Origin of the sequence: Corynebacterium sp. KPL2895, assembly GCF_040225815.1 — a bacterium.
GTDB lineage: Bacteria > Actinomycetota > Actinomycetes > Mycobacteriales > Mycobacteriaceae > Corynebacterium > Corynebacterium rhinophilum.
In genome coordinates, this window is sequence record NZ_JBEHFY010000015.1 from 1 (window position 1) to 57671 (window position 57671).

General features: G+C 59.5%; 46 protein-coding genes, 1 tRNA gene and 2 pseudogenes (1 of these 49 running past the window's edge). 23 read left to right on the plus strand and 26 right to left on the minus strand.

What is annotated here, in order from left to right; genetic code table 11:
• A pseudogene (locus ABRP95_RS07725) lies at window positions 1-656 on the minus strand (IS256 family transposase); the annotation flags it as partial.
• 182 nt (window positions 657-838) lie between these two features.
• Window positions 839-912: transfer RNA gene (locus ABRP95_RS07730), tRNA-Gly, on the minus strand.
• A gap of 63 nt (window positions 913-975) precedes the next feature.
• Between ABRP95_RS07730 and dcd the strand changes: the two genes are divergently transcribed.
• Together dcd and ABRP95_RS07740 are read left to right on the plus strand one after the other, a co-directional pair.
• The gene (dcd, locus tag ABRP95_RS07735; protein ID WP_284630788.1) at window positions 976-1545 is read left to right on the plus strand and encodes a dCTP deaminase; all 570 of its coding nucleotides are present in this window, start codon (window positions 976-978) and stop codon (window positions 1543-1545) included.
• 36 nt (window positions 1546-1581) lie between these two features.
• Window positions 1582-2904 carry a UDP-glucose dehydrogenase family protein gene (locus ABRP95_RS07740; RefSeq protein ID WP_284783110.1) on the plus strand — a complete coding sequence of 441 codons (1323 nt, stop codon included), beginning with the start codon at window positions 1582-1584 and terminating at the stop codon, window positions 2902-2904.
• On the opposite strand, the gene ABRP95_RS07745 is transcribed toward ABRP95_RS07740, so the two are convergent.
• From ABRP95_RS07745 to ABRP95_RS07785, 9 genes are all read right to left on the minus strand, one after another.
• Window positions 2901-4061: a YibE/F family protein gene (locus tag ABRP95_RS07745; RefSeq protein ID WP_410756195.1), complete on the minus strand. Its 1161-nt coding sequence runs from the start codon at window positions 4059-4061 to the stop codon at window positions 2901-2903. The two genes, ABRP95_RS07740 and ABRP95_RS07745, sit on opposite strands and share 4 nt — an antisense overlap.
• 223 nt (window positions 4062-4284) lie before the next feature.
• On the minus strand, window positions 4285-5514 hold the full coding sequence (locus tag ABRP95_RS07750; RefSeq protein WP_284850471.1) for a pyridoxal phosphate-dependent aminotransferase: 1230 nt from the start codon (window positions 5512-5514) through the stop codon (window positions 4285-4287).
• A 55-nt stretch (window positions 5515-5569) separates the two neighbouring features.
• Window positions 5570-6220, minus strand: coding sequence for a DUF1707 SHOCT-like domain-containing protein (locus ABRP95_RS07755; RefSeq protein ID WP_284850472.1), 651 nt, complete (start codon window positions 6218-6220; stop codon window positions 5570-5572).
• A gap of 74 nt (window positions 6221-6294) precedes the next feature.
• Window positions 6295-7602 carry a cation:proton antiporter gene (locus ABRP95_RS07760; RefSeq protein WP_284796896.1) on the minus strand — a complete coding sequence of 436 codons (1308 nt, stop codon included), beginning with the start codon at window positions 7600-7602 and terminating at the stop codon, window positions 6295-6297.
• Between the two features lie 34 nt (window positions 7603-7636).
• The gene (locus ABRP95_RS07765; RefSeq protein WP_349839189.1) at window positions 7637-10504 is read right to left on the minus strand and encodes a (Fe-S)-binding protein; all 2868 of its coding nucleotides are present in this window, start codon (window positions 10502-10504) and stop codon (window positions 7637-7639) included.
• Window positions 10505-10610: 106 nt separating this feature from the next.
• The gene (locus ABRP95_RS07770) at window positions 10611-11510 is read right to left on the minus strand and encodes an oxygenase MpaB family protein (RefSeq protein ID WP_284770401.1); all 900 of its coding nucleotides are present in this window, start codon (window positions 11508-11510) and stop codon (window positions 10611-10613) included.
• Complete coding sequence (locus ABRP95_RS07775; protein WP_284770402.1) at window positions 11510-12316, minus strand: NAD(P)-binding protein; 807 nt, start codon at window positions 12314-12316, stop codon at window positions 11510-11512. Before ABRP95_RS07775 ends, ABRP95_RS07770 begins: the two co-directional genes overlap by 1 nt.
• A 166-nt stretch (window positions 12317-12482) precedes the next feature.
• Window positions 12483-14069 carry a succinic semialdehyde dehydrogenase gene (locus ABRP95_RS07780; protein WP_284770403.1) on the minus strand — a complete coding sequence of 529 codons (1587 nt, stop codon included), beginning with the start codon at window positions 14067-14069 and terminating at the stop codon, window positions 12483-12485.
• 78 nt (window positions 14070-14147) lie between these two features.
• A complete protein-coding gene (locus ABRP95_RS07785) occupies window positions 14148-15224 on the minus strand; it encodes an oxygenase MpaB family protein (protein ID WP_349837164.1) in 1077 nt (358 codons plus the stop codon).
• 410 nt (window positions 15225-15634) lie between these two features.
• On the opposite strand from ABRP95_RS07785, the gene ABRP95_RS07790 reads away from it, so the two are divergent.
• The 3 genes from ABRP95_RS07790 to ABRP95_RS07800 all read left to right on the plus strand — a co-directional run bounded on the left by ABRP95_RS07790 (window position 15635) and on the right by ABRP95_RS07800 (window position 17596).
• Window positions 15635-16213 carry a DUF6230 family protein gene (locus tag ABRP95_RS07790; protein ID WP_284770405.1) on the plus strand — a complete coding sequence of 193 codons (579 nt, stop codon included), beginning with the start codon at window positions 15635-15637 and terminating at the stop codon, window positions 16211-16213.
• The gene (locus ABRP95_RS07795) at window positions 16203-16970 is read left to right on the plus strand and encodes a DUF6114 domain-containing protein (protein WP_284853721.1); all 768 of its coding nucleotides are present in this window, start codon (window positions 16203-16205) and stop codon (window positions 16968-16970) included. The genes ABRP95_RS07790 and ABRP95_RS07795 overlap by 11 nt, the downstream gene beginning before the upstream one ends.
• A 98-nt stretch (window positions 16971-17068) precedes the next feature.
• Window positions 17069-17596: a hypothetical protein gene (locus tag ABRP95_RS07800; RefSeq protein ID WP_284853720.1), complete on the plus strand. Its 528-nt coding sequence runs from the start codon at window positions 17069-17071 to the stop codon at window positions 17594-17596.
• Between the two features lie 18 nt (window positions 17597-17614).
• On the opposite strand, the gene ABRP95_RS07805 is transcribed toward ABRP95_RS07800, so the two are convergent.
• From ABRP95_RS07805 to ABRP95_RS07815, 3 genes are all read right to left on the minus strand, one after another.
• On the minus strand, window positions 17615-19579 hold the full coding sequence (locus ABRP95_RS07805; protein WP_284853719.1) for an ABC transporter ATP-binding protein: 1965 nt from the start codon (window positions 19577-19579) through the stop codon (window positions 17615-17617).
• Complete coding sequence (locus ABRP95_RS07810) at window positions 19579-21321, minus strand: ABC transporter ATP-binding protein (RefSeq protein WP_284783101.1); 1743 nt, start codon at window positions 21319-21321, stop codon at window positions 19579-19581. Before ABRP95_RS07810 ends, ABRP95_RS07805 begins: the two co-directional genes overlap by 1 nt.
• 126 nt (window positions 21322-21447) lie before the next feature.
• Window positions 21448-21864, minus strand: coding sequence for a methylenetetrahydrofolate--tRNA-(uracil-5-)-methyltransferase (locus tag ABRP95_RS07815; protein ID WP_349839190.1), 417 nt, complete (start codon window positions 21862-21864; stop codon window positions 21448-21450).
• 172 nt (window positions 21865-22036) lie between these two features.
• On the opposite strand from ABRP95_RS07815, the gene ABRP95_RS07820 reads away from it, so the two are divergent.
• The 3 genes from ABRP95_RS07820 to ABRP95_RS07830 are packed head-to-tail and all read left to right on the plus strand — an operon-like array spanning window position 22037 to window position 25004.
• Window positions 22037-22822 (plus strand): phosphoadenylyl-sulfate reductase, encoded by a 786-nt coding sequence (locus ABRP95_RS07820; RefSeq protein WP_284770411.1) that lies wholly within the window; start codon window positions 22037-22039, stop codon window positions 22820-22822.
• A complete protein-coding gene (gene cysD / locus ABRP95_RS07825; protein ID WP_349839191.1) occupies window positions 22822-23721 on the plus strand; it encodes a sulfate adenylyltransferase subunit CysD in 900 nt (299 codons plus the stop codon). Before ABRP95_RS07820 ends, cysD begins: the two co-directional genes overlap by 1 nt.
• Entirely contained in the window at window positions 23721-25004 is a 1284-nt protein-coding gene (locus ABRP95_RS07830; protein ID WP_349839192.1) for a sulfate adenylyltransferase subunit 1, read from the plus strand. The genes cysD and ABRP95_RS07830 overlap by 1 nt, the downstream gene beginning before the upstream one ends.
• A 113-nt stretch (window positions 25005-25117) precedes the next feature.
• Here the strand turns inward: ABRP95_RS07830 and ABRP95_RS07835 are convergent, their stop codons facing one another.
• Window positions 25118-25750, minus strand: coding sequence for a hypothetical protein (locus tag ABRP95_RS07835; RefSeq protein ID WP_296089659.1), 633 nt, complete (start codon window positions 25748-25750; stop codon window positions 25118-25120).
• Window positions 25751-25876: 126 nt separating this feature from the next.
• The gene (locus ABRP95_RS07840; RefSeq protein ID WP_349839193.1) at window positions 25877-26482 is read right to left on the minus strand and encodes a hypothetical protein; all 606 of its coding nucleotides are present in this window, start codon (window positions 26480-26482) and stop codon (window positions 25877-25879) included.
• Between the two features lie 206 nt (window positions 26483-26688).
• On the opposite strand from ABRP95_RS07840, the gene ABRP95_RS07845 reads away from it, so the two are divergent.
• Complete coding sequence (locus ABRP95_RS07845; RefSeq protein WP_296089662.1) at window positions 26689-27279, plus strand: nucleosidase; 591 nt, start codon at window positions 26689-26691, stop codon at window positions 27277-27279.
• Window positions 27280-27332: 53 nt separating this feature from the next.
• Here ABRP95_RS07845 and ABRP95_RS07850 read toward each other — a convergent pair whose 3' ends face one another.
• The 6 genes from ABRP95_RS07850 to ABRP95_RS07875 form a co-directional block, all read right to left on the minus strand.
• A complete protein-coding gene (locus ABRP95_RS07850) occupies window positions 27333-28793 on the minus strand; it encodes an AI-2E family transporter (protein ID WP_349839194.1) in 1461 nt (486 codons plus the stop codon).
• A gap of 143 nt (window positions 28794-28936) precedes the next feature.
• On the minus strand, window positions 28937-32377 hold the full coding sequence (locus ABRP95_RS07855; RefSeq protein ID WP_284783089.1) for a bifunctional proline dehydrogenase/L-glutamate gamma-semialdehyde dehydrogenase: 3441 nt from the start codon (window positions 32375-32377) through the stop codon (window positions 28937-28939).
• Window positions 32378-32978: 601 nt separating this feature from the next.
• On the minus strand, window positions 32979-33653 hold the full coding sequence (locus ABRP95_RS07860) for a response regulator (RefSeq protein WP_239270011.1): 675 nt from the start codon (window positions 33651-33653) through the stop codon (window positions 32979-32981).
• Window positions 33638-33793: a hypothetical protein gene (locus ABRP95_RS07865; RefSeq protein ID WP_023024136.1), complete on the minus strand. Its 156-nt coding sequence runs from the start codon at window positions 33791-33793 to the stop codon at window positions 33638-33640. Before ABRP95_RS07865 ends, ABRP95_RS07860 begins: the two co-directional genes overlap by 16 nt.
• A gap of 92 nt (window positions 33794-33885) precedes the next feature.
• Window positions 33886-35064 (minus strand): sensor histidine kinase, encoded by a 1179-nt coding sequence (locus ABRP95_RS07870; protein WP_349839195.1) that lies wholly within the window; start codon window positions 35062-35064, stop codon window positions 33886-33888.
• A gap of 204 nt (window positions 35065-35268) precedes the next feature.
• Window positions 35269-35454, minus strand: a complete 186-nt coding sequence (locus tag ABRP95_RS07875) for a hypothetical protein (protein ID WP_284770421.1) — start codon at window positions 35452-35454, stop codon at window positions 35269-35271.
• A gap of 467 nt (window positions 35455-35921) precedes the next feature.
• Between ABRP95_RS07875 and dnaK the strand changes: the two genes are divergently transcribed.
• From dnaK to exaC, 5 genes are all read left to right on the plus strand, one after another.
• The gene (gene dnaK / locus ABRP95_RS07880) at window positions 35922-37787 is read left to right on the plus strand and encodes a molecular chaperone DnaK (protein ID WP_349839196.1); all 1866 of its coding nucleotides are present in this window, start codon (window positions 35922-35924) and stop codon (window positions 37785-37787) included.
• Entirely contained in the window at window positions 37787-38509 is a 723-nt protein-coding gene (gene grpE, locus ABRP95_RS07885; protein ID WP_005279390.1) for a nucleotide exchange factor GrpE, read from the plus strand. Before dnaK ends, grpE begins: the two co-directional genes overlap by 1 nt.
• Before the next feature lie 98 nt (window positions 38510-38607).
• Window positions 38608-39813, plus strand: coding sequence for a molecular chaperone DnaJ (gene dnaJ, locus ABRP95_RS07890; protein WP_284783087.1), 1206 nt, complete (start codon window positions 38608-38610; stop codon window positions 39811-39813).
• 20 nt (window positions 39814-39833) lie between these two features.
• Window positions 39834-40361: a heat shock protein transcriptional repressor HspR gene (locus tag ABRP95_RS07895; RefSeq protein WP_284770423.1), complete on the plus strand. Its 528-nt coding sequence runs from the start codon at window positions 39834-39836 to the stop codon at window positions 40359-40361.
• Between the two features lie 412 nt (window positions 40362-40773).
• A complete protein-coding gene (gene exaC / locus ABRP95_RS07900) occupies window positions 40774-42294 on the plus strand; it encodes an acetaldehyde dehydrogenase ExaC (RefSeq protein ID WP_284770424.1) in 1521 nt (506 codons plus the stop codon).
• Between the two features lie 44 nt (window positions 42295-42338).
• Here exaC and ABRP95_RS07905 read toward each other — a convergent pair whose 3' ends face one another.
• Window positions 42339-43517 carry an alpha/beta hydrolase gene (locus ABRP95_RS07905; RefSeq protein ID WP_349839197.1) on the minus strand — a complete coding sequence of 393 codons (1179 nt, stop codon included), beginning with the start codon at window positions 43515-43517 and terminating at the stop codon, window positions 42339-42341.
• Complete coding sequence (locus tag ABRP95_RS07910) at window positions 43514-43777, minus strand: hypothetical protein (RefSeq protein WP_349839198.1); 264 nt, start codon at window positions 43775-43777, stop codon at window positions 43514-43516. The genes ABRP95_RS07905 and ABRP95_RS07910 overlap by 4 nt, the downstream gene beginning before the upstream one ends.
• A gap of 91 nt (window positions 43778-43868) precedes the next feature.
• On the opposite strand from ABRP95_RS07910, the gene ABRP95_RS07915 reads away from it, so the two are divergent.
• On the plus strand, window positions 43869-44684 hold the full coding sequence (locus ABRP95_RS07915) for a carbon-nitrogen hydrolase family protein (RefSeq protein ID WP_284852374.1): 816 nt from the start codon (window positions 43869-43871) through the stop codon (window positions 44682-44684).
• On the opposite strand, the gene ABRP95_RS07920 is transcribed toward ABRP95_RS07915, so the two are convergent.
• Together ABRP95_RS07920 and ABRP95_RS07925 are read right to left on the minus strand one after the other, a co-directional pair.
• Entirely contained in the window at window positions 44681-45919 is a 1239-nt protein-coding gene (locus ABRP95_RS07920; protein WP_349839199.1) for an FAD-binding oxidoreductase, read from the minus strand. The genes ABRP95_RS07915 and ABRP95_RS07920 overlap by 4 nt on opposite strands.
• Window positions 45920-45976: 57 nt before the next feature.
• Window positions 45977-47139, minus strand: a pseudogene (locus ABRP95_RS07925) (NAD(P)-binding domain-containing protein).
• A 132-nt stretch (window positions 47140-47271) separates the two neighbouring features.
• Here ABRP95_RS07925 and ABRP95_RS07930 point away from each other — a divergent pair.
• From ABRP95_RS07930 to fbaA, 8 genes are all read left to right on the plus strand, one after another.
• Window positions 47272-48648, plus strand: coding sequence for a sodium/glutamate symporter (locus ABRP95_RS07930; protein WP_284770429.1), 1377 nt, complete (start codon window positions 47272-47274; stop codon window positions 48646-48648).
• Between the two features lie 297 nt (window positions 48649-48945).
• Window positions 48946-51501, plus strand: coding sequence for an ATP-dependent chaperone ClpB (gene clpB / locus ABRP95_RS07935; RefSeq protein ID WP_349839200.1), 2556 nt, complete (start codon window positions 48946-48948; stop codon window positions 51499-51501).
• A 44-nt stretch (window positions 51502-51545) separates the two neighbouring features.
• Window positions 51546-52403 (plus strand): sulfurtransferase, encoded by an 858-nt coding sequence (locus ABRP95_RS07940; RefSeq protein ID WP_284770431.1) that lies wholly within the window; start codon window positions 51546-51548, stop codon window positions 52401-52403.
• Between the two features lie 70 nt (window positions 52404-52473).
• Complete coding sequence (locus ABRP95_RS07945) at window positions 52474-54237, plus strand: TtfA family protein (protein ID WP_349839201.1); 1764 nt, start codon at window positions 52474-52476, stop codon at window positions 54235-54237.
• Window positions 54238-54315: 78 nt separating this feature from the next.
• On the plus strand, window positions 54316-54870 hold the full coding sequence (pyrE, locus tag ABRP95_RS07950) for an orotate phosphoribosyltransferase (RefSeq protein WP_284770433.1): 555 nt from the start codon (window positions 54316-54318) through the stop codon (window positions 54868-54870).
• Window positions 54851-55594 carry a TrmH family RNA methyltransferase gene (locus ABRP95_RS07955; protein WP_485875486.1) on the plus strand — a complete coding sequence of 248 codons (744 nt, stop codon included), beginning with the start codon at window positions 54851-54853 and terminating at the stop codon, window positions 55592-55594. Before pyrE ends, ABRP95_RS07955 begins: the two co-directional genes overlap by 20 nt.
• A 53-nt stretch (window positions 55595-55647) precedes the next feature.
• Window positions 55648-56853, plus strand: coding sequence for a glycoside hydrolase family 76 protein (locus tag ABRP95_RS07960; protein ID WP_349839203.1), 1206 nt, complete (start codon window positions 55648-55650; stop codon window positions 56851-56853).
• 184 nt (window positions 56854-57037) lie between these two features.
• A protein-coding gene (gene fbaA, locus ABRP95_RS07965; protein WP_023024081.1) for a class II fructose-bisphosphate aldolase crosses the window boundary here: on the plus strand, window positions 57038-57671 show its 5' portion. It continues 401 nt past the right edge of the window; only the first 634 of its 1035 coding nucleotides appear in the window; its start codon is at window positions 57038-57040; its stop codon lies off the right edge, out of view.

The following is a 57671-nucleotide window of genomic DNA, read 5'->3' on the forward strand; positions in this document are numbered from 1 at the left end:
TGATTCATCGTTGGTGAACTGCACCCTGTTGCGGGTAGCTTTACGCAGTTCATTGTTGAATGATTCAATCGAATTCGCCGTCATAGATTACCTTTCTGACTGCTGGCGGGAACTGCAGAAACGGTACGAAACGCGCCCAAGCATCTCGCCAGACTTTGACTGAGCGTGGATACTTTTCTGCTAATTCAGAGGCTTCAAATTCGTCTAAAGCAACCTGTGCTGTGGTTTCATCCGCGGCGGTGTAGATCTTTTTCAACGCGGCCGATACGCCCCGGCGATCCCCGTAGGTGACCTGCCGGTTCGCGGCGCGAATCAGGTGCACGATGCAGGTTTGTACCATGGAATTCGGCCAGGTTGCCTCTAGAAGCCTCTGGTAGGCCTTTCAGCCCGTCACAGCAGACAATAAAGACGTCTTTGACCCCGCGGTTAGATAAGTTGGCGCACACGTGTGCCCAAAAGGAAGCACCTTCTTCTTTGGCAATCCACAATCCCAGGATGTGTTTGATGCCGTCGAGGTCCACCCCGATTGCCATGTACGCGGACTTGTTGACTACCCGGCCGCCATCGCGGACTTTAATGCGCAGCGCATCCAGGAAAATGACGGGGTAGAATTCGTCTCACTGGCGGTTGTGCCAGACCATGACCTCATCGCCGACGCAAGCTGCTACTCTGAATAGTCCTAAAAAATGTCCGCATCCCCTTTTGTCGTTTAGCCCAGGCGACCCACCCCTAGACCCAAAACACGAAAAACCGGCACCCCCAGAACAAAAACGACTAAGATGCCGGTTTGTCAACGATGTCGCGACTGACCTGTCAAGCATGTCGCGACTCATGACAATGGAGCCGACGACGGGAATCGAACCCGCGCCAGCAGCTTGGGAAGCTGCAGTTCTACCATTAAACTACGTCGGCACTGCGCTAAATGCGCTTTCCCTACTATACACCTTGGGCAGGCGATTGAGTAGAATCGGGTCCGTGCTTCTTTCAGATCGTGATATTCGTTCCGCCATTGATTCCGGAGAGCTGGGCATCGACCCCTTTGATAGTGAGCTTATCCAGCCTTCTTCCGTTGACGTGCGCTTGGATAAGTATTTCCGGGTATTCAATAACTCCCGCTATACGCACATTGACCCCAAGGCGGAGATGCCGGAGCTTACCACGTTGGTGGAAGTAGAAGAGGATCAATCCTTCATTCTCCACCCCGGCGAGTTTGTCCTTGGCGCCACGCTGGAGAAATTCACCCTCCCAGCTGACCTTGCCGGACGATTGGAAGGCAAGTCCTCGCTGGGACGGCTGGGGCTTTTAACCCACTCCACCGCGGGCTTTATCGATCCTGGCTTTTCCGGACACATCACCCTGGAACTTTCCAATACCGCAAACCTGCCCATTGCGCTGTGGCCGGGGATGAAGGTGGGGCAGCTGGCCATCTTTAAGATGACCTCGCCGGCGGAAAGCCCCTATGGCACGGGTGCATTGGGATCGAAGTACCAAGGTCAGCGCGGCCCAACGCCATCAAAGTCTTACCTGAACTTCCGCAGGGATTAATCTGGTATTTACATAAAATCTCTAGGATGAGGTTTTATGCGGATGACTGTTATTGGCACCGGTTACCTGGGTGCTACCCACGCCGCCTGCATGGCGGAATTGGGGCATGAAGTATTAGGCGTCGATGTAGACGAGGATAAAATCTCCGTCTTGCAATCGGGCAAGGTTCCCTTTTTTGAACCGGGGCTGCCGGAGGTGCTCGAGCGCAATATTGATGCTGGGCGCCTAGGGTTTAGCACGGATTATGACGAGGCCGCGCAATTCGCCAACGTGCACTTTCTCGGCGTGGGAACCCCGCAGCGCCGCGGTTCTTATGCGGCGGATATGACCTACGTTAAGGCCGTTATCACGGACTTGGTGCCTAAGCTGCGCGGGGAGCACGTCATCTTTGGTAAATCCACCGTTCCGGTAGGTACGGCGGCGGAACTACAAGAACTGGCGGATAGTTTGGCACCCGAGGGAACCCGCGTGGAAATCGCGTGGAATCCGGAATTTTTGCGCGAGGGTTATGCAGTGCACGACACCATCACCCCAGACCGCATCGTGTTTGGTACCCGTGAATCAGAATCGCGCGCGGAGGAGCTTGCCCGTGAGATCTACGCGCAGCCGTTAGCGCAGGATACGCCCTTCATCGTGACCGACTTGCAGACTGCAGAGTTAGTAAAAGTCTCAGCCAACGCTTTTTTAGCCACCAAGATTTCTTTCATCAATGCGGTCTCTGAGATTTGTGAGATCGCGGGTGCTGATGTGGTTGCGCTGGCGGATGCCATTGGCATAGACAAGCGCATCGGCCGCAAGTTCCTCGGCGCGGGCCTGGGCTTTGGCGGTGGTTGCCTGCCTAAGGATATTCGCGCCTTTATGGCGCGCGCCGGTGAGCTCGGCGCCGATCAAGCGCTGACCTTCCTGCGCGAGGTGGATGCGATTAATATGCGCCGACGCGACCGCATGGTGGATCTGTCTAAAGAAGCCTTCAATGGCTCGCTCTTGGGCCACCGCGTTACCGTGCTGGGCTGTGCTTTTAAGCCGAATTCGGATGATGTGCGCGATTCGCCGGCGCTCTCGGTTGCTGGGTCCTTGTCCTTGGCGGGTGCGGCTGTAACCGTCTATGACCCCGAGGGCATGGACAACGCCAAAAAGGTTTTCCCCACCTTGGACTATGCCGCCGATACGGAATCCGCCTTGCGGGAGGCGGAATTAGTCATCCTGGCCACCGAATGGCAGCAGTTTAAGGAGCTGGACCCGAACGAGGCCGGCGAGCTCGTGGATATTAAGCACATCATCGATGGCCGCAATGTGCTCGACGTTGCGGCTTGGTCCAACGCCGGTTGGAAGATTCAGGCGCTGGGTCGCACGCTTTAACGGCGGCGCGACGGAACCGTAAACGCGGCAATCAGCGTGGTAATCGGCACCGCGAGGGTCAGCGCCATGGCGCCGACGCCGGAGCGCAGGAGCTCGGTGGCGACGAGATCGCTGCTGAGGATTTGCCCCGCGGGGCGTTCGGCGGCGGTGATGAGCAGGAGTAGGGGCAATGCGGCGCCGGTATAGGTCAAAATGAGGGTATAGACCATCGAGGCAATGTGGTCGCGGCCGACCCGCATGGCGGATAAAAATAGCTCGAGCGGTGAGGCCGCGGGATCGGATTCGTGCAGCTCGGTGATGGTGGAGGCTTGGGCAATGGCGACATCGGCAAGGCTGCCCAACGCGCCTACGACGAAGCCACACAGCAGCACGCCCAGGATGGAAACGTTGGGCATATATAACAGCAGCTTGAGGTTGTCTTCGGAGCTATAGCCTTGCAGCTGCGAACTATCGATGGCCGCCCACGCAAGGAATGCGGCGATGGCGAGCGCAGTCAGGGAACCGCCCACCGCGGAGGCGGATTTCCAATTCACGCCGTGGACGAGGGGAACGGCAAGGAGAATGATGGCGGTACAGGCGGCAAGCGCCACCCATAGGGGATTGGTGCCCGCGATGAGCGCTGGGATGAGGAAGCTAAAGACGATGCCAAGGCTTAGCCCCAAGCCGATGATCGCGCGCACCCCATGCCAGGCCGCGAAAGCGATGATGACAATAGCGATGACCACTCCCCACAGAAGGAGGCTATTGCTGCGCTGATAATCGGCAAAGGCATACGAGACGGACCCGGTGGGATCGGTGGCCTTGGACAGCACGATATTATCGCCCGGCTGCAATTCTGGGTCGCCCGCGTTGCCGTAGGTGACCAATTGGGTCATCTTCCCCTCGTCCTCGCCGGAGGTGATCTTCACCAGCGCCCGGTCACAGTCCACCTCTTCCTTTTCCGGAATCAACGGCGGGGTATCGAAGGCCAGGCCGGTCTGCTCCGATTGGCACGCGGAATGGTCAGTCTTTTCCACTGTTGCCTCAACCTGCGGGTGGTTCAGCGCGTAGGTGGACTCGAACTCCTCCGAGGTGTGCTTCGAGGCGGCACTAGACGGCCAGAGGAAGACGAGGCTTATCAGCATGGCGATGAGCGCCGCGCCGATGGCGGTGGCCAGCCCAACGCGCCACGGGTGGCCGGATACCTTCTGCGCCAGCTGACGTGGATGTAGGCGTTCCAACGCCGACTGGCCTGGCGCGTGCCCGCTGGGCTCCGATCGACGCTGCGCTTGCCGATGCCGCGAAGCCGAGCCCGACGTGGAATTAGAAACCGAGGAATGCCGTCCCATACGGTGTATTGTGAACGATTATTACTGCAATTACCAATCGCCTGCTGGGGTGCTATTGGCGGTAGCTTACTAAGAAATTGCCCAAGCGTTCGATGGCGTTTTCTAATTGGGAGGCCCAGGGCAGCGTGACCACGCGGAAGTGATCCGGGTGCGGCCAGTTGAAGCCGGTGCCTTGGACCATGAGGATCTTTTCCGCCTTGAGGATGTCCAACATGAGCTTGGAATCATCGTGAATCTCATAGACATTGGGATCCAAACGCGGGAAGAGGTACAGCGCGCCCTTGGGCTTTACCGCGGAAACGCCCGGAATCTCATTGAGCTTGTCATAAGCGATATTGCGCTGGCGCAGCAATCGTCCCCCAGCCCCGGTGAGCTCGTAGATAGATTGGCGCCCGCCCAGTGCCACTTGGATGGCGTGTTGCGCGGGAACATTCGGGCACAGGCGGGTACCGGCCAACAATTCGAGTCCCTCAATGAGCCCGTGCGCATGATGCTTCGGACCCGTAATGACCATCCAGCCCGCGCGGTAGCCGCATACTCGGTAGGCCTTGGACAGGCCATTAAAGGTAAAGGTCAAGAGATCGGGGGCCAGCGAGGCGATGGAGATATGCTTCGCATCGTCATAAAGGATGCGGTCATAAATCTCATCGGCCAAGATGAGCAGGTTGTGCTCGCGCGCGATATCCACGATTTGTTGCAGGACCTCGCGCGAGTACACCGCACCGGTTGGGTTATTCGGGTTGATGACCACGATGGCCTTGGTCTTTTCGGTGACCTTGGATCTAATATCCTCGATAGACGGATTCCATTCATCTTCCTCATCGCATAGGTAGTGCACTGGTGTGCCACCGGCCAGCGAGGTTGCCGCCGTCCACAGCGGGTAATCGGGCGCTGGGATGAGGATCTCATCGCCGTTATTGAGCAGCGCCTGGGTGGTCATGGTGATAAGTTCTGATACGCCATTGCCTAAGAAGACATCGTTGATATCAAAATGCGGGAAATCTTCGAGCTCATAGCGCGTGACGATGGACCGCCGGGCCGAGGTAATGCCCTTAGAGGTGGAATAGCCCTGGGAGGTGGGCAGGGCGCTGATCATATCGCGCATGATGACATCGGGTGCATCGAAGCCAAAGACGGCGGGGTTGCCGGTATTGAGCTTGAGGATGGTGTGGCCGTCCAGCTCCATTCTCTCCGCTTCCGCTGAGACCTCACCGCGAATATCGTAAGCGATGCCCTTTAATTTTTCGGACTGGTCAAAGATGCGGGGTTTGGGAGAAGTCATGGCAATATTGTGCCATCTTTCACAGCGTTAAGAAATATTGCAGCGCGCCTCAGCGCTATTTATTATTCCACTTGTTGATTTGCTTCTTCGCCATTTCCATAGCCTGACCAGTAAGTTCACCGGCCTGTTGGCGGCGCTCGGCCCACTTTTTCTTTTCTAATTCTTTTTGGTGCGCCCGCTCGTGTGCCGTCAGCGCACGGATCTCGCGCTGCTGTTGGCGCTCAATCTGCCGCACCGAGGGGGCATGCCACGATTGCGGGCCCACCTTGGCCACGTACAAGAGGATCCACACGATGGGAATGAGCGCTGCGGCTACGGCGCCACCCGCCAGCAACCAGGGGCTATTCATGGTGGCGCTGAGCATGACAAGAGTAGGAGATGCCGCGATCAAAATGATCGAGCTGGTCAGGGCGGTAGCGATACGAGGCTTCTTCGCGGCATTAGCGGCGCGGTCCACATCGCCTTGGGAGTAGATCTTTACCTCTTGCGATCCGGTCGCAGGGATATCGCTGAAAATTGGTGCTAGGTCCTTGTGGGTAACGGCCTGCATGACGCTATCGGAGCGCTCCTCAAACTCGGTCATCGATAAGCGGCCTTCGCCCACTGCGCGGGCTAGATCCGTCAGGGCATCGTTGCGCTCTGAATCAGATAGACGCAGTGTCCGGTCATAGGGGGAGGGTCCGTAGCTATTAGTCACAGTCACCATAATAGACAAGCTGATTCAAAAAGAATATGCCCTGCCGCGGTGGCAGGGCATAGCTTCTAGTGCGGAGTAAAAGATTAGAGTTCTTGGGACTCTTCTTCCTTGTCGTCCTCGTTAGAATCCGATTTCTTCTTTGGGTCGGATTCATCAACCGTCTTGGAGTCTTTCCTTCCCACCAAGTTGGCCAGAAACGGGAAGATGGCAACGGTCAACGCGCCACCTGCAACGAAGATCGAGGCGGTTTCTTGCTTCATCAATTCGGAATTAACCGCCAGCGATGTCACAGCAACGATGATCGGCAGGCCGGTAGCCGTGTACAAACTGACCTGCAGGCGTTCGCGCACCGTTTCAATTTCGGAGCCGGTGTGACCCACATTCTCGCGCAGGAATACCGGCAGGCCGCGGGTAACGAGAATAAGCGCCGGGATGCCCAGTACCTTCCCCGGGTTATTAGCGATGGTATCCCAGTTAATCGTCATGCCAGAGACCACGAAGAAGACCGGGATGAGCATGGAGTGGAAGACCACATCGAGGCGGTGTTCTAGCCGGCGATGGAATTCATCCGGAATGATGCGGTTCAAGATGATGCCGGCGGCGAAGGCACCCAGCACGATGTCTAGCTCAAAGACCGCCGTGATGGCCATGAGGGTGGCAAGGATCAGGATGATAAGGCGCAAAATGGTCTGGTTGGTGGACCCTGCACCGGAGATAAACGCCGCTTTAACCCACGGAATCGTCGTGGCAATGGCAGCCGGCATGATGGCGACGGCCACGGCGATGCCGATGAACGCGAGCATAATTAGCAGCGTGGTCCACGTGGAGCGCGTGCTGAGCAGCAGGGCCATCGCGGTAATGGGGGCGACCTCACCAATAGCACCGTGAATCATGACCGATTTGCCCACTTTGGTCTCGAGCACGCGATCCTGTTTCAACATGGGCTGAAGTGTGCCCAGTGCCGTGGACGTTAGCGCCAGCGCCACCACGATGGCACCCGGGACATTATCGACCAAGAAGTACGCACCGACACCACAGGCCACGAGGCAGATAAGCCAGGTGGACAGCGCAGTTCCCGCTTCTTTGGTCTTGAGCGTAGAAATCTCGATTTCAAAACCGGCGAGCAAGAAGAGCGCACCGACACCCAGCTCTTTCAGCATGCTGATGCCGGCATCCTCATGCGCGACATCCAAAAGCGATGGGCCGATGACCATGCCAAAGATGATCAAAAGGGCAACGGCTGGCAGCCGATTGCCCAACATGAACGACACTATGGGCGCCAGTAGCGCCGCAAGCATGATCCAGGCAAAGGAAACGAGGCTAGTGGTGTTTTCCGTCGCACCTGCTGCCAGAACAAAAGTATCCGCAGCCCATCCCACATCTAATTGCATGAATCACAGCGTACGCACTCACCCCTGCACATGCCTACTCGGTATTCGCGTCCTTCGGCGGCTCCGGTGGCTTGGGGGCCTTGGGAGCCTCTGCGCTTTCCGATGACGCCGGTGGTGCCGGTGGTGCCGGCGGAGCGGGCGGCATGGCCGATGCCGGCGGAGCAGGAGGCGCGGGTGGTGCCGCTGCCTCGGGTTTCTTGTCGGCCTGCGGTGGCTTTGGCGCTGCTGGAGCCTGTGGCGCCTTGGCAGCTTGCGGAGCCTTTGGTGGCTGTGGAGCTGCAGGTGGTTGTGGCGTAGTTGGTGCTTGCGAAGCAGCGGGTGGCTGCGGGGCCTTAGGCGGCTGGGGTGCCGCGGGTGCCTTGGCATTAGGTGCAGCCGGCGGAGTCGGGGCACCTGGAGTTGCCGGAGCACTTGGTGCTGCTGGAGCGCTCGGAGCCGCCGGGGCGCTCGGTGCCGAAGGAGCACTCGGAGCGGCAGGGACCTTGGGAGCCTTTGGCGGCGTGGGAGCACCCGGTGGGGTTGGCGCGCTAGGCGCGGAGGGAGCACTCGGTGCGCTGGGTGCCGAAGGGGCCTTGGGGGCAGCCGGGGTAGAAGGAGCCTTTGGCGCGGATGGAGCCCCAGCATTGGGGGCCGCCGGTGCCGTCGGAGCAGAGGGTGTGGCTGGGGCAGAGGGCGCGCTTGGAGCCGCCGGTGCCGAAGGAGCAGAAGGCGCGGAGGGCGCGGCAGGTGGCGTAGTAGCGGTGGGGGTATTGGTGGAGGATGGGGCATCGGCAAGCGCGGGCGCCGTGGGGGATTCAGCGGCAGTGGTAGCTGAAGCCGCACGGTGGCGCACTGGGGTGCCCAAGAACGCCTTGGGGCGGGGTTCTGGAAGGGTGCCCTTGTCATCCAGGGAAATGGAATTGCGCAGCATGGTGGCCACGTCGTTGACCTGGGTGGTGGGGGTGGACTCGGCGGCCAAAGACTTCACACCGCCGGTCATCATGACATTGCAGAACGGGCACCCGGTGGCGATTTCCTCGGCGCCGGTCTCCAGTGCCTGCTCCGTGCGGAACCCATTGATGCGAGACCCCAGCTTTTCTTCCATGAACATGCGCGCGCCACCAGCGCCGCAGCAAAAGGCCTCATCGCGGGACTTGTCCATCTCGCGCAGCTCCACGCCCGTGGCCTCGAGAAGCTCGCGCGGGGGATCGAAGACCTTATTGTGGCGGCCCAAGAAGCACGGATCGTGGTAGGTGATGGGCTTGCGGTTTTCCGGGGTGCGCGGAACCGGCTGCAGCAGTTTCTCGCGCACCAGGCGGTTGAGCAGCTGCGTGTGGTGGAAGACATCGAAATGCCCGTCAAAGTCCGGGTACTCATTGCGGATGGTATTAAAGCAGTGCGGGCAGGTCGTGATGATTTTCCGCTGGCCTTCCGGCACGCCCTCGAAAGCGTTGTTGAGTGTTTCAACGTTTTGTTGCGCCATCATCTGGAACAAAAACTCGTTGCCGGCGCGGCGGGCGGGATCGCCGGTGCAGGTCTCACCAGTAGAAAGCACACCGAATTTCACGCCGGCGGTGTGGAGAAGATCCACGACGGCGCGGATGGTGCGGCGGCCATTGTCATCATAAGCGCCGGCGCAGCCTACCCAGAGAAGGTATTCCATATCGGAGAAGTCCGCGGCATCCTCGCCAATGATGGGGACCTCGATGCCATCGGCACGCGCCTCATCAATCCAGGCGCGGCGCTCGGAATTATTGCGGCCCCAGGGGTTGCCCTTGGTCTCCATGTTCTTAAATAGGCCGGTAAGCTCCGATGGGAAATCGGATTCTGCCAAAACCTTGAAGCGGCGCAGGTCTGCAATATGGTCAATGTGCTCGATATCGGTGGGGCACTGATCCACGCAGGCACCGCAGTTGGTGCAGGACCACAGGACGTCATCGTCAATGACGCCAGCCATCGAGAGCACATCGAGGCCCTCGTGCGGGTTGTAATTATCTAGCGCGCCTTGGCGCAAGTCCATCATGACCTTTTTGGGGCTCAGTGGCTTATCGGTATTCCAGGCCGGGCACAGCTCTTGGCAGCGGCCGCACTCGGTGCAGGCGGTTGAATCCAGCAGCATCTTCCAGCTGCCTGGGGTGATGTCTTCTTCCAGATCCGGGGTGGGCAGGGATTTGAGCGCCTTTTCCCCAGAGGTATTGCGCTGGAAAAAGATATTGAAAAAGGCCATGAAGCGGTGCCACATGACACCCCACTGGAACTTGCGGGAAATAAAGAAGATGAAAAGGAGCCCGGATAGCAGCTTGACCAAGGCGAAGAAGCTGACCAGTGCCGGGGATTCAGGCAGTGCCTTAGCTAAATGAATAGTCAAGAAGTCCGCGACTGCGGAACCTCCACCAAAAGCTGCGATTTTGGAGGCTTTGACCAAGAGCATGCTGAGGCCCTCGATGAAAACGATGGCCTCCACCCAGCGGGCCGCTGCCGTTTGGGAGTTGAAAAAGCGGCTGCCGCGCTCGGTATCGCCTAGTTTCAGGCGCACGCCGATGAGGAAGCAGATACCCAGCACCGTGCCGATGCCAAGTACTTCTTCCACAAAGTGATACACCGGCCAGGTGCTTAAGCCGGGCCACCCTTTATCCGGGGCGAAGGTTTGAATATAGGCCTCAAACCACACCAGGATGCCGAATAAAAAGCCCACCATGACCGCCCAGTGGGCAGCATTGACCAATGGTTTTCCCTTGAAGTGGGTGTGGCCGAAGACCTCTGCCAGCACGCGCCCGAGGCGTTTTACGGGGCTATTGGTGCGCTCTAGTTGGGTTGGCCCGCCCGCGCGGATGAACTTAATGAGCGCGCCTATGCGGGCGAAAAAGTATAGCCACACCGGAATCGATGTGGCTATAGCAATCCAACCGGACACGGTTGTCATTCGTGCTCCTTCACTACTGATGCTCCACGTTGTTATCTACCTTAAGGCCTCAAGGTGCAATCGTGGGAGTCAGTATTCAGTAACTATGAGTGAAGGGGTAAAGGCCTTAGTAGTGGAAACCGCCTTCAGCTTCCGCCTTCTCAAAGGCGCGGGTAGCAATAGGAACCATGCGTGCTTTACGCGGAAGGACGGAGAAGACGCCACGGACGGCGCGGGAGAAGATCTTGAGCTTGCGCTCATCCTTCTTGGTCCACTCCCAGCCAAGCTTGTTGCGCAGCTTGTCCGGAATCATGCCGATAGCAACCCACAACAGCAGGCGGGATGCGTAAGGTGCAATGGGCTTCCACAGCCAGTTGGGCACCTTGGGATCTGGGGTGTCGAGGGTGAGGCCGTTGATGATGCGGGAGCGCTCGATGGTTTCGCTGATATCGAGGGTATCGATCATGTTGTCCACGTACTCTTCAAACTCAGCGTACGTCTTTGGCGCATCGTCGGGCTCTGCAACCTCGTAGAAGGTGTACCAGGTACGGGTCTCCTGGAAGAGCTGCTCGCGCTCCTCTGGGGTCAAAGGATCCATGAAGTTGCCGGCCAGCTGGTACGGCATTGCAGCGAAGGTGGCGTGTGCCCAGTAGTAAACATCCGGGTTCAGCGGGTGGTAGCGGCTTCCATCTGGGTGGGTGCCCTTGATGTCCTTGTGGAAGTCACGAATCATGACGCCAACTTCTGGGCCTTCATAGATCGTGCGGATGATCGGGAAGGCGGAGCGAACCAAGCGTGCAACCTCGTTATCAAAAACGTTGGAGTGCTGCACCAGGGACCGGCTGACGTCACGCTGGGCAATCTGCAAAAGACCAGCAGACAGTGCGACGAATGCGGAGCGCCAGTCACCAAAGCGCTGCCACAGGATGGAATCTGGGCCCAGCTCAGGCAGGTTATCGGTATTGTTATCTGCGGTCTGGGTGTGCTTGTCGTTTACAGTGCTTTCAGGATTGCTCAGAGTAGTCATTATGCCTCCTTAAGGGCAGTAGCGGACTTTTGTTGATTCTGGCGTTCAGACGAGGAGGACTCAGGGGCATAGTTGGATGCTCGCTTGAAATCATGGGCCGGTGCATCGAACCCTGCGAGCACTTCGCGGATTCCGCGTACGGTACCGGGCTGAACCAACCACTTATCGTGCTTGACGGTTAGTTCTCCTGGTCCACGAATCTCGAGCTGGCGGACGTAACGACGGCAGTGATCGGCGCGGGCTTCGATGACAGCCAGTGGGCGACGTTTGAGGTAAGAGTCGCGCGGGGTGGGGCCGTCAACGAAGAGGGCATTAGGCAGCCCAAATACCTCTACACCGTGGTGGAGGTACATGTCATCGACGCTGGCCTTTGACCGTCCCGGAACGGAAATCCACGGGGATTCCTCACCGGTGGCGCGAATCAACACATCGAAAGCTTGGGTTTCCTGACCAGAATCACCGAGGTAGGAGATTTCCCATTTGCCTTCTGCACGGTCGAATTCGGCACCCGTAACGGCTGTGGAACCGCGGAACTCGGCGCCACTGGCAGCAACAGCCTCCTCAAGGTGGCGTACTACAGAAGCTGGCGAGCCATCAGTTTTGGTGAGGCGGAGGTACGGGGTACGGAAGTGGTACTTCCGGGAAACCTCGGTGGCTTCAGCGGAATTGAAGTGGCCGCCGATGTATGGTTCTTGTTCAAAAAGAACGGTGTCGAATCCAGAGAATGCGCATTCAGAAGCCGCGGCGCATCCGGCTACTCCGGCACCAACCACTGCGACAGTCGGTCGGCGGTATGGCTTGAACATACTGTTCCTTTCGAGTTTCACAGGGCGCTTACTGGCCGCTGTGTGTTGTGCAATTTATATTCCCAGAGGACACAATTCGTGAATATGTTGTGATAGTACACAGATACCCATTGAATGTGAAGTGAGTTACTGAATTTAAAAGGTGGCTGGTTATGCTGCGCAGTGCCTAGGGGAGGAAGCGCAAGGTTTTTCCTAAGCGCAACGCGGAGCTCAGCAGGGTGCCGTAGTACTTATTGGGAAGCCAACTTGGTCCGCGCATCGGCATGATCCTTTGCGAGGAGATATTCTTCGCTTCCGTATATTTGGTCAGCCCCTCGTGGCCATGGCGGCGGCCAACGCCAGACTCCTTGACGCCACCCAACGGGGTGGAAATTGAGGCCCACGTGGAGGCGTAGCCGTCATTGATGGTCACGCTGCCTGCATCGATTTTCTCAGCGATGCCTTGCGCGGTTTCGGGCTGGCCGAATACAGAGGAGTTCAGACCGTAGGGCAATTTATTCGCCTGCTCGATGGCCTCTTCGACATCGCGCACGCGTTGCACGTACACCACGGGGCCAAAGACCTCTTGCTCTGCAAGCTCGGTGCCTTCTGCCAAATCAGTGAGAACCGTGGGCTCAAAGTGGTAGGGGCCAATATCCGGGCGGGGCTTGCCGCCGGTAATAACGGTGGCACCCTTATCTACGGCATCGTCGACAAAGTGCTGCACCACATCTAGTTGGTTTTGGCCGATGAGTGAACCCATCGTGTAGTCCCAGTTCAAACCGGAACCAAGTTTGATGGATTCGGTTGCCCGGCGGAATGCGGTAATGAATTGATCGAAGATGGCATCGGGGACGTAGATGCGTTCAATCGACACGCACAGCTGGCCCGAATTGGAAAAGCAAGCGGTAGCGATGGTGTCAATATGCTTGTCGATGTCCGCATCCGGCGCGATGATCATCGGGTTCTTACCACCCAGTTCTGCGGAGTATCCGACGAGGCGCTCGCCTACGGTGGCGCCCAAAATCTTGCCGGTCTTGGTGGAACCGGTAAACATCAGGTAATCGCAGTGTTCGGAGATGGCTGAGCCAACGACTCGACCGGAGCCGGTAACGATCTGCAGCAAATCCTTCGGCAGTCCTGCTTCCTTCAAGAGGTAGAGGGAAATCAGGTTAGAAAACGGGGTGGATCCATCGGGCTTGGCCACAACGCCATTGCCGGCAAGCAGTGCCGCAACGGCATCGGAAATGCCCAATGCTAATGGATAGTTCCACGGGCTGATTTGCCCCACAACGCCCTTAGGAACTCGCTGCAAGTGCGTTTTGGTGATGAGCGGAAATGCGCCCGGCTGCTTCTGGGTGGCCAATAGCTTTGGCGCATTATTTGAGTAATAACGCGCGTTATTTAGTACGTCGAGTACCTCATCAAAGGCGGCCGTGCGGTCCTTGCCGGTTTCCAATTGGATGAAATCCGCAAGCAGCTCGCGGTGTTTAGCCACGAGGTGGTGGAAGCGCTTCATTACCTTTACGCGCTGTTTAACGTCGGTATCGGCCCAGGCCTTTTGGGCCTGACGCGAACGGCGGAAAGCTTCATCTACGTCTTCTTCGGAACCTACTCCAACCCAGCCTAATTCTTCTTCAAATAAGGGGGAGTGGACCGCTTTGCGTTCGCCTTTATCCAGCGAACCGGTGGAGTAGTTAGTGGTGAGATGTTGTAGCTCAGTTAGTAATTGCTGTGGCAAGGGCCGTTCTTGTAGACGGCGTGGTAAAGACATGTAATGCACGCTCCAGAAAGATCAATGAAAAGGTTCGTGAGCTAAAAAGCTCACGAACAATAAGGAAGCCGGTATGTTTTAGAACGGGCAGCCGGCTGCACGGCGTGCGGCTACTGCATCATCGGAATCCGGCTTGTCGGTAGATTCCGCGGTGGCAGCAGAGTCCTTAGCCTGGGTGGCGTTGTAGCCTTGGATCTTCTTCGGCTCCTTGTACTTGCCCTCGATCATCCCGTTCTTGATCATCAAGGAACGACCCGGCTCCATGTAGCGCTTATCCTCTGGGAGGTGGTCCATGATGAAGCGAACGGACTTGGCGATGCGGTCGAAGCGCTTTTGGTCGCGCTTGGTCCACTTCAGCTCCAAGATGTCGCGGTACTTCTGCGGCAGGGTAGCCACAGTCAACCAGATAGCGCTGCGCATAATGGGCTTCCAGATAACCTTCCATACGGCCTCTGGAACGCCTTCCGGAGCCTTGACCGGCTCTACGCGTGCGGTGCGCAGTGCGAAGTCAACGGTCTGGTTGCGCTCAAGCACGGTGTCTGCCATCTCATCCATGTACTTGATCAAGTCATCGTAGTTATCAATGACCGGGCGCTCAGACATGCCGTACTTATCCCACCAAGTCACGCCCTCGCGAACGATTTGGTCGCGCTCTTCCTTGGTGAACGGGGTACCGAAGAGCTCTTGGGCGTAGATAACGCGGTAGACGAAGGTAGCGTGTGCCCAGTAGTAAGTCTCTGGGTTCAAGGAGTGGTAACGCTCGCCATTTTGCAGCGTGCCCTTAATAGTGACGTGGTAGTCGCGGATGCGCTCGCCGATGTCCCCATCATCGTAGATGGACTCAATAATCTGCGGCGTAGAGCGCTGCAGGCGGGCGAAAGGTTCGTCGAAGAACTTCGAGTGGTCCAAAAGGGACTGACCAATCGCGGGGTGCATATTCTGCAAAATGCCGGTGTAGCCACGCAGCAGCTGCAGGCGGTTATCCGAGCCCCACTTCCACAACAGGGAATCCGGGCCCAAAGGAGCGCGGCGCAGTTCGCGCTTTTCTTCCTTCTTATCCTGAGCGTTTACTTCTTCTGCACCGGACTGAGGGGAATCAATGTGGGTATTTTCTTCGTTTGCCTGTGTATTTTCGGGTTTCAGTGAGTTGGACAATTCGACCCTCCTTAGTCGATAAAATCTGTTGGTTGTGTAGCGTAACACACACCGGTGCACACCTATTACATGGCGCACAAATTTGGGGGTGCAACTTTGTACGCTGCAGGTTTAGTGGGGGATTGGAAGTTGACAACGGCAGGGGGTGCGATAGTCTTCATTAAACATATGATCTGGACTACACCGTTGCGGGCGTATTTAATTGCACCCCTTTTTGTGTGATGTGTCTCAGGTAGTGTTAACGTGTGTTCAAGCTCATTTAATCAGTGGATTGCGTAGGTCTATTACTCATCCTCGGCCTGTAAATCTCTGGCCGCGGTAAAGAGTGGGCTGAAAATTCACCGTAGACGGGGGATGCCGCTAAAACAGGCAGGGACCCCGCCTTTTCAATTCCACAGAAAGGTTCCTTCATGGGCAGGATTAGTATTCCAAAGTTTGCAACCGCACTGACTGCCGGGCTTGCAGCTTTTGGTGTAACAGGTTTTGCGGTAGCCCAAGGCGGCTTGACCGCCAATATCGCACTTTCAGGAACCTTCTTTAAGGTGAACATGAGCCACCTGGAGGGCGAAGGATTGTCGATCTTTGTTGATAGGGACAAGATGGGAGAAGAAACCATCCCCGCCGCGCGCTTGAAGTTTGAGCACGCCGTGGCTTCCAACTTGTGCCTGTCCGCCAACCTTCCTGATGTCCCAGGGATTGGCGAGACCACCTTCGCCCTCCGTGCGAATGGTGATGACAGTGTGGAGGTAGAGAACCTCTTGGTTGGTGCTACCGACATTAAGGGTCAGCTGGATCTGACGAACGCCAACGTGGGTATTGATGCTAGCCAGGTCAATGACAGGGCAGATCCAGGTTCGTGGGGATTGTACGCGCAGAAGGTGACCCTGAGCGCGGATGATATTCGCACGACCTCGGTGGGAGCAGAAAGGCTCGCTGCCTCTGGTGTGAATGTGACGGTGAAGAGGGGAAGCAACAACAATGGCTGCTAAGTCTTCTGATGATGAGACTTTGCGCATGCCTGCGGTGACCGAATCCGGTACCGATAACGGCGAAGCTGCACGCAGCGCCCAAGATTCCTCCCAAGAGCTGGCCGGAAATACCGCTGGCGAGGCCGCAGCTGGCGCAGATCACACTAGTGCTGCGGAGACGAAGGCCGACGGCACCGCTGAAGCTAGTGCTGAAGCAACGGCCGCGGCGGAAAGCGATGGAGACAACACATCGCAGTCGGTAGCGGATGCGGTAAAAAGTGCTAATGAACCGCAGGATTCCGCAGCGAATAACAAAAATGACAAAGCCGTCACCCGAGTGGCCCCTAAAGAAAGCTGGTGGCAGCGGTTTAAACACTGGCGCAAGCGTCGTCCGTTCGCGGGAGGCTTGTTGCTTATCTTGTCCGGCATCGCCATCGCAGCGCCGGCTTATATTACTGTGCGCATTTCTGATCTGTTGGTCATGATTTCCACGGTGTCTGGCGTTTCGACGCTCCTTATTGGTGCGGCACTTATCATGTTCGGCTTTGGATCTTGGTTTCGGCAGGAGACGTCGTCTTACCTGGGCGTTTTAGCCATCTTGGTAGCAATCATCGCGCTTCCCACCACAAATCTGGGTGGCTTCGTAATAGGCAGCCTTTTGGGCATTATCGGTGGTGCGCTCGCATTTGCCTGGCAGCCACAGGATCGCCAGAAGTCCCCTAAGAAGCACAAGAAGAAGAAAAAGTCCCAGGCCAAAGAACTGGCGGTTTCAGCATGAAGCTATTCAGGCTGAGCTCACTACCGCGTCGTCGCTCTGCTCGTGTGGTAAAAGGTAGTGCGCTTGCAGTGCTCTGCGCTTTTACAGCGGTGTGTGCGGTGAACCAACCTGAGGAAACCCGTGCGCAGGAAGGCTTGGCCTTAGCGCAATCTGAACTCAGCACGGTGACTGCTGATAATGTCACCCTGACTGGGAACGTAAGCGCCTCGCTTATCACTGTGCCTACCGCACAGGGTGAGCAACGAGCGCTGAAACTCGTAGGTGATAAGTTGGCCGCGCGAAACCTGGCGTTGACCCTGCCCGCGGCTTTGGGGCAAGGCAAGCTAACCACTGGTGACGTGGAAACCACCGTCACGGACGGGCCGGTCACCGTCCTGACCACTGGACTGCAGACAACGCCCGCGGTGGTGGATCACCCCACCATCCCGGTAAACGTCGATTTATCCAACGGCGATCTCAACGCGGTGCTTGATCAATTGGGCGTTCCCGACCCGCACGTGGTGCCCGATGCTCCTATCCCGAACGTGCTGATGGAGCACATTTCGCTGCAAGATGTCACCATGGAGCTGGTCAACCTGCAGGGCGCTAATTTGCACGCCCCGCAGGTCCAGCTCAACGTGCAGTAACCACGCTGCAGCTTCCCTTTAAGCCTTATTGAACTGCGATTGGTGCAGGCGCCAATAGGCGCCTTGGGCGCTCAGTAGTTCTTCGTGCGAGCCTTGCTCGACGATGTTCCCGTTTTCCATTACCAAGATCAGGTCAGCATCCCGGATGGTGGACAAGCGGTGGGCGATGACGAAGGAGGTGCGCTCAGCACGCAGGGCATTCATGGCGTCTTGGACGAGTACCTCGGTGCGGGTATCCACGGACGAGGTGGCCTCATCCAAGATGAGCAATGCGGGCTGGGCCAAAAAGGCGCGGGCGATGGTAATCAGCTGGCGCTCACCGGCGGAGATGGCGCCGCCATCTTGGTCGATGCCGGTATCATAACCCTCCGGCAGGGAGTGCACGAAGCGATCCACGTAGGTGGCTTTGGCCGCGGCGATGACCTCATCGTCCGTGGCATCGAGCCGGCCGTAGCGGATATTGTCCATGATGGTGCCCTCAAAGAGGACGGCATCTTGTAGCACCATGCCCACTTGGGAGCGCAGGGCGGTGCGGGGCATGTGGGCGGTATCGTGGCCATCGATAAGAATGCGCCCAGAATCGATGTCATAAAAGCGCATGAGCAGGTTGACCATTGTGGTTTTACCGGCGCCGGTGGGGCCGACGATCGCCGCGGTTTGTCCCGGTTCCACGCGCAGGTTGAGCCCGGTAATAAGTTCCTTCTCCGGCGAATAGGAAAAGTCAACGTCCTGGAACTCCACGCGGCCGCGGGCGCGGCCGGTTAGCTCATCGCTGGTGTTCTCCAACGATTGTTCTTCTGCATCGAGGAACTCGAAGACGCGCTCGGCAGAGGCCACGCCGGATTGCACCTGCTGCATCATGCCGCCCAATTGGCCCAGCGGCTGGTTAAATTCGCGGGAGTACTGGATAAAGGCGGTGGCCTGGCCCAGGGTCATCTGCCCGTTGGCCACGCGCAGGCCGCCGAGGACGGCGATGGCCACATAAGACAAGTAAGAGACGAACTGCATGATGGGCATCATGATGCCGGAGAGGAATTGCGCCAGCGCGGAGGAGCGGAAGAGTTCGTCATTGCGCTCATCAAATTGGCGCGTCATATCCTCCGTGCGGCCAAAGACGATGCCCAGATCGTGGCCGGAGAAGGACTCTTCTACCTGACCATTGAGCTGGCCGGTAGCGCGCCACTGTGTTTTGAATTGGCGCTGCGAGCGCCCGCCAATGACCCCGATGATCAGCGCGGTCAGCGGCAGCGCCAAGAGTGCCACCAGGGCAAGCTGCCAAGAGATGCTAAACATCATCACGGTGATGCCCAGGATCATCAGGATATTATAAAACAGCTGGGAAAGCGCCTGTTGGAGGGCCTGTTGCACATTGTCGATGTCATTGGTGGTGCGCGAGAGGATATCGCCGCGCTGGTGGGAGTCGAAGTAATTTAATGGCAGCGCGTGCACCTTGGCCTCCACGCGCTGGCGCAGCTCGTAGACCGTGTCGACGGTCAGGCGGTTTAAGATGAGCCCTTGCCAGAGCTCGAAGGCGGCAGAGACGATGTACATCGCGATCACCGCGATGATAAGCGTGCCCAAGCGGGTAAAGTCGATGCCCTCGCCGGGAGTGAAGTCCATGCCGGAGGCCATATCGGCCACCTGATCCTGGCCCTGGGCGCGCATGCCGTCGATGGCTTGCTGCGCCGAGATACCAGATGGCAGCTCGCGGGAGATAACGCCGGAGAAGATGACGTCCATGGCATCGCCCAAGACCTTGGGCGCGAAGACCGCGAGGAAGACGCAGACTATGTTCATCGCCGCCACTACCGCCAGCATGCGCTTATAGGGCATGAGAAGCAGCAACAAGCGCTTGGCAGAAGGCCAGAAATTCTTGGCTTGGCGGGGTGCGGACCCGGACCATTCATCGGCGGCGACCTTAGCCTCAAGCTCCTGGAGCTCGGCGTCCTCAGCGGAGGAGTTGTGTGTGGTGTCCTTGGCCATTAGTGCTCTCCTCCAGCTACTCCGGCGGTTTCTTGGGATTCAACGATTTCCTGGTACACGCCCGAGGATTTCAGTAACTCAGTGTGGGTGCCGCGGGCGACAATCCGTCCTTTATCGATGACCAAAATCTGATCGGCATCCTGGATGGAGGCCACGCGCTGGGCGACGATGATGGTGGTGACGTCCTCGCCGCGCTCGGCAAAAGACTTGTGCATGGCGGCGCGCACGTTGGCATCCGTAACCACATCCAGCGCGGAGAAAGAATCATCGAAGAGATAAATGCGCGGCTGGGCTACGAGCATGCGGGCGATGGATAGGCGCTGGCGCTGCCCGCCCGATACATTGGTACCGCCTTGCGCGATGGGCATGTCCAAGTCATCGACGAAGTCCGCCTGCGCCACGCGAAGCGCCTCCCATAATTCATCATCGGTGGCCTCGGGGCGGCCCAACCGCAGATTGGAGGCCACCGTGCCACTAAAGAGGTAGGCCTTTTGCGGCACGAGCGAAACACGGCTGACGATGTCCGGGCGGGAGAGGGAGGTTGTGGGGGTGGCATCGATAAGCACCTCGCCCTCGCTTGGGACGTACAGGCGCGGGATGAGGGAAAGCAGCGTAGTCTTGCCCGCGCCGGTAGAACCGATGATCGCGGTGGTGGTGCCGGGAGTGGCGGTAAAGGAAATATCCTCTAGCACTGGGGCATCCGCCCCGGCATAGGAGAAGCTGACATTGCGAAATTCCACCGTGCCGGAATTGGTCGCCGGGGTGACGGTATCTTTCGGCGGGGTAATGGACGGCTCGTGGCTTAAGACGCCGGTGATGCGGCGGGCGCACACGAGGGCGCGCGGAAGCATCATCGCCATAAACGTGCCCATCATGACCGCGGCGAGGATTTGCAGCAGGTACTGCAGGAAAGCGGTGAGCCCGCCGACATCGACAAGCCCGGCATCCACGCGCTGGCCACCAAACCACAGCACTGCGCCCGTGGCCACGTTCAAGATGACGGTGATAATCGGGAACATGAGGACAAAAAGCTGGCCAATTTTCAGCGAAAGCTGGGTAATGTCCTTATTGGCCTTGGTAAAACGCTCAGTTTCATAAGCCTCGCGCACAAAGGCGCGCACGACGCGGATGCCGGTGATTTGCTCGCGCAAGGTGCCGTTGATGGTGTCCAATTTGTCCTGCATAGAACGAAAAAGCGGCATAAGCCGCGCGATGAGGACGGAGATGGTGCCGAGCAACACCGCGACAGAAACCCAGACCAACCAGGACAGTCCGGCGTCCTCGCGGATGGCCATGATGATGCCGCCTATGGACATAATGGGTGCTGTGACCATGAAGTTCAGCATCATCATGTAGACCATCTGCACCTGCTGCACGTCATTGGTGCCGCGGGTAATAAGCGTGGGCGTGCCGAACTTGCTCATATCTTCTGCGGAGAAGCTGGTGACCTTGCGGAAGACCTCGCTGCGCAAATCCCAGCCCACGCCCATGGCGGTGCGGCTGCCGAACCACACCGCGCCGATGGCGGTAATGACCTGGACAAAGGCTACGATGAGCATGATTCCGCCGGTGCGCCAGATATAGTCGATATCGCCCTTGGACACGCCTTCATCAATGATCTTGGCGTTCAAGGAGGGCAGATACAGGGTCGCTGCGGTGGACAGCGCCTGCAGGATAAGTACCGCTATGACGTAGAGCGTATAAGGCGCCGAGCGGGTGAAGAGGATTCGGACTAGATCCATAAACCTGCGCTTCTTTCGGGGTTGATAGGGGGGTTAGCCGCGCAAGTATATCTGGTTAGCGCACGCGGGGCGAACGATATTTATTTTTGGTACCTGCCCGTTCGGTACCTGCCCGCAAGGCCGAATCTAGACCAAGACGTGTGCCAGCTGTGCCTGAGCGATGACGCTGGTCCAGTCCTCAAAATCCGTGATTGGCGTGCAGAGTCCCTCCCACGTGGTGACGGGAATGCCGCGGGCTTTTAATTCCATGACGATGAGCTCGCGGTCACCGTGGGCGGCCAACTGGTGGACCTCGTTATGGTTGATATCGCCGTCTACTCCCACGCGTACGTTTCCCAGTAGGCGCAGCCGCGGAGTAGTACCCGGTGCGCACTCGTGCGGCACAGCCTCCTCGAGCACCCCGGCAAGCCCCGCGAACCGGCGAAGTAGACCGAACGGTGCAGTTTTTTCTGAGATGAGGTCTACGCACATACCGGCGCTCAGAAGTCTTTCCGCGGTGGATAAGGCGGCAGGGCCTTCTCCAATGATGGCAACACGCTGCATAAAAGTTCCTCCTCGGGCAAATCCGGTAGGCCCGCTATAGACTACATTGTCTAAAAATCTAGTCAGCTTGGTTCAGAAATAAAACATTTTATTCTTCCCTTTGGCCAAGCTCAGCGCCGTTTCCGGAAAAACGTGCTGCGTCAGGTGCCAGGGTTGCCTAGTGTGTGAGCTCATGAACCCAACGACGAACCTGCTGGATGGCGGAAAGCCCTTCCGCGATCCCCACATCTCGCCCGAAGGCACGCGCGATACCGCGCCTCTTTCCACCGAGGTGGCCGCGCGCAATGAACAGCTAGTGGACAAATGGGCGGATAAGCTCGCCTACGAATCCGCAGAAAACATCACCGAGTGGGCCGCCGAGCACGCCCCTGGCCGGCTTGCGGTCACCATGTCCATGGAAAATACCGTGTTGGCAGAGCTCTCCCACCGCGCCGGGCTCGCAGCGGATCTCCTCTTCATTGATACCGGATGGCACTTTCCAGAAACCCTCCAAGTGGCCGAAGAGGTGGATAAGCGCTACCCGGATCTCCCCCTTGTTCGCGTACTGCCGCTGCTGAGCCCCGAAGAGCAAGATGAGGTGTACGGCCCGCGCCTGTACGCGCGCGATACTGCCGCGTATAACCGCATGCGCAAGGTGGAGCCACTGAATATGGCCATGGACCCTTATGCCGGATGGGTCACGGGCCTGCGCCGGGCCGATTCCGAGCACCGCGCCCACGCCCCGGCGCTCAGCCTGGACCGCACTGGGCGGTTAAAGATTTCGCCGATTATCACTTGGAACTTGGACGATACCGATCAGTACATCGCAGATAATGACCTCATCATCCACCCGCTGACCCTGCAGGGATACCGGTCCATCGGCGATGCGCCGTTGACCTTCCCGGTCGGCGACGGTGAGGACGCCCGCTCCGGGCGAGTATTTGGAGATGGCAAGACAGAATGCGGGTTACACGAATAATGAGCACACTTTCCCCACACTTACAAGACCTAGAAAATGAATCCATCCACATCCTGCGCGAGGTGGCCGGGCAATTCGATAAGGTAGGCCTCCTCTTTTCCGGCGGCAAGGACTCCGTTGTCGTCTTCGAGCTGGCCCGCCGCGCCTTCGCCCCGGCCACGGTGCCTTTTGAATTGCTCCACGTGGATACCGGCCATAACTTCCCCGAGGTCATCAAATTCCGCGATGACCTGGTTGCGGAATCCGGCGCCCGCCTCCACGTCGCCCACGTCCAAGACTGGATCGATAGTGGCGAGCTGCAGGAACGGCCCGATGGAACGCGCAACCCGCTGCAGTCGGTGCCGCTGGTAGAGACCATCGCCAAGCGCGAGTACGACGCCGTGCTGGGCGGGGCCCGCCGCGATGAGGAGCGCGCCCGCGCCAAGGAACGCATCTTTTCCATCCGCGATTCCTTCGGCGGGTGGGACCCTCGCCGCCAGCGTCCCGAGCTGTGGGATCTGTACAACGGCGGCAAGATGGCCGGCGAAAACGTGCGCGTCTTTCCCATCTCCAACTGGACCGAATCCGATATTTGGGAATACATCGGCGCGCGCGGGCTCGAGCTGCCGCCCATTTATTATTCGCACCAGCGCGAGGTCTTCAACCGCGGCGGCATGTGGCTTTCGCCAGGTGAATGGGGCGGGCCGAAAGACGATGAGCAGCTAGAGACCCGCACCGTGCGCTACCGCACCGTCGGTGATATGTCCTGCACCGGTGCCGTCGACTCCACCGCCTCCAGCCCCGATGAGGTGCTCGCGGAAATCTCCATTTCCACCCTGTCTGAGCGCGGTGCCACCCGCGCCGATGACAAACTTTCCGAATCCGCCATGGAAGACCGCAAGAAGGAAGGCTACTTCTGATGACGACTACCCTCGCGCCAAATGTCGGCACCCTCAAACAGCGTGATACCCTGCGCTTATGCACCGCCGGCTCCGTTGATGACGGCAAATCCACCTTCGTCGGCCGGCTGCTCTATGACACCAAGTCCGTGCTCGCGGACCAAGTCGAGTCCATGGAGCGTTCCTCCTCCGATCGCGGTTTCGATGGCATGGATCTTTCCCTGCTTGTTGATGGCCTGCGCGCCGAGCGCGAGCAAGGTATTACCATCGACGTGGCCTACCGCTACTTTGCCACCGATAAGCGCACCTTCATCCTCGCCGATACCCCAGGCCACGTGCAGTATACCCGCAATACGGTCACCGGCATGTCCACCTCGCAGGTGGTGGTGCTGCTTATCGATGCCCGCCACGGCGTCGTCGAACAAACCCGCCGCCACCTCAACGTGGCCGCGCTCCTGGGCGTGCGCCACGTCGTCCTAGCCGTCAATAAGATCGACCTCGTGGACTATGACGAGCAGGTCTTCCGCGATATCGAGGCCGAATTCCATAAGATTGCCCAGCGCCTAGACATTACCGATACCACCGTCGTGCCCATTTCCGCGCTCAAGGGCGATAACGTGGTCGAGCGCTCTACAACCATGGATTGGTACACCGGCCCCACCGTCCTTGAGGTGCTCGAGACCATCCCCGTCGCCACCGGACGCGCCGATGAGCTGGACTTTCGCTTTCCCATCCAGTACGTAATCCGCGAGCACGCCACCGATTACCGTGGCTACGCCGGCCGCGTGAAGGCCGGGGCCATCTCCGTGGGCGAAACGGTACACCTGCCCGAAGGCCGCACCAGCACCGTCACCCAGATCGATACCGCCGACGGGCCAGCTTCCTCGGCCGCTGCCGGTGATTCGGTGACGCTACTGCTTGCCGATGACGTCGATCTCACCCGCGGCGATCTCCTCGCCGGCGCCCAGCGTCCCCCGGCCACCCGGGAATTCGATGCCACGGTGGTAGGCCTTACCGAAAAAGACCTAAAACCTGGTCAGATGCTCAAGCTGCGCTATGGTTCCTCCCTGGTCAAGGCCCGCATTGCTGCTCTTTCCCACACCTTGGATCTCGATGGCGTATCTGACGTTGATGATCCTGAGGCCGTTGTTATGAACGATATCGCCCATATCACCATCCAGACCCAGGCCGAACTGCCCGTGGAGGATTACGCCGCCCGCGGCGCCGTGGGAAATTTCCTGCTCATTGATCAATCCTCCGGCAATACCCTGGCCGCCGGCTTCGTAGGCCACCGCTTGCGCTAAGGCTCGTGCACCAAGCGCACAAACGTCTACAGCAACCGAGAAGCACGCGGTAGCTGTAGACATTTGTGGTGCGCACTTCATGAGAGCCAGCGCTGAAAGGCAGAAGCCCCCTCTTAACAGGGATCGCTGAAGTCTGCGTTGTTATTTAGGGATCGGGCGTTGCCGCCGTACGCAGCCTTGAGTTCGCAGACTTTGTCCACGCTGTGGCCGGCGTCGAAGTAGATCGCATATGCTGTGCCTCCGTCGACTTGGCCGCGGAGAGAACTACAGGCATTGCCGGAAAGAATCTTGGAACCCGGGTATTTGTTTTGCACGCGTTGCGTCTCTGCTGACGGAACCTCGCCCACGGGAATGATGGCAGACTCGACGATCATGATGTAGCGGCCATCGCATTGATCATTCCCAGTGGATTGGCCTGAGCGGATCTGGGTCTCCGTTGTCGTCTTCGTCGCAGGTTCAGGTTTCTCTGCGGCTGCGTCCTCATCTTTGTTTTCCTCTTGAGACGTGGTGACGGGGACAAAGGCATCGGCGTCAGTGGAATCAGCAGAATCGCTGCTATTCGTGAGCGCCCACGTGACACCGGCGGTGATTGCGATGATGGCAATGATTGCGAGGACGATCATCGCCAAGCGTGTGGCCTTGCCACTTTTCCCAGTATTGCCTGTGGAATCTCCGGTAGGGGAAGAGGAATTCCACGGTTGGTGCTGAGAGGGATCCGGCTGACCCAAAGAATTATTAGTAGTCAACGAGGGAGCTCCTTTGCATGAGTTCATCTTGGTCGAATTTGTAGCGCGACTTTCATTGCTTTATGGCCAATTAAAAAGTTGGGTTTCGTCACGGTGGGTGTCTCCTAGTAACTAGGCGGATTGTTACTAGCATGGCTCAATTTCCTCAATTAGATCTTCTGGCACATTTTCTTTCTCCAAGTTGCCGCGGGTATAGCAGGAAATTTCCGCTGGATGGATCATGCCATCCGGCCGCAGCCCATCCCAGCCGTTGCCGCTCCACTGGAAGAGCGAGAAATGCGAGGTGCCAGACTCGGCTACATACAGCCAGCTGTCATCGCAATATAATTGGATGGGCCGATGGAGCTGGCTAATCGCTTCCCCGTAGTAAGTGCCGCATTTTTCTTCCGTAGAAGCAGGCTCTTCCTGCTTTTGAGGCGTAGATCCGTCCGCGGTGGCGGTGGATTCAGTTTCCTCTGAACCGGGTGCATTCTTAGCGGAATATTGTTGTAAATCAGAAAATGCGGGCTCCGCGGTTTCATCGCTAGAGCTGGCCGGTCTATTAAAGGAAAAGGTCACTCCCGCCACCAAGGCAATAACAGCGATGATGGTGATGGTGATCATCGCGACCCGCTTGCCTTTACTTTTTTCGGTGCCTTCTTGGGCCTCTGCGCGCGGCCCAGCGTCTGGCGACGAGCTTGCTTGTGCGGCGGGGGATGATTCTGGTTCCTGCGAAGGGTTGTACTTACTCACGAGAGATTCCTTAGACTAAAGCGCAGCAGAAAATAGTGGGGATATGGGAAAGGGCTGTCCTTAAACCATAGCTGGGACATTGGGGCTTGTCGCTGGAATTCTGTAACTCGGGTGCCGCCGAAAACAGTGATGCCAGCGGTGCAGAAGGACAAGCATCTGTGCCGGCGAGTCCAGCGACCACGTGGGGTGCAGGTATTGTCGCAGGCATGGAAAATTTATCTGGACGAACATTATTCGTGGCGGCCGTGGACGCCGAAGCTGCGCACATTCCAGACGGTGAAGCGCTGCTCATTACCGGTATCGGCACGGTTCCAGCCGCGATTTGCCTGACCGAAGTATTGGCAGAGGCTCGCGCAAACGATGCTTTGCCTGAGCGCGTGGTCAATATCGGAACGGCGGGCGCGCTTGTCGATGGCATGGATGGCGTCTTCGAGATCAATAAAGCAACCAAGCACGATTTCAAGCTAGAAGTGCTGACCGATATCAGCCGTTACCTTCTGCCAGAATTCATCGAGCTGGAGACCTCCGGCGAGCTCCCGGCACGCGGATTGGCCACCGGTGACATGTTTGTCTCTACTACCGCATTGCGCAATGAGCTGGTGAAAAAAGCCCAGCTATGCGATATGGAGGGCTATTCTATTGCCGCTACCTGCCAGCGCTTTGGTGTGCCTTGCACGCTGCTGAAGCAGGTTTCTGATTCCGCTAATGAGGAATCGATGGGCACCTGGGCTGGCGTCTTGGACCGCAGCGCCCGCCAGTTGGCCGCTGCCGCGGCCGATTTAGGCTTCTTGCGCTAGCCGATGCCTCCATTGCCTTCCTCGCCGTCTCGCACGGCGGAGGAAGGGCGGTTTTAAGTTAGCGGGCTCATGGCCGCGAAAAGCTGCTTTACCTTTTTGCGAGGAGACTCTTCGAGGGGGATCTCGCCGTCGCCTTCTTCGCCGGTGCGCTCGGCCTCGGGGTCTGTATTGTCCGCATCCTCAGCTTCGTCGTCTTCGGATACTGACTTGGATCCGGTGACGATTTCGATGTCATCGGGGGAAACCTCGCCGGCGCGCAGGGCGGCCATTTCTGCATGGTAGCGCAGGACAACGGCGATGGTCGCGGCGACTGGCACGGCGAGGAAAGCGCCAACGACGCCGGCCAGGGTGGAGCCCACGGTGATGGAGAGCAAGACGATGGCCGCGTGCAGGCCCATGGCCTTGGACTGCAGGATGGGCTGGAGGACGTTGCTTTCTACCTGCTGGACAATGATGATTAGCGCCAGCGCGAGCAGCGCATTGGTCAGGCCGTTGGATACCAAGGCGATGATGACAGCCAAGGCGCCGGCGGTGACCGCACCGATGATGGGGATAAAGCCGGCGAAGAAAGTGATGACGGCGATGACCAGTGCCAGTGGGACTTGGAGGCCCCAGAGGCCGAGGCCGATGAAGACGGCATCGACAAGCGCGACTAGGGCTTGGGCCTGAATGAAGCCAGACAGCGTCTTCCACACGCGGGAGGTAAGTTCCGTGATGTGCCAGGCAGCGGAATTACCGGTGTATTTGCGCAGCCAGGGCAGGAACCTATCGCCGTCTTTAATGATGAAGAAGGTGATAAAGAGCATGATAACGGTGGCTACCGCAATGGAGCTGGCCATGGAGAAACCAGAAAGCACGCCGGTGGCGATGGTGGAGGCCTGGCCCTTGGCAAAGCTCACGATGTCTTGAAAGACCGATTGCAGTTGGTCCACCTGAATATCCAGTGGGGAATCATTGACCATCTTGGTTAGCTGCATGATGCCGGCTTCGGCCTCATTAATAAGCACCTTGGACTGTGCGGTGACCATGGGCGCCATGGCAGCAAAGATGCCGCCGAAAATAACCACCAAGCCTAAAAGTGTCGTGACCGCTGCCAGTGTGCGGGGAAAGCCCTTAGAACGCAGCCAAGCGCTAACTGGATAAAGCACTGTCGAGACCAAGATGGCGAGGATAACCGGCAGCAGGCCCACCCAAATAAAGCGCAGCAGGAACCCCGCCAAGCCCAATCCTGCCGCGATGAGGATGAAGCACACCGAAATCTTGGCCATGCTGCGGAAGTCCTTGGCCAGCACGGCGGACTTATTATCGCGATCGGCGGGATCGGCGGTGGCTACCTCCGCGCCCAACTGGGAATCATCGGGGGAAACTAGCGGTGCGATATAGGGGTTCTTCGCGTCAGTCTTGCGGTTGACGGAGTTTTGCTCGAGCGCCGACGGGTACTGCGGGCGCTGCGCCGAGTTCTGGCCCGAGTGTTGCCCGGTGCCGTTAGGGGAGTGGTTATCTGGCGTAGTCATTCATCTACTATGCCACAGGAAACCACCTAGGGATAGCGCAGGAAAAGCAGAGAAAAAGATAGCGCCCCACCCAACTCCCAGCAAGAAAGCGGGAGAAGGTGGGGCGCTTACTCAATCTGCCGCGACGGGCAGCAATCGGCGTATTAGTCGCGCAGGTTGCCCACGTTGCGGATGATGCCGAAGCGGTGCATGGTCACGGAGACTGCTTGCTCGAGGAGGTAAGGCATGAGCTCACGGCGGCCATCGGCAAGCACGGGCTGGTCCAGTACCACGGAGTTGGAGCGCACCGCTGCCTCGTAGACGGAATCCGGTACGGTGCCGAGGGCACGCACGCGGGAGGACTCGTCATTGGCCACGGCGGCAGCGAAGGAACCATCAGAAATGGACTTCACGTCGAAGCCGAGCTCCTGCAGCTGGGCGGCAACCTCTGGGGCGGCGGAGATTTCCGTCTCGGTGCCGGTAATCCCGGAAGCCAGTACCTGGCGGGCGACATCGCGCAGCTTGTAGTCCTCGCCCACGCGGATGCGCAGCTTGGTTAGCAGCGGGCGGTAGCGGAAGCGGTTGGCCTCAGAAACCAGCGCGGTGCGGTCGTGGGTGCGGCCGAATTCTTCGAGCCACGCAATCCGGTCCAGCTCGGCGGCGCGCCAGAGCCATTCCAGATCGTCCTGGCTGAGCTCATCAGAAAGCTCATCGCGCAGGCGCTGCAGAATCTTCACGCTGGCTGGGGCGATATCCACGTCGCGCGGCTTGAGTTCGCCATCGGTCCAGGTGCCCATCTGGGCTACGTAGTTAGGGCCGCCGGCCTTCGCACCCGGTCCCATGACGGACTTCTTCCAGCCACCGAAGGACTGGCGCTGGACAATCGCGCCGGTAATGCCGCGGTTGACGTAGGCGTTGCCCACCTCAACGTTGTCGATCCAGTACTCGATTTCCTTGTCATCCAGAGAGTGGATGCCGCCGGTCAGGCCATAGCCGGTGCTGTTTTGCCAAGCGATGGCCTCTTCCAAGGTATCGGCGTACATGATGCCGAGGATGGGGCCGAAGCACTCATTCTTGTGGTACCAAGAACCCGGCTGGACATTATCGCGAATACCCGGGGACCACAGGGTGCCCTCTTCGTTGAGCTTCTCCGGCTTCAGCAGCCACTTCTCGCCCGGCTCCAGCTGGGTCAGGCCGCGCAGCAGCTTCTCGCTCGGCTTTTCAGCCAGGCCGTTCATCGTGGTGGTGATGTCATAGCCCGGGCCAGGCTTCAGGGTCTTGACGGAATCCAGCAGCTGCTCGCGCAGGCGCTTGGACTTGCCCGCAGCGCCGACGAAAATCACCAGCGAAGCGGCCGAACACTTCTGGCCGGAGTGGCCGAAGGCGGAGTTGTACAGGTCCTGGATGGCTAGGTCCGGGTCGGCGGCCGGGGTGATGACCAGCGCGTTCTTACCGGAGGTCTCTGCCATCAGGTTCATCTTGGGCTTCCAGGAGCGGAAGAGCGCACCGGTATCGGATGCACCGGTCAAGATGATGTTGTCCACGTCATCGTGGGAAAGCAGGGCCTTGCCGGCATCGCCTTCATCAGTAAGCACCAGCTGCACCAGATCCGGGTCCAGGCCTTCTGCCTCCAAAGCGGTGCGGAAGGCCTCAACCACCATCTTGCCGCAGTGGACCACCTGGGGAGCAGGCTTGACGATGACCGCCGAGCCCGCCGCCAAGGAAGCTGCAATGCCGCCGGTAGGAATGGCGATGGGGAAGTTCCACGGCGGGGTCACCACGGTGACGGTGTGCGGGTGGAACTCGGAGTGTGCCTCTTCCAAGAAGCGAGCCGATTGTCCGTAGTAGGTGCAGAAGTCAATGGCTTCCGAGATCTCAGGGTCAGTCTGGGTGACTGTCTTATTTGCCTCATAAGCGGCTACGGAGATGAAGTCTCCGCGCTTGGCGGCCAGCTGGTCCGCGACGGCGTCCAGGGCTGCGGCGCGTTCTGCGGCGGGGCGCTTGCCCCATTCGGTGCCCAGCTCCTTGGCGCGGGCGACGTAGCTTTCAACAGCAGACGGGTCGGTGACCTCTTGGACGCCGTGCTCACCAGGGTCATTTGCAAGCGCACGCTTGGCCCAAGTGCGGTTCGGGGTAATTGCCGGGTCCGTATCAGGTTCGTTCCTGAAGCGACCTGAATCCGGTGCCTGACGCCCGGAATCCTCGAGGCGGTTCTGGGTGCGGCGCGATCCTGCGAAGGTATCCCAGCGCTTGGCAACGGCCTTGCGGAAGGTCTCTTCCTGGCTTGCCAGCGGCTCCTCGCCCGGGGCGAAGAGGGCGTAGAGGAAGTTCTGCGGCGCGGAGTTTTCCTCCAGGCGGCGCACCAGGTAGGACACGGCGACGTCAAAGTCATCCGCGTGCACCACCGGGGTGTAGAGAATCTGGCGGCCTTCGTAAACCTTGCGCACCGCTGCCTGCTGCGCCGGGGACATGCCCTGCAGCATCTCAGAATCCAGCATGTGCAGCACGCCGCGCTTTACACCCAGCTCGTAGGCCATGGCGATGGTGTACAGGTTGTGGCTGGCCACACCGATGCGGATGCAGTCTGCGAATTCCTCCTGCAGGATGTAATCCAGCAGACGGTAGTAGTTAGCGTCTACGTCTAGCTTATTGGTGTAGGTAGCCAGCGGCCAGTCGTGGACTTCACTTTCAGCGGTTTCCATGGACAGGTTGGCACCCTTTACAATGCGCACCTTGACCTTGGCGCCGCCCTCTGCCACGCGCTGCTTGGCAAATTCCGCGATGTCTTGGAGGGCATCGAAGGTATCGGGCAGGTAAGCCTGCAACACGATTCCGGATTCCAGATTCTTGAATTCCGGCTCGCTCATCAGGCTCTTGAACAGGCGCAGCGTCAGGTGGAGGTCGTGGTATTCCTCCATGTCCATGTTGATAAAGACCTGTGGGTTGCGGCGTGCGGCTTCCTGGTAGAGCGGGCGCAGGCGGTCCTTCAGGCGCTCCACGGAACTGCCGATGTCCCAGTTATTCAGCTGCGCCACCATCGAGGACGCCTTGACGGATACGTAGGTCACGCGCGGGTTCTTGATGAGGTCCAGCGTGCGGCGCGCGCGGGACTTTGCTTCCTCTTCACCGAGCACGGCCTCACCCAAAAGGTTGAGATTTAACTGCTCGCCGGAAGCAGCGGCCTTTTCCAGGGTGTCATTGAGCGCATCCGATTCCGCGTCCAGCACCAGGTGGCCAACCATCTTGCGCATGTACAGGCGCGCTACCGGCATGACTAGGTTAGGCAGGATCGGGCCGAAGAAACCGCCGGCACCGACGAGCGCGCCATTGATGCTGCCCAAGAAGGAAGGATCGTACTGGGAAGAAATATCCTTCAGTGCCTTGGCCGCGACCTTGTTATCCTCTGGGCGCATGACGCGGTCAACGAAGTCCATGGTGAACTTCACGCCATTGTCATCGCGCAACAGCTCCGCGAGCTGCTCGGTGGCCTTGTCCTTTTCATCTGCGGTGGAATCGAGCCAGCCTTGCGCCCGCTTAATGGCGGCGGGCAGTACGGCCTCAACATCATCAGATAGTGGCGTGCGGGTGTATGCGGGAGAAGTCATGTGAAATTCAACCTCTTTTTCGAAACGTGTACTTCCAGGTTGGTGGCCAACCCACACCGCGGTGTGGCCTTTGTTCTGTGACTCTTAGCGCCGGGGGCAGAAAGTGGCTGGTAAGTCTATGGAAATTGGAAAGCATGCGAGCGATTAGGACTCCGCATACTTGGCAATGAGTGGAACACGCGGGATGCGCGCGCCGCTGCTCGGTGGTTCAAGCCAAGCGAATCAACAAGCCATAGTGCTACCGGTAGTGGGGACCGGGGGCCTGTCGCTATGGCGGCGGACGCGTGCCAAGTTGGTGTTCAACACTCACCTGCTTTCTACACTGTGGCGATGTGGAGCTAGGGGCAGGAAAGAAAGCCCAGTAGTGGTTTCCTATTCCGGTCCTAGCATGGGCATCACCGGCCGAATGCGGCCGATTGATGCGCGGGAAATGCTATGTAGTTGTCTGTGAAGTCAATTATAGGGTTGTCGATATAGTGATGCTAGTCTCGTTAGGGAAATCGTCCGTGGGGGTAAAAAGGTAAAAAATAAAACCCCAGCATGTGGGGTTTTGAGGGGGTGGGGCCACGATTGGGGGCAGGCGCCATTCGCGCCTATGCAGCTATTTGCCGTACCCCGCTTTTAGTGCTTTGACCGCTAGTTCAAGACGAGACTTGGCGTGAAATTCCGTTAACAGGCTAGAAACGTATTTCTTTACCGTTCCCGGGGCATAGTGCGTGCTTTTTGCGATCTCTTCGTTGGATTTTCCCTCGCACACTAAATCGAGAATCTGCGCTTGAGCAGGCGAAATATGGTGCTCAGGGGTGGAAACCGCAGACGGGGATTGAGCATCGTTTTCGCTCCACTCGGGCATTTGTTGGAATAAGCGCGTTAATGGTTGGGGAGCTACGACCGTGCCACCGCGGACGGCCTCGCGTACCGTGTCCAAGATGTAGGCTGGCTTCGAGCTTTTGAGGATATAGGCTGCCGCCTTATTGGATAGGACTTCCCTTAGGGTGTCGTCATTATCCATTGCGGTCATAGCAATGAATACCGGCGGATTAGGCAGCTCATTTAGCTCGCGCAGCAGCGCTGTGCCGTCCATCTCCGGCATATGAATATCCGCGATGACGGCATCGACATCGTGCTGTTCTAGCTGCTGTAATGCGGCTTTCCCATTTTCTGCGACAGCGATGATTTCCATATCTTCGGCCGCAGCGAAATAGTGGCCGAGTGCCTCGATGACCAGTGGATCATCATCGACTAAGAGCAGCGAAGTCTTTACTTGAAGCACCATGGGGCTGGGCAGCCAAAGACGAGCTCTGCCGAAGACTCGTACTTGTTATTTTGTGGGAGATCGCCTGGGGTGAGGTCTGCGCCGAAGAGAGAGGCGGACAGCATGAGGGGCGTGAGAAAGCTAGCGAGAGCAGCCTGCATGGCACGACTCCTTTTATATAAAAACCGGATTTATAAGAAACATACGTAAGTGTAGTAAAGGGATGGTGGCGCTGCCAGCGAAGGTGAACAAACTAACGTTGTTCATGCGCAGACGGGGGCAGTGCCAGCGTGAGCTCCCAGTGATCGTCGACCTGACCTGCTTCAAACCGGGCATCGATAGTTGCTGCGAGGCGCGTCATCGAATTAATGCCTATGCCGGAGGAGGTCTCCGGTGTGGTGCTCGTTGGCTTGGCAATAGGGTTGCAGATAGTAAGGATCGTCCATCCCAAATGCGGTTGCGCCGATACGGTAATTTCCGCCCCAGGCGGCGAGTACTTGACGGCGTTGAGGCAAGCCTCCCTGGTGATGGCTACGACCGAGTCAAGAACAGAAGGGGAAAACTGGGGGCAAAAATCTTCTCCGCTTACGTTGATAATTGGAGTGCGGTTGAGCTTTGATAGCTGTCCTTCTTCCCAGGCCAGTACCTGTGCAAGGCTTGTAGGGCGTGCGGCTTGTTTAAAACTGAATTCGTCGTTGATGCCGTCAATATTGGAACGCAAGACTTTAGTTAAAGCGCGTATTTCAGACATCGACGAGCGCATTGCATCGCTTAATTCATCGAGGCGGCGGCTGAGCTCCGGTGTGCTGGCGTATTCCAAGCTGAGCGCTTCTAGCTGCATGGTATTGACGGTAAGGTTGGAAATTGCCGAGTTATGCAGGGTTTCAGCTAGGTCGGACTGTCGGCGCTTGACATCGTTATTCCACTCCACCATGGCGGTTTTATAGCGCCGTGCGGAATGGGCAAGTGAGCTACCGATGAAGGTGCTAATGACCAAGAAAATTCCCCAGACCAGTGCCGGTGTTGGATTGAGGACTAGCCGCAACGTACTAGGATCTACCAGCCCTACCAGCCAAAACACTACGCAAAGAAGAATCGACTGCCATTTGGTGCTGCGGAAAGCGAATACGGCAAGGAATACTGGGGCTAAGAAAACGGAACTGGCGTAGGGGATTCCCACGGTAAGGATGGCAATAATCCAAATTGCCAGAAAACCCACTGCCATTGTCTTCGGGTACCGATAGGCAGATGTAGTGATGGCCGTCAAAATTAACCCGACAATTGCCGCTGAAAGTTGGTGTTTAGTTGGGGTGAGGAATGCGGCGAAAAGGGTAAGGGCCAAGCAAATGATGGCGATCAGCGCTGCGGTGCGCTGTAGGGGCATCGCCGCGCGAAGGCGGTGGCGAAATGGAGGTGGTGGGGTGAAAGTCACGGTGGAATGCGCTTCTTTGGTGCTCAGACTGAATAGTTATGAAAGGGCTTGTGGCGTCTCGCACCTAGCTTAAGGCCTGGAAGCGTGAAACCAGCAAATGAAAACAACTAAACCCCGCACCTTCCGGTGCGAGGTTTAAAACCTGCATGGAAAAGTGCGGGGTTTAGTCGGTCTTCATGAAGGAGTGTAAACGCGAAGGTTTACTTAAGCGTTAGCTGCGGCTTCGGTAGCAGCGTCAGCGTTGTCCTTGGAGGACAGGCCCTCGAATACGGAGGACAGGCCTGCGGAGTCGGAGTTGGACTCGGAGGACAGTTCAGCAATGCCCTTGATGGCCTTGAAGATTGCCTCGAAGTCGAGGGCGGAGCTGAGGTTTACGAGGGTACCGAGCATCGGTGTTTCCTTTCGAGTTGGCGGAGTGAAACTACAAATCAATCTCTCTCTGGGTAGCAACCACATCAGTGGCTGCTGTGGTTTCCAGTATGTGCGAGTTAAATACGCCTGCCAAGCCTCTTTTGGATCCTTTGTGAGGTAACTTTTGGCCACCTTTTTACGACCCTTTGGGTAGCTTTTGGGCGTGGCAGAGTTTGTTTTTCAAAAGGTGGGTCGCTCCAGCTTGATGTAGAAGAGGGACACGGGTTTGAGGCTAAGAACTGGGAAAAGGGGGATAGTTTTTAAGGAGAGTTGAGTCGGTGGGAATAAGATTTGAGTGTGGGAGGTTATGAAGATTGAGTGACACGGGCTCAAGAATTTATGAACGAGTTCGCAACTTCTGTTAGAGTAGCGCACGGACGCAACGAGAAGTTGAGTCACCGACAATCAACTTTATTAACTGCACTCGATAAAAAGGAGAATGAACCATGGGACGCGCAGTAGGTATTGACCTGGGTACGACGAACTCCGTCGTTTCCGTACTGGAAGGTGGCGAGTCCACCGTTATCGCTAACTCCGAAGGCTCCCGCACCACGCCTTCCGTTGTAGCGTTTGCTAAGAACGGCGAAATCTTGGTTGGTCAGTCCGCCAAGAACCAGGCCGTGACCAACGTGGACCGCACCATCCGCTCCGTCAAGCGCCACATTGGTACTGACTGGACCGTCAACATTGATGACAAGGACTACACCTCCCAGGAGATTTCCGCTCGCACGCTGATGAAGCTGAAGCGCGATGCAGAGTCCTACTTGGGCGAGGATGTTACAGACGCCGTTATTACCGTCCCTGCATACTTCGAGGACGCACAGCGTCAGGCCACCAAGGAAGCTGGCCAGATTGCCGGCCTGAACGTCCTGCGCATCGTCAACGAGCCCACCGCGGCCGCACTTGCATACGGCCTGGAAAAGGGCGAGCAAGAGCAGACCATCCTGGTCTTCGACTTGGGCGGCGGCACCTTCGACGTGTCCTTGCTGGAAATCGGCGATGGCGTCGTTGAGGTTATGGCTACCGCAGGTGACAACACCTTGGGCGGCGATGACTGGGATCAGCGCATCGTTGACTGGTTGGTTGACCGCTTCAAGAGCTCCCAGGGCGTTGACCTGACCAAGGACAAGCGCGCCGTGCAGCGTCTGCGCGAGGCTGCAGAGAAGGCCAAGATTGAGCTGTCCTCCTCCCAGCAGGCCAACATCAACCTGCCTTACATCACCGTTGACTCCGACAAGAACCCACTGTTCTTGGACGAGACCCTGACCCGCACCGAGTTCCAGAAGATCACCCAGGATCTGCTGGACCGCACCAAGGCTCCGTTCAACCAGGTCATCAAGGATGCTGACCTTTCCGTTGGCGATATCGACCACGTTGTGCTGGTCGGTGGTTCCACCCGTATGCCGGCCGTATCTGACCTGGTCAAGGAGCTGACCAGCAAGGACCCGAACAAGGGCGTTAACCCGGACGAGGTCGTTGCAGTGGGTGCTGCCCTCCAGGCAGGTGTGCTGCGCGGTGAGGTTAAGGACGTGCTGCTTCTCGATGTGACCCCGCTCTCCCTCGGCATTGAAACCAAGGGCGGCGTGATGACCAAGCTCATCGAGCGCAACACCACCATCCCGACCAAGAAGTCCGAGACCTTCACCACCGCAGAAGACAACCAGCCTTCCGTGCAGATCCAGGTCTTCCAGGGTGAGCGCGAGATGGCTACCGCCAATAAGCTGCTTGGTTCCTTCGAACTCGGCGGCATCGCACCGGCACCTCGCGGTGTGCCCCAGATTGAGGTCACCTTCGACATCGACGCCAACGGCATCGTCCACGTGACCGCCAAGGACAAGGGCACCGGCAAGGAAAACACCATCAAGATCCAGGAAGGCTCTGGCCTTTCCCAGGAAGAGATCGACCGCATGGTCAAGGATGCCGAGCAGCACGCTGAGGAAGACAAGAAGCGTCGCGAGGAGCAGGAACTGCGCAATAACGCAGAGTCCACCTCCTACCAGACCCGCAAGTTCTTGGAGGACAACGAGGACAAGGTCTCTGAGGACACCAAGACCAAGGTCGCCGAGGCTGCTGACGCCGTGGACGAGGCGCTGAAGGGCGATGACCTCGATGCCATCAAGTCCGCAGTAGAGAAGCTGTCCACCGAATCCCAGGAGATGGGCAAGCAGATCTACGAGGCACAGGCTGCAGAGGGCGGCGCTGAGGGTGCTGCTGACGCCGGCGCTGCACAGGGCGACCCCAACGTGGTCGACGCTGAAGTTGTGGACGAAGACGAGCAGAACTCCGACGACAACAAGGATGGCGACAAGTAATGACTCAGGACAGCGGAATGCCGCAAAACCCAGGCGACCCGGAAAACACGGATCCGGAGGCTACCTCGGCTGACCGCGCTGAGGCTGCCGCCGAAAAGGCCGAGGAAGCACAGGCTGCCAACGACGCGCAGGCTGATGCCTCCGAAGAAGCCAAGTTGGATCCCACCCTTGATGCTGACCTCGAAGACGCGCTGGCTGATGTCAACGCCGATGAGGTCGAAGCCGAGGCGGAGGGCGATGAGCCCACCTCCACCGGTGCTGCCACCAACGATGTGGAGGCGCAGTTGGCAGAACGCACGGAAGACCTCCAGCGTCTGAATGCGGAATACACCAACTACCGCCGCCGCACCGAGCGTGACCGCCAATCCGTTATCGAGACCGCGAAGGCAAAGGTCATTAGTGATTTGCTGCCGGTTCTTGATGACCTCGATTTGGCCAAGCAGCACGGTGACCTGGAGGGCCCGCTCAAGGCGGTTGCGGATAAGCTCCGCAAGGGCCTAGAGCAGCACAACCTCACCGCCTTTGGTGAAGAGGGGGAACCCTTCGACCCAGAGATGCATGAGGCCGTGCAAGATTTGTCCTCCGGCGATGAGCAGGTGCTTGGCACCGTGCTGCGCCAGGGCTACCGCGTAGGTGAGAGGCTGGTGCGCAACGCGCTGGTTATCATCGCGGACCCCGGTGAGGATTCCGGCAGTTCGGAAGGCACCGAACAAGCCGATTAATCCGGGAAATGGGCGCCTTGGGAACTGACTGGTTCAACTTCCCCTGGCGCCCTTTTTACTAACTACAACCGATTCTTCTTGAAAGGAGGAGATGCCCAGTGAGCGCTAAACCCGAATGGGCAGACAAAGATTATTATGCGGATCTGGGGGTCTCCTCGTCCGCAGACCAAAGCGAGATCAAGCGCGCGTACCGCAAGCTTGCCCGCGAAAACCACCCCGATACCCACCCCGATGACCCCGCGGCAGCGGACCGGTTCAAGCGGGTTGCGGAAGCATACGATGTGCTTTCCGATGCCTCCGAACGCAAGGAATACGACCAGTTCAAGGCCATGCTGCGCAACGGCGGTGGCTTCGGACGGAACGGAGGCGCCGGCTTTCCCGGCGGGTTTCGATCCACGAACATGGGTGGACAAGGTGCGCAAGACTTCGACCTCTCGGACCTCTTCGGAGGAGCCACTGGAGGATCGTCTCAAGGCGGCGGTTTTGGGGATATCTTCGGTAGCGTTTTCAACCGCAGCGGTAGTGCTGGCCACTCAGCTAAACCGTCGCGGGGGGCCGACGTCGAAACGGAAATAACCCTCGATTTCCGCGAGGCCGCCAAGGGGACCACCATCCCGCTGGCCTTAAGCGGTAACGCGCCGTGCACCACGTGCCACGGCTCGGGTTCTTCCTCCGGCAAGACCTCAACATGTGGTACCTGCAATGGCTCCGGGTACACCTCGGAAAACCGCGGTGCGTTCGGTTTTTCCGCCCCGTGCAAGGACTGCGATGGCACGGGCCGCCGCATCCCAGATCCGTGCCCAGACTGCAACGGCTCCGGAACGGTGCACCGCACCCGGAATATCACGGTCCGTATCCCCGCCGGCGTCATTGACGGCCAAAAGGTCCGCATCGCTGGCCAAGGCGAGGCCGGACCGAATGGCACCCCGGCCGGTGACCTCTTCGTTGCGGTCACCGTCAAGCCTGACAAGGTCTTTACCCGCGACGGCGACGATATCCACATCACCGTCCCTGTCTCGTTTGCCGAGCTCGCCCTTGGTGACACCATCACGGTTCCCACCTTGGACAGCCCGGTCCGCGTGAAGATTCCCGCCGGTACCCCGGATGGCCGTACCCTGCGCGTGCGTGGGCGTGGCATTGCCAAGCGCGCCGGCAAGGCTGGCGACCTCTTGGTGAGCGTGCAGGTCACCGTGCCTTCCAAGCTCGATGCAGCGGCCTCCAGCGCTCTGCGCACCTATGCACAAGCCGAAAAGGACTCTGGCTTTAATCCCCGCGCAGGCTGGGCCGGCGCGGAGAGCAATTAAGGCAGGAGGTGCATTGCACAATGAGTACTGGAAAGGCAGAAGGCTCCGGCACCGCCGTTTACGTCATTTCCGTGGCTGCCGAGCTTTCCGGGATGCACGCCCAAACCCTGCGCACCTATGACCGCATGGGTTTGGTCTCCCCGGCCCGCACCCGCGGCGGGGGCCGCCGTTATTCGGATCGCGATATTGAATTGCTCCGCAAGATTCAGGCGCTGTCGCAAGACGATGGAGTCAATCTCGCCGGCATCAAATCCATCATCGAGCTAACCGAAGAACGCGACCAGCTAGAGGCCGAGCGCGATGCGCTTGCCGATGAAGTCCGTGCCCTCCGCGATCAGCTTGCTGCCGGGCAGCGCTCGGGGGCACAACACCCCCAAGCACAGGGGCAGTACACCCGCGGCGCGCAAGGTCCGCAAGGCTCGCAGGTCCCGGGGCGTTCCCAACGCAGCGGTGAGCTCGTCCACGTTCCGCGGTCTACCTCCGTAGTGATGTGGAGCCCGCGCACCGCGCGCGATCGCAAGCGCAACCGCCGAAACGGCAGCGGCTAAACCAGCTAAACCGCCTAATTCGTCCTGCGGACGAGAAACCTCAATTTAAACCCTCCAAACCTTTGCCGCGGCCTAGCGCCCGCACGGGTATGGAGGGTTTATTGCTGCCCAAGAGTCCCTCGCTCTCTCGGTTCACACGCGGTGACCTCTCGGGATCCATCGGCCCCTACCGTTCCCGCGCCCTCTCGCAGGCCGCTGCACCCTCACCCGGACGCTGGTGCACCCGCACAACCAGACTTTGGTCTGTGAAGAAATGTTAATTTCCCACCCCTATTTAGTGCGAAATGCAAAAAAGTGCATTACTATGACGGGAAAGCAGGTGAGCTACAACACAGTAGAACACCTGTAGTGGCACGCGCCAAACACGGCAAACCCCACAGTCGAAATTTCTGCACGAGAGGACACCACCATCATGACTTTGTACGCAGCGCCCGGAACCGAAGGGGCCATCGTCAATTACCGCGACCGCTATGACAACTACATCGGCGGCAAGTGGGTACCGCCAGTCGATGGCGAATATATGGACAACATCAGCCCCGTGACCGGTGAAGTATTTTGTCAGGTGGCCCGCGGCAAGGAAGCCGATATCAATGCGGCCATCGATGCCGCGGAAAAGGCGTTTGCAACCTTTGGCAAGACAACTCCAGCAGAGCGCGCACTCTTGTTGCACCGCATCGCGGACCGGATTGAAGAGAACCTCGAAAAGATCGCCGTTGCGGAAACCTGGGAAAACGGCAAGGCCGTCCGCGAGACCTTGGCCGCCGATATCCCACTGGCCGTTGACCACTTCCGCTACTTCGCGGGCGCCATCCGCGCGCAAGAGGGCCGCCTGTCTCAGATCAGCGAAGACACCGTGGCCTACCACTTCCACGAGCCGCTCGGCGTGGTTGGCCAAATCATCCCGTGGAACTTCCCGCTGCTCATGGCTTCCTGGAAGATCGCACCGGCCCTAGCCGCTGGTAACTGCATCGTGCTCAAGCCTGCGGAGCAAACGCCGGCATCCATTTTGTTGCTCATGGATATCATCGGTGACCTCCTCCCAGATGGCGTACTCAATATCGTCAACGGCGTGGGTGAGGAAGCCGGTGCGGCACTGTCGGGTTCGGACCGCATCGCCAAGATTGCGTTTACCGGCTCCACCCCAGTGGGCAAGCTCATCAATAAGGCCGCCGCAGACAAGGTCATCCCGGTCACCCTGGAGCTCGGCGGTAAATCGCCGTCCATCTTCTTCAAGGACATCATGGATGAAGATGACTCCTACCTGGAAAAGTGCGTCGAAGGATTCGTCATGTTCGCGCTCAACCAGGGCGAGGTCTGCACCTGCCCATCGCGCGCCCTGGTCCATGAGGATATTGCCGATAAGTTCTTAGAGCTCGCCATCGAACGCGTCAAGAAGATCAAGATCGGCCACCCGTTGGATACCGAAACCATGATGGGCGCCCAGGCCTCCCAGGAGCAGATGGACAAGATTACCGAGTACCTCAAGATCGGCCCAGAAGAAGGCGCGGAAACGCTTACCGGCGGCCATGTGAACAAGGTCGAGGGCCTCGAAAACGGCTACTACATCGAGCCCACGGTATTTAAGGGCAGCAACGAGATGCGCATCTTCCAGGAGGAAATCTTCGGGCCGGTGCTCTCTGTAGCGACGTTCAAGGACTACGACGAGGCCATCGAGATCGCGAATACCACCAACTTCGGCTTGGGCGCCGGCGTGTGGTCGCGCCAGCAAAACATCTGTTACCGCGCCGGGCGCGATATTCAGGCCGGCCGCGTGTGGGTCAACCACTACCACGACTACCCGGCACACAGCGCCTTCGGCGGCTACAAGGAATCCGGCTTGGGCCGCGAGAATCACTTGATGATGCTCGGCCACTACCAGGAAACCAAGAACATGCTGGTCTCGTACTCGGACGCCCCCGCAGGCCTGTTCTAAGCCCCCAACTGGCGTTCCCACAACCGGCGCCCCCACAGCCCGCGTTAATCCGGTCTGGATTCCCCGGCAGCCACCGTGCCTAGTCCGCGCAGAAACTGCGGGTCCTCCCAATAAGACCCGTGGTCCCCGGGCAGGCCATCCGCGCCGGGGAGGGGAGCGGCACCGAAGGACTGAACGGTGGGATCCGGGCCGTGGATTCCGCTCAGTGGCCCCGTCGCGATAGCGATGGGGTCATTGTCATTGGTCGCCGCCCACACGGTGCCGTGCAGTTCGCGGGCATGCTGGGCGCTCGTGCCGGGGCTTCCCACCAGCACGATATCGGAAGCGATTTCCTTCTCGCGCGCCGCGTATCCGGTCACGACGGAGCCATAGGAATAGCCCACCACCGTTCGTTTTGCGCCCGGATACCGCTTGCCGATGCCCCGCTGAAACCGCGCCAGCTCCTGCCCCGCCGCACGCGCGGGATCGGCGTGCACGGCGCGCGGCAAGCTCGACGGGGCCTGGTAGCCCAACCACACGGCGGCCGGCCCACCGCTTGCGGTGGCAATATTGCGGCCGCGGTCCACGGCGCGCTGCCAGGTGGTGGGGTCGGAGGAATGCACGCCTTCAACGAACGTGGTCACAGACGCTGGTTCCGTGCGAAAACCCTCCGGATCCAGCAGCGCCACCAGCCGGCCGGGGCTGGTTTCGACGATGCGCATATCGGGGTTATCCGCGGCCAGCTGCGCCACGCGGTCGCTGGCTTGGGCGAGGTTGATCTCGTGGATGGTATCGAGGGGGAGATCGGCAAAATCCTCGAGCCGCTGCGGTGGTTCCACCCCGGCGGGCGTGCAGAGGGCGTCGATTTCTTGGGCGCAGAGCCAGTCGAGGGCATCGCCAAGCGCACGCACCTCCCGCAGCAGCACGCCACCAGCCAGCGCGGCGGGGCCAGAAAACTCATCGACCTTGCCCAGAAAGGAAATGATTCGCGCCTCCACTCCCTCGCGCCAGGCCTGCAGGTCCGCATGCCGGTCAAGCACCTCGATGACTCGCTCCATTTCCCCAAGCGGGCTACTCAGCCACTCGGTGGCCTCCGCCAAACTGGAGCGCGCCGCCACGCCCGCGGGTCCACCCAGCGATAGCGACCGCCAATCGTGGTGCGAATCCACATAGTGATTTTGCAGTCCAGAGTGATCCGCAGTAAGCTGCGCAGCGCTGTGGCGCAGGGCAGTGGATAAATTCATCGCGCCCTCCCCAAGTTCGCAGCCAGTGAGGAATCGAGCGCGCTGCTGCGGTCTAGGAAGGAGTGGAGGCTGCGCAGGTGCTGGGAAACGGTGGCATCGCTAAGTTGCTGCGTCTCGGACCACTGCGCCACCGCGTGCTGGAGGGCGGCAGACGTCCGGGAGGCTACGCTTAAGTGTGCCTCCGGTAACGCCGCCGCCGGCCGCGCCCTCAAGCTGCGTACATGTGCGGGAAGGTGTTCAGGAATATCTACATAACTCATGCCTTTAAGCGTGGCCGCTGCGGGCTGTAGCCGCGAGGGCAAAACCGCCAACCTGTGGATAACTAGGTGACGCTGCACTAAGTTGGGATTTATGAAAGTAGCAGCAGTGCAATTGACCTCCACCGGCAGCATCGAGGAAAACCAAGAACTCGCCCTGGATAAAATCCGCGAGGCCGCGGCGGCGGGCGCGCGCCTTATCGTGCTGCCCGAGGCCACCTCGCAGAACTTCCGCTCGGGACGCCTAGATGAGCAGGCGCAGAACCTCGAAGGCCCGTTCGCCACCGCGATACAGGAAGCGGCGGAGGAATTGGAGGTCACCGTCGTCGTCGGCATGTTCTGCCCAGCCGATACCATCGAGAGCGAGGACAAGACCATCAACCGCGTATCCAATACCGCGCTCGTCGCAGGCCCAGGCGTGCTGGGCGGCTACGAGAAAATCCACACCTACGATGCCTTTGACTACCGCGAATCCGATACGGTGCAGCCCGGGGAGTCCCTGGTGACCTTCGACGTTGATGACCTTACCGTCGGCGTCGTGGTCTGCTACGATATCCGTTTCCCAGAGCAGTTCAAGGACTTGGCGCGCGAGGGCGCGCAGCTCATCGTTGTCCCCACCAGCTGGGCAGATGGCCCCGGCAAGCTGGAGCAGTGGCGCCTGCTCACGGCCGCGCGGGCGCTGGATTCCACCAGCTATATCCTCGCCGCGGGCCAATCCCGCCCAGGCGGCAACGCTGAGGCCGGTTCTCCTTCGGGCCCGACCGGCATCGGGCACTCCACCATCGTCGATCCCAACGGCGTGCGCGTGGCCGAGGCCGGCTACGAAGACGAAATCCTCTACGCCGACATCGACCCGCAAGAAGTAGCGAAGACGCGCCGATCCCTGCCGGTGCTAGAGCTCACCGATTAAGACTGCGCCGCATAATCCTCCGGCAGCCACTCTCGGTCGCGGCCCCAGCTGTGGCTTAAGATCCACTGCTTGCCGATGCCCCTTTTCTCCAACTCCTTCCTCGCCTCCGCTACCTCCTCGGCGCTGCCGAAGAGGGCGAAGTAAGTGGGCGTGCCTGTGGATAACTCGGCCTCGTTGACTACTACATCAGTCGGGTCGGGGGAGAGGGTGTGGGTGGCGGCATCGGCAAGCGGCCGTGCCCCCAGCAACCATGGGTCGTTTTCTTGCCGGATGATGCGGCGCAGGCTGAGATCAGGGTAGAGGGCCGCAAGGTTCTGCTGGAAGTGCGTGTCATAGTGCGCGCCGGGGCTATCCGCAACGGCAAAAATCTGCAGGGCCAGGTTCTTCGCGAGGCCCTCCTCGCCCGCATCCGCGGCCTGGCGCGCCGCCAGCGCCAAGCACCGCGCCGCCGCCCAGCCCGTGCCATAGGCCAGGATGACCAACCTGCCGCCGCGCAACGCGCGCAGGTCCTGCCAGATGGAGCCGGTGGGCCGGCCCAATGTCCACCAATCGCCTGGCTTGGTATGCGCAAGCGACCGCGAGGCCGCACCCACCGCAGCGACGTGGAAGACCAGCTGACCGGTGGCATCGCTTGGCTGCGCGGGGGTGAGCATCCGCCACTGGCCGGGAAGGTACTGGGTGGTAACGGGGAAATACTGCCCCGGCTCGAAGGCTGCGGGCATTCCTGCCTCGACGCGAATGACCGCGGTTTCGCGCGTCGGCCGATCCACCGCGACCACCTGCCCCGAATACGCCGGCGCCTCCCCAGCCAAGTCCGCCTCGCGCGCCGCACTGGCCATCTCCTCGCAGACCTGGTGGATGACGGCGCAGGCGAAGTCGTATTGGTACCGCGTCAGCGCCAACACCCGCAGGCCTTTGATGAGCGCCTTCTCGAACCGCGCATAGACCTCGGCCGGGAAGCCGTGCCTGCGGTGATCGCGGCCGAGCTGCGCGATCTTCTCCCGTACGTCCTCGGGCAGCGCAGCCCCGACCCCGGACCCTGCCTTCGCGCCGGCGCTGCTGGGCTCTGCGTGTTCAATCACCCATGCTAGTGCGTGCACCATGGACCGGTGAGTGTCCTGCATAGAAAGGGAAAAGACCTGCCGTGCCTCCGGCACCATGAGGAAAAACTGCTCATGCACCGCATTGCGGTAGTCGTCTGCATACTTCCGGAAGTGCTCGCCCAATTCCCACATGGTTTCCCATCCTAGTGTGCTTGCCTGCCTTTTAGCGCGCGCATTTTCGTCCCCGCGCTACAGACCCAGCACCTTGATAACCTCGCGCGCCGCCAAGCGCCCCGCGCGCGTCGCCCCCACCGTCGAGGCGGTCGACCCATAGCCGGCGAGGAAGACCCGCGGGTTCGCCACAGGCGAGACCTCGTTGCGCATGACAATCCCGCCCTTGCGCGAGCGCAAGCGCAACGGCGCCAGATGGTCCAGCACCGGGCGGAAACCCGTATTCCAAAAGATGACGTCCACCGCCAAGTGCGTGCCCGCCGGATACGGCTGCCATGCCGCCGCGCTTTCCGACGCCCCCGCCACCTCACCGCTCGCAGACTCGCCAAACCGCACACCGGTCGCATCGATGGCATCGAACATGCCGCGCGAGACCAAAACGCCGCGCTCGACCGCATCCAGGTATTCCTGCCAGGGCGGAATCCCAGTGGTCGAGACCACCGAGGCCGGCGGATTGCCGCGAAAGACCCGCTCGCGGACCTTCTTTTCCACATCCAAACCCCACTGCTTATCGAACTCCGTATTCGTAAAATCCGGAGCCCGCCGCGTGGCCCAAGTGGTCTGGGCGAGCCCCTCAAGTTCCAATAGAAACTGCACCGCCGATAGCCCGCCGCCGACGACCAACACGTGCTGCCCCGCAAAGTCCTCCGCCGCCGAATAGTCCTTGGTGTGCAGTTGGTGCCCGCCAAAACTGCCGATGCCCGGAATATAAGGGATATACGGCCTATCCCACGTGCCGGTGGCGTTGACGATGGTGTCCGCGGAAAACTGCTCGCCGGACTCCAGCGTCACGAGAAACGCGCCGCGTGCGCCGCGGGGATTGCGTGCGCCGCTCGCGCCGGGTTCTCCGGGCAGGGCACGGACGCTGCGGACGCGCGCCGGGCGGTAGGGCCGCAGATGGAACTTATCTTCGTAGGCGTCGTAGTAGGCGGCGACTACGTGGGAGGCGGGGGGGAGGAGGCATCGGCAAGCGGGGCGGGCATGCCCGGCAGGCTCGCGATGTTATGGGCCTTTCCCAGCGTCAGTGAATCCCACCGGTGACGCCAGGCGCCGCCGGGGGCGGGGTTGGCATCGATAAGCAAAAAGTCTTGGGCGGGGATAAGGCCGCGGGAGGTGAGCTGGTGGGCCGTCGCCAAGCCTGCCTGGCCCGCGCCGATGATAATGCTGAGGTAGTGCTCCACCGTGCCATTGTAGCGGGGGTGAAAAATCCGCCGTATGTTGTGGCTCACTACATGATATGTAATGTACTTTTTATCTGCGCGCTCGCTGCACGTGAGCGACCTGCCATAACTGCACAGCTAGAAAGGATTCCCATGGAAGATTTTTCCGCTTATACGCTCATGCTGGACGTGGGTTGGATTTCCTTACTCATGGTCATCGGCAATATTTTGCGCCACCAAGTGAAGTTTATCTTCCAGGACTTATTGCTGCCTGCCCCCATTACCGCCGGCCTGATCGGCCTGCTCGTCGGGCCTAACGTGCTGGGGTGGATCAACTTCTCCGATAACCTCGGCGATTACACCTCCATCCTCATTGCCGTGGTCTTTGCCTCGATGGCGTATTCCATGGAAGTCGGCGGCAACATGGGCAAGGGTGCGCGCAATATGTGGGGCTATTCCACCATGATGTTTACCGGCCAGTGGGGCCTTTTCATCGTGCTCGGCCTGCTCTTCTTTGCCCCAGTCTTTGATACCCCCAACTGGTTCGGCATGATGCTGCCGGTTGGCTTTACCGGTGGCTTCGGCACGGCCGCCGCTGTGGGTGGCGCGCTGGAGGGCGTCGGCGCCGAAGCGGCAGCGTCCCTGGGCTTTACCTCCGCGACCGTCGGCACCCTGGCCGCGATTATCGGCGGTGTCATCGCTGGTAACTGGGGCATCCGCAAGGGCAAGGTGTCCTACGTCCCCAAGGAGCTACCGGAAGAGATTCGCCGCGGCTACATCAAGAACCTGGATGAGCGCCCCTCTCTGGGCCGCGCGACCACCAACCCTTCTTCCATCGAGCCGCTCGCGCTGCACTTCGGCTTCATCATCCTCACGGTTATGACGGCGTACGGCGTCAATAAGGGCATTTCTAGCATTTGGGAAAATGTTTCCATCCCGCTCTTTGCGATGTCCATGGTTATCGGCCTCATCTTCCGCGCCATCATGAACTTCGTCGGCGCCGAGGATTACCTGGATAAGGATTCCGTATCCTCCATCTCCGGTGCCGCTACCGATTACCTCATCGCCTTCGGCGTGGCCGCCATTGTTCCTGCCGCTATCGCTTCCTACTGGCAGGCGCTGCTGGTCCTGTTCATTCTGGGCACCATCTTCTGTACGTTCTTCTTGATGTGGTTCCCCGCCGAGTTCTTTGGCGAGCGCTGGATCGAGCGCGGCATCTTCGGCTGGGGCTGGGCGACGGCTACCGTGGCTACCGGCATCGCCGTGCTTAAGATCGTCGATCCGAAGCTGAAATCCGGAACGCTTTCCGAATACGGCATGGCCTACATCGGCTTCGGCCCGTTCGAGATTTCGTGGACCATCATCGCGCCGATGGCCGTGATGTACGGGTTTACCGGCGCGTTCGGTGCCGTCTCGCTGGCCATTTCCATCGGCGTGTACCTGACGTTCAAGTTCATGGGCTTGCTTCCGCCGCGCGGCACGATTTTCAAAGAGGGCATCGGCCACGTGGGCCAGAAACAAGAAACCTAGCCTTCACAAATCCACTCTGTGCAAGCCGGGCTCCCACATTTTTGGTGTGGCGGCCCGGCTTCGGCGTGCAGCCAATTCGCTTGCTTGCCGGGCCCCTAAGCCCCCACCTCGATTACACCGTGCGCCCCCACTACTGGGCCGGCCGGACTTCGGTAGGGCTGTTGTGGCAGAAACCGGAAAGTTGAGCCGGATGGACTCAAAAAGTTCGGGTTGAGTGGAATAGGCTCAACTTTATGTGCGTTATACCAAGTGAATCCTTAAAATGGATGAATAAATCTTAGAAGGAGAAACGTACACATGAGTTCTTTTAACCCCACCACCAAGACACAAGAGGCGCTGCAGGAAGCCCTGCAGACCGCGTCCGCGAATGGCAACCCGGATATCCGCCCGGCGCACTTGCTGGCGGCCATTCTTGGGCAGGAAGGCGGCATCGCCGAGCCGGTGCTTAAGGCCACCGGCGTTGACCCGGATACCGTGTTGAAGGAAGCGCGCGAGCTGGTTAACTCTTATCCCAGCGCCGAGGGCGCCAATATGTCTAACCCGCAATTCAACCGGGATGGCCTGAACGTACTGACCAAGTCGCAGGAATTGGCGGGCGAGCTTGGCGATGAGTTCGTGTCCACCGAAGTCCTCCTCGCCGCCATCGCCGGTTCGAAGACCGACGCTGCCGAGTTGCTGACCGGCCGCGGCGCAACCTACGACGCCATTAAGGGCGCCTTCCCCTCCGTGCGCGGGGCCGCCAAGGTGACCTCGGAGAACCCGGAAGACCAATTCCAGGCCCTGGAAAAGTACGCCACCGACCTCACCGCGCGGGCGCGCGAGGGCAAGATCGACCCGGTCATTGGGCGCGATCAGGAAATCCGGCGCGTCGTCCAGGTGCTTTCGCGCAGGACGAAGAATAACCCGGTGTTGATTGGTGAGCCGGGCGTCGGCAAAACTGCGATCGTTGAGGGCCTGGCCCGCCGCATCGTGGCTGGCGACGTCCCCGAGTCCCTGAAGGGCAAGACGCTTATCAGCCTGGATCTCGGCTCTATGGTCGCCGGCGCCAAGTTCCGCGGCGAGTTCGAGGAGCGCCTCAAGGCGTTTCTGGATGAGATTAAGCAGTCTGAGGGCGAAATCATCACCTTCATCGATGAGCTGCACACCATCGTCGGCGCCGGCGCTACCGGCGAAGGCTCCATGGACGCCGGCAACATGATCAAGCCCATGCTGGCCCGCGGTGAGCTGCGCCTCGTTGGTGCAACCACGCTGGATGAGTACCGCAAGTACATCGAAAAGGACGCCGCCCTCGAGCGGCGTTTCCAGCAGGTCTATGCTGCAGAGCCGTCCGTGGAAGACACCATCGGTATCCTGCGCGGGCTCAAGGAGCGCTACGAGGTACACCACGGCGTGCGCATCATGGACTCGGCCTTGGTTTCGGCAGCGGAGCTATCGAACCGCTACATCACCAACCGCTTCCTGCCGGATAAGGCCATCGACCTAGTCGATGAAGCCGGTTCCCGCCTGCGCATGGAAATCGACTCCTCGCCGCAGGAAATCGATGAGCTTGAGCGCATCGTTCGCCGCATGGAGATCGAGGAGCTCGCGCTGAAGAAGGAATCCGACGCCGCCTCCAAGGACCGCCTGGCCGCCCTGCAGGGCGAGCTCGCGGACCAGCGCGAAAAGCTCGGCGAGCTCAAGGCGCGCTGGGCCAACGAGAAGAAGGCCATCGATGACGTGCAGGATATCAAGGAAGAACTCGACGATCTCCGCCGCCAAGCAGAAATTGCCGAGCGCGATGGCGACCTCGCCCTAGCCTCCGAGATCAACTACGGCAAGATCCCACCGCTGGAAAAGGACCTGGCAGCAGCCGAGGAAAAGGCCGCCGCCCAGCGCAATACCATGCTGGATGAGGAGGTCAGCCCGGATACCATCGCGGAGGTCGTCTCCGCGTGGACCGGCATTCCCGCCGGCAAGATGTTGCAGGGCGAGACCGAGAAGCTGCTGAACATGGAGGCGGTGTTGGGCAAGCGGGTCGTCGGCCAGCGCGAGGCCGTGACCGCTGTTTCCGATGCCGTGCGTCGCTCCCGTGCGGGCGTGGCTGACCCCAACCGCCCGACCGGCTCTTTCCTCTTCCTCGGCCCTACCGGCGTGGGTAAGACGGAGCTGGCTAAGGCGCTGGCGGACTTCCTCTTCGACGATGAATCCGCCATGGTGCGCATCGATATGTCCGAGTACGGCGAGAAGCACTCCGTCTCCCGGCTCGTCGGTGCCCCTCCGGGATACGTCGGCCACGAAGCCGGTGGCCAGCTCACCGAGGCCGTGCGGCGTCGGCCTTATACGCTCGTGCTTTTCGACGAAGTGGAAAAGGCCCACCCCGACGTCTTCGACGTCCTCCTCCAGGTCCTGGATGAGGGGCGGCTTACCGATGGCCAGGGTCGCACCGTCGACTTCCGCAATACCGTCATCATTTTGACGTCCAACCTGGGCGCTGGCGGTACGAAGGACGAAACCATGGAGGCCGTAAAGCGTGCCTTCAAGCCGGAGTTCATCAACCGCCTCGATGATGTGGTGATGTTCGAGCCGTTGTCGGAGGAGCTGCTGCGCGGCATCGTGGACATCCAGCTGCGCGGTCTCACCGAGCGCCTGGAGGCCCGCCGCCTGACGCTGCAGGTATCCGATTCCGCCAAGTCCTGGTTGGCTGACCGCGGCTATGACCCCGCCTACGGTGCCCGCCCGCTGCGCCGGACCATCCAGCAGGCTATCGGTGACAAGCTAGCGAAGAAGCTTTTGGCTGGCGATATTGCCGATGGCGATACCGTCCACGTTGACGTCGCCGATGGCGGCGCGGAGCTGGATATCTCCGCTCGCTAAATTACCGGGCGAAAAATAATGCTCATGCCTTTAGACTGGAAGGCATGAGCATTTTAGTTTCCCCGCAGGAACTCAAAGAATCCATCTACCACGGCGATCGTTTCACCCTCCTCGGCACCCACTGGCAGCCCAAGACGGGCCAAAGCTTCATCGACTTTGCTTCCCAGCACATTCCCACCGCGCTATTTGGCGATACCGGCGCGGCCTTCGTCGGCCTTCCCGGCTCGCGCAATGGCCGCAACCCGCTTCCGGACGAAGATAAGTTGCAGTCCTGGATCCGTTCTTGGGGCCTGCAGGAAGACCGCCCCGTGGTGGTCTATGACGAGGGCCGCGGGCTTTTTGCTGGCCGTGCGTGGTGGACGCTGCGGTGGGCAGGCCTGACTGATGTGCGCATCCTCGATGGCGGTCTGGAAAACTGGCTCGCGCACGGTTACCAAACCCTGACGGGGCCGGGCAATATCGCGGTCGGCTCGACGTTCGAGGTCACTCCCGGCCAGCTGCCTACCGCCACGATTGATGACGTCCGCAAGCACGATGGCGTGCTCATCGATACGCGCTCGAGCAACCGCTTTGCCGGCCGCCGCGAGAACCTGGACTTGAAGGCGGGCCACATCCCGGGTGCGGTCAATGTTCCCGAGCGCCTCTTCCACAACGATGGGGTGCGCACATTGAAGTCGCCGGATGAAATCCGTGAAGTGCTGGCCGCTGCCGGATTGACCCAGGAAAACACCAAGGACGCAATTATCTATTCCGGTTCGGGCAACCACTCCGCGCTGGCACTCGCAGCGATGGAGGACGCAGGATTTACCGGCCTGCGTCACTACATCGGTGGCTGGTCGCAGTGGTCTGCAGACCCGACCAACCCAGTGGAACGCGGGGATAGGACTTCGGTTGACGATTAATTCCAATTAATCGCTCCGATTCCGACTGGTACCGGCACCGTGGGCTGCCGGTACCTATTATTATCGGGAGATGATGGCTTCTTTACTCCTGATTTTCGCACTCGTGCTCGGCATCGCCGGTGGCTTTTTGCTGTACTACGACCGCACGCAGCGCGTAGCCGATGCCCAGCGCGATACTGCATCCCAGCACGACCGGAAAGGCTGGGACACCTGGGAAGACCAGGATGCGCCTTCCCACGCACGCCCCGAAACTAAGGGGGAAACTGAAGAGGATGCGGAAGACGCCGCAGGCTCTGAGGCCGTTACAGATTCTGAGAGCGAAGGCGGTGCTGAGGACCACCCCGGTTTCGCGGCGAAGTACTCGCCGTCCCCCGATGTTGAATCCGATTCTTCCTCCGCTACCTCTTCAGGCCGTCACCATCGCGCTGCAGGCGAATCAGGCCGCAGCGGTGATGACAGGGCGAGTGAAGATAGCGCCAGTGACGCCAATGCCAGCGACGAAGCCCGCGCTAACGACTCCGAGGCTGTTTCAGATAATGGCGTTGTAAAAGGCAGCGCCGCCACTGCTGCCACTGCAGCCAACGCCACCGCCTCTACCGCCGGCCCCAATGACGCCCATGCAACCGGCTCCGACAGCACCAGCAGTTCCGATAACGTCGGCAGTGCCAGTAATACTGGCAGTGCTGGCAGTGCTGGCAGTGCTGCCCGTGCCAACACTGCAGGCAGCACTGAAGAGACGTCGGAAGCTGGCGCAGAAACGGAATCGGGTGCGGCTGACTCCCTCGAAGAGGCAGGCCAAGAGGGGACTGAAGAACAACCGGAAGGTCACGCAAAGCCTAAGCCGGTAGGGCGGCCGCGGCCGCTTATCCCTGGCACCATTCGTCGGGAGCGCAAGAACTGGGCGGAGACCCGGGGCTTTGAGTACATGAAGTCGGACCAGTACCTTGTCGATGAATGGACGAGGGGAGTGGCCTCCTCCGGCGCCGCGCCGAAAGACATCGTTGCCGGCAACGTGTATGGCCACGAAATGTTGCTGATGGATATCGACGGCGTGAATGTGATGGCGATGCGGACGGGAGCGGCATCGGATGTGGTCATTGATTTCCAGCGTTTCGGCAGCCAGGAGGCCGAAATGTCCGAGGACCTGTTAATGGCCATGAGCATCGAAGGTTTCGATGTGTATTCCTCCGATCGCGGCGTGACGGAGCGGATGGTAGACGAACGCGTGCGCATCGCACTGCAACGCATGCCGGAGGTGGTGTCGGCGCTGTGGCTGGAAACCGAGTGGGTTTTGGCACAAACCACCAAGCATTCGCGCACCGCGGATTGGGAGGCAATGCTCCCGCCCCTGGCTTTACTTGCCGATGCTTCCCGCGTCCTCCCACCCCGTTCCTCCTCCGTGCATACCATTCACCTTGAGGACTTGGATCCAGCCAGGGAAATTCCCGCGGCACCTGTGGTCGATGCGGTGGGTGGAACAGCGGCGGCGGGGCAGCCGGAGTTTTCCCGGCCGGTCATTCAACGGCCGGAGGAACCGTTGGATATGCCCTCGCGCACGTACTCCGAGACCCGCGGCCCGGTTGAACACACGGCGATTGGGGCGGACGAGGTCGATGCCATTGCCGATGGCAATGAACGCCCCACGCCCGACTCAGGCACTGCCCGCCTGCCGCGCCAGCAATTTGGGGAGGCTTCCATCTTCGGCGACGCTTCGGGAGATGCTTCTGGCGACGGCCTCGACGCTGCCTCCCGAGACGTCAGTGGCTCGGCCGCTGGACGGGAGAAAGAGAATAAAGGCCGCGGTGACGATTCCGGGTCGCAGCAGGGGGAGTAGCCTAGAATGTTGCGTTGGCCCATGTAGCCAGGGATTTCCCTCACACTCCGAAGAAAACTCTAGAAAAGGAGCAATGCGATGACTGAAGTGCACCTGCAAGAAGACAAGAAGAAGCGTCTCGCGGAACTGGTCAAGGAGCTTGCCGTTGTGCACGGCAAGGTGACTTTGTCCTCGGGCAAAGAGGCCGATTACTACGTCGATTTGCGCCGTGCGACCTTGCACCACGAAGCCTCCCGCCTCATCGGGTCCTTGCTTCGCGAGCTCACCGCGGATTGGGATTTTGCTGCCGTCGGAGGCTTAACCCTTGGCGCGGACCCGGTAGCGACCTCCATCATGCATGCCGAGGGCCGCGATATCGACGCCTTCGTCGTGCGCAAAGAAGCCAAAAAGCACGGCATGCAGCGCCGCATCGAGGGCGCGGATGTGACCGGAAAGAAGGTGCTGGTCGTCGAGGACACCACCACGACCGGCAACTCGCCGCTCACAGCAGTCGCCGCATTGCGCGAAGCTGGAGCAGAAGTGGTCGGCGTAGCTACCGTCGTTGACCGCGCCACCGGCGCCGAGGACGTCATCTCGGCCGAGGGCCTTGAATACCGTTCCCTGCTTGGCTTGGATGACCTTGGACTCGCGTAACGAGGTGGACCAGGCACGCCAGGCCGGGCAGGGCGTGCGCGGCGAGAGTACTGTGCAACAAGAACGGTCCGAAGAGGCGAAGGGGCCGACCGAATGGAATGAGGGCCGCCACGGCGTGGGGCCCTGGGAAGGGCCCTGGCCGCAAGGGCCGGATGCAGAAAAATACGATCCGGAGCTCCTGCGCGAGGGCGACCGACGCAATGTCGTCGACGCGTATCGGTATTGGCGGAGGGAGGCGATTAAGGGGGACATCGATAAGCGGCGGCACAGCCTGCATATCGCCATCGAGAACTTTGAAAATGACGCCAATATCGGCACCGTCGTGCGCACCGCCAACGCCTTTGCCGTCGATACCGTCCACATTGTGGGGCGGCGCCGGTGGAACCGCCGCGGCGCCATGGTGACAGATAGGTATCAGCATCTGCGGCACCATGAGAGCGTCGATAAGCTCATTGCCTGGGCAGCCGAGGAAAACCTCACGGTCGTGGCCATTGATAACACCCCCGGTTGCGTGCCCCTCGAAACCGCCGAACTGCCGGAACGCAGCCTGCTGCTATTCGGGCAAGAAGGTCCCGGAGTAAGCGCCGCCGCGCAAGATGCCGCCCTCATGACCTGCTCCATCGCGCAATTTGGCTCCACGCGGTCCATCAACGCTGGTGTGGCCGCGGGCATCGCCATGCATACCTGGATCCGGCAGCACGCCGATCTGCACAATTCCTGGTAAGAGATCGTTACACTAACTGTAATAAACCTTGCTACTGGAGTGATAAAGAAATCGTGGAAGAAAAGTGGGCCCACCGCGCCGAACTCGCGGAAACCGCCATTGATGAGCGCCATGCGCATTCCGTATGGGGCCTGCCGCGGACCAACCTCGCCATCGTCAGCTGGCCGCCCACCACGAAAGAAAAACTCCTCGTGCACTGGCACTACTGGTGGCAGGCGCACTACCTCGACTGCCTTGTCGATGCCGCGGAGAGGAAGAATACTAAGGCCCGCCGCCAGCGCATCCTCGACACCACGCGCGGGATCCGCGTCCGGAATCTGGCGCAGCTGACCAAGAATAAGTACTTCGACGACAAAGCCTGGCTCGCCCTCGCCCTAGGGCGCGTGGGCGAGGTAAAAAAGATGAAACCGCCCAAGGCGTTAGCGTCTTTGCAGGGAAATATCACCGAGGGCCTCGATGACTCACTGGGCATATTGCCGTGGCGCGATGGCGAGAACTTCATGAACGTGCCGGCCAATGGGCCCGGAGCCATCATGCTGGCGCGAATGGGAAACATTACCGCAGCCCGCCGCATCGTTGACTGGGTCTACGACAACTTGGTCAATGAAGATGGCTTCATCATGGACGGCGTGCGCATGCGCATGGATGGCCCTGAGATCGTCAAACAAGTCCACCCGTATTGCCAAGGCGTGATGTTGGGGGCATGCCTGGAGATTGTGTTGGCGATGCGGGAGGAGTCGAGCATCGGCAAGCTGGAGCAGATCGATAGCGTTTACGAGGCCGAGCTGGCATCCGAGATGATGAGCTACATCATCAAGATCCGTGGCCTGGTGCAGGCTATTGCTTCCGGGATGGCGACTCCGTCTGGCGTCGTGGATTGGGAGACCGGTGATGGTGACGGCGGCCTGTTTAAGGGCATCCTGATGCGCTATCTTGCCGATGTCGCCGTGCGCCTGCCCGGGGATTCGCCCGCCAACCGGGCTACCAAGAAGCTGGCGACCCGGATGGTCGTGGCGTCTGCCGAATCCGTGTGGGAGCACCGGCTCGAGGTCGATGGCCTGCCAATTTTTGGCTCTGATTGGACTGCCGATGCCCGCCTACCGCACAACTACGGCTTCGGGCACACGACCGTCAGTGAAAAGATGGGCATCATTCGCGTGGATGAGCGCGACCTATCCGTGCAGCTGTCTGGGTGGATGCTTCTGGAGGCGTGCGCCCGGGTAGCTCGTGACCTGCATGAAAAATCGGGTCGCGATTAGCTGCGTTTAACCGTGCTGTTAAACGCCTAGCGCGGGGTTTGCCGTGTGGGGGCGCTGCATTTTTGAGAGTTGGGCAGTAAACACAGGAAATGTCACACAAATTTTGCGGCGGAAATCCGGAAATGTGGGCATAATTGGGTGTTGGAACGTGTTTGACCGCAATCCCACTTAAGGATGGAATTTCATGCCAATTGCAACCCCCGAGGCGTATAACCAGATGCTGGACACCGCGAAGCAGAACGGCTTCGCATTCCCAGCCATCAACTGCACCTCGTCTGAAACGATCAACGCAGCACTGAAGGGCTTTGCCGAGGCAGAGTCTGACGGCATCATCCAATTCTCCACCGGTGGTGCAGAGTTCGGCTCTGGCCTCGCGGTCAAGAACAAGGTTAAAGGTGCTCAGGCCCTAGCCGCCTTCGCACACGAGGCAGCGAAGCACTACGGCGTCAATATCGCCCTGCACACCGACCACTGCCAGAAGGAAGTTCTGGATGATTACGTTCGTCCGCTGATGGCCATCTCCCAGGAGCGCGTCGACCGCGGCGAGAACCCGCTGTTCCAGTCCCACATGTGGGACGGCTCTGCTATTCCGATCGATGAAAACTTGGTCATCGCTCAGGAGCTTCTGGAGAAGGCGAAGAAGGCACACATCATTCTCGAGGCAGAGATTGGCGTTGTCGGCGGTGAAGAAGACGGTGTCGAGGCCAAGGCCGGAGATAACCTGTACACGACCCCGGAAGACTTTGAAAAGACCATCGATGCACTGGGCACCGGCGAGAAGGGTCGCTACCTGTTGGCCGCTACCTTCGGTAACGTGC

What these genes read in the sequence shown, in the direction of transcription:
- ABRP95_RS07740 (WP_284783110.1), top strand. Translation starts at nt 1,582, where the DNA reads ATGCGGATGACTGTTATTGGCACCGGTTACCTGGGTGCTACCCACGCC.
- ABRP95_RS07750 (WP_284850471.1), bottom strand. Translation starts at nt 5,514, where the DNA reads ATGACTTCTCCCAAACCCCGCATCTTTGACCAGTCCGAAAAATTAAAG.
- ABRP95_RS07755 (WP_284850472.1), bottom strand. Translation starts at nt 6,220, where the DNA reads ATGGTGACTGTGACTAATAGCTACGGACCCTCCCCCTATGACCGGACA.
- ABRP95_RS07760 (WP_284796896.1), bottom strand. Translation starts at nt 7,602, where the DNA reads ATGCAATTAGATGTGGGATGGGCTGCGGATACTTTTGTTCTGGCAGCA.
- ABRP95_RS07765 (WP_349839189.1), bottom strand. Translation starts at nt 10,504, where the DNA reads ATGACAACCGTGTCCGGTTGGATTGCTATAGCCACATCGATTCCGGTG.
- ABRP95_RS07770 (WP_284770401.1), bottom strand. Translation starts at nt 11,510, where the DNA reads ATGACTACTCTGAGCAATCCTGAAAGCACTGTAAACGACAAGCACACC.
- ABRP95_RS07775 (WP_284770402.1), bottom strand. Translation starts at nt 12,316, where the DNA reads ATGTTCAAGCCATACCGCCGACCGACTGTCGCAGTGGTTGGTGCCGGA.
- ABRP95_RS07780 (WP_284770403.1), bottom strand. Translation starts at nt 14,069, where the DNA reads ATGTCTTTACCACGCCGTCTACAAGAACGGCCCTTGCCACAGCAATTA.
- ABRP95_RS07790 (WP_284770405.1), top strand. Translation starts at nt 15,635, where the DNA reads ATGGGCAGGATTAGTATTCCAAAGTTTGCAACCGCACTGACTGCCGGG.
- ABRP95_RS07795 (WP_284853721.1), top strand. Translation starts at nt 16,203, where the DNA reads ATGGCTGCTAAGTCTTCTGATGATGAGACTTTGCGCATGCCTGCGGTG.
- ABRP95_RS07805 (WP_284853719.1), bottom strand. Translation starts at nt 19,579, where the DNA reads ATGGCCAAGGACACCACACACAACTCCTCCGCTGAGGACGCCGAGCTC.
- ABRP95_RS07810 (WP_284783101.1), bottom strand. Translation starts at nt 21,321, where the DNA reads ATGGATCTAGTCCGAATCCTCTTCACCCGCTCGGCGCCTTATACGCTC.
- ABRP95_RS07815 (WP_349839190.1), bottom strand. Translation starts at nt 21,864, where the DNA reads ATGCAGCGTGTTGCCATCATTGGAGAAGGCCCTGCCGCCTTATCCACC.
- ABRP95_RS07820 (WP_284770411.1), top strand. Translation starts at nt 22,037, where the DNA reads ATGAACCCAACGACGAACCTGCTGGATGGCGGAAAGCCCTTCCGCGAT.
- cysD (WP_349839191.1), top strand. Translation starts at nt 22,822, where the DNA reads ATGAGCACACTTTCCCCACACTTACAAGACCTAGAAAATGAATCCATC.
- ABRP95_RS07830 (WP_349839192.1), top strand. Translation starts at nt 23,721, where the DNA reads ATGACGACTACCCTCGCGCCAAATGTCGGCACCCTCAAACAGCGTGAT.
- ABRP95_RS07845 (WP_296089662.1), top strand. Translation starts at nt 26,689, where the DNA reads ATGGAAAATTTATCTGGACGAACATTATTCGTGGCGGCCGTGGACGCC.
- ABRP95_RS07850 (WP_349839194.1), bottom strand. Translation starts at nt 28,793, where the DNA reads ATGACTACGCCAGATAACCACTCCCCTAACGGCACCGGGCAACACTCG.
- ABRP95_RS07855 (WP_284783089.1), bottom strand. Translation starts at nt 32,377, where the DNA reads ATGACTTCTCCCGCATACACCCGCACGCCACTATCTGATGATGTTGAG.
- ABRP95_RS07860 (WP_239270011.1), bottom strand. Translation starts at nt 33,653, where the DNA reads ATGGTGCTTCAAGTAAAGACTTCGCTGCTCTTAGTCGATGATGATCCA.
- ABRP95_RS07865 (WP_023024136.1), bottom strand. Translation starts at nt 33,793, where the DNA reads ATGCAGGCTGCTCTCGCTAGCTTTCTCACGCCCCTCATGCTGTCCGCC.
- ABRP95_RS07875 (WP_284770421.1), bottom strand. Translation starts at nt 35,454, where the DNA reads ATGCTCGGTACCCTCGTAAACCTCAGCTCCGCCCTCGACTTCGAGGCA.
- dnaK (WP_349839196.1), top strand. Translation starts at nt 35,922, where the DNA reads ATGGGACGCGCAGTAGGTATTGACCTGGGTACGACGAACTCCGTCGTT.
- grpE (WP_005279390.1), top strand. Translation starts at nt 37,787, where the DNA reads ATGACTCAGGACAGCGGAATGCCGCAAAACCCAGGCGACCCGGAAAAC.
- ABRP95_RS07895 (WP_284770423.1), top strand. Translation starts at nt 39,834, where the DNA reads ATGAGTACTGGAAAGGCAGAAGGCTCCGGCACCGCCGTTTACGTCATT.
- exaC (WP_284770424.1), top strand. Translation starts at nt 40,774, where the DNA reads ATGACTTTGTACGCAGCGCCCGGAACCGAAGGGGCCATCGTCAATTAC.
- ABRP95_RS07905 (WP_349839197.1), bottom strand. Translation starts at nt 43,517, where the DNA reads ATGAATTTATCCACTGCCCTGCGCCACAGCGCTGCGCAGCTTACTGCG.
- ABRP95_RS07910 (WP_349839198.1), bottom strand. Translation starts at nt 43,777, where the DNA reads ATGAGTTATGTAGATATTCCTGAACACCTTCCCGCACATGTACGCAGC.
- ABRP95_RS07915 (WP_284852374.1), top strand. Translation starts at nt 43,869, where the DNA reads ATGAAAGTAGCAGCAGTGCAATTGACCTCCACCGGCAGCATCGAGGAA.
- ABRP95_RS07920 (WP_349839199.1), bottom strand. Translation starts at nt 45,919, where the DNA reads ATGTGGGAATTGGGCGAGCACTTCCGGAAGTATGCAGACGACTACCGC.
- ABRP95_RS07930 (WP_284770429.1), top strand. Translation starts at nt 47,272, where the DNA reads ATGGAAGATTTTTCCGCTTATACGCTCATGCTGGACGTGGGTTGGATT.
- clpB (WP_349839200.1), top strand. Translation starts at nt 48,946, where the DNA reads ATGAGTTCTTTTAACCCCACCACCAAGACACAAGAGGCGCTGCAGGAA.
- ABRP95_RS07940 (WP_284770431.1), top strand. Translation starts at nt 51,546, where the DNA reads ATGAGCATTTTAGTTTCCCCGCAGGAACTCAAAGAATCCATCTACCAC.
- ABRP95_RS07945 (WP_349839201.1), top strand. Translation starts at nt 52,474, where the DNA reads ATGATGGCTTCTTTACTCCTGATTTTCGCACTCGTGCTCGGCATCGCC.
- pyrE (WP_284770433.1), top strand. Translation starts at nt 54,316, where the DNA reads ATGACTGAAGTGCACCTGCAAGAAGACAAGAAGAAGCGTCTCGCGGAA.
- ABRP95_RS07955 (WP_485875486.1), top strand. Translation starts at nt 54,851, where the DNA reads ATGACCTTGGACTCGCGTAACGAGGTGGACCAGGCACGCCAGGCCGGG.